At 65.6% G+C, this 56,120-nt stretch carries 51 protein-coding genes (1 of these 51 cut by a window edge); 12 read left to right on the forward strand and 39 right to left on the reverse strand.

Annotated elements, in window-relative coordinates; genetic code table 11:
- On the forward strand, positions 1-46 hold the 3' end of the coding sequence (ilvD, locus tag ACFOHJ_RS12235; RefSeq protein ID WP_378220778.1) for a dihydroxy-acid dehydratase. 1,628 nt of this gene lie to the left of the window's left edge; only the last 46 of its 1,674 coding nucleotides appear in the window; its start codon lies beyond the left edge, outside the window; it ends in the stop codon at positions 44-46.
- A 73-nt stretch (positions 47-119) separates the two neighbouring features.
- Positions 120-320, forward strand: a complete 201-nt coding sequence (locus tag ACFOHJ_RS12240; protein ID WP_378220779.1) for a hypothetical protein — start codon at positions 120-122, stop codon at positions 318-320.
- Positions 321-350: 30 nt separating this feature from the next.
- Here the strand turns inward: ACFOHJ_RS12240 and ACFOHJ_RS12245 are convergent, their stop codons facing one another.
- Positions 351-1,742 (reverse strand): multicopper oxidase family protein, encoded by a 1,392-nt coding sequence (locus ACFOHJ_RS12245; protein ID WP_378220780.1) that lies wholly within the window; start codon positions 1,740-1,742, stop codon positions 351-353.
- A gap of 213 nt (positions 1,743-1,955) precedes the next feature.
- On the opposite strand from ACFOHJ_RS12245, the gene ACFOHJ_RS12250 reads away from it, so the two are divergent.
- Together ACFOHJ_RS12250 and ACFOHJ_RS12255 are read left to right on the forward strand one after the other, a co-directional pair.
- On the forward strand, positions 1,956-3,278 hold the full coding sequence (locus tag ACFOHJ_RS12250) for a D-serine ammonia-lyase (RefSeq protein ID WP_378220781.1): 1,323 nt from the start codon (positions 1,956-1,958) through the stop codon (positions 3,276-3,278).
- 96 nt (positions 3,279-3,374) lie between these two features.
- Positions 3,375-4,298 (forward strand): DMT family transporter, encoded by a 924-nt coding sequence (locus ACFOHJ_RS12255; protein WP_378220782.1) that lies wholly within the window; start codon positions 3,375-3,377, stop codon positions 4,296-4,298.
- Positions 4,299-4,330: 32 nt separating this feature from the next.
- On the opposite strand, the gene ACFOHJ_RS12260 is transcribed toward ACFOHJ_RS12255, so the two are convergent.
- The 5 genes from ACFOHJ_RS12260 to ACFOHJ_RS12280 form a co-directional block, all read right to left on the reverse strand.
- Positions 4,331-5,089, reverse strand: a complete 759-nt coding sequence (locus ACFOHJ_RS12260; protein ID WP_378220783.1) for an amino acid ABC transporter ATP-binding protein — start codon at positions 5,087-5,089, stop codon at positions 4,331-4,333.
- 26 nt (positions 5,090-5,115) lie between these two features.
- Positions 5,116-6,246, reverse strand: a complete 1,131-nt coding sequence (locus tag ACFOHJ_RS12265) for an amino acid ABC transporter permease (RefSeq protein WP_378220784.1) — start codon at positions 6,244-6,246, stop codon at positions 5,116-5,118.
- On the reverse strand, positions 6,243-7,448 hold the full coding sequence (locus ACFOHJ_RS12270; RefSeq protein WP_378220785.1) for an ABC transporter permease subunit: 1,206 nt from the start codon (positions 7,446-7,448) through the stop codon (positions 6,243-6,245). Before ACFOHJ_RS12270 ends, ACFOHJ_RS12265 begins: the two co-directional genes overlap by 4 nt.
- 71 nt (positions 7,449-7,519) lie before the next feature.
- Positions 7,520-8,554 (reverse strand): transporter substrate-binding domain-containing protein, encoded by a 1,035-nt coding sequence (locus ACFOHJ_RS12275; RefSeq protein ID WP_378220786.1) that lies wholly within the window; start codon positions 8,552-8,554, stop codon positions 7,520-7,522.
- A 244-nt stretch (positions 8,555-8,798) separates the two neighbouring features.
- Complete coding sequence (locus ACFOHJ_RS12280) at positions 8,799-9,773, reverse strand: LysR family transcriptional regulator (protein WP_378220787.1); 975 nt, start codon at positions 9,771-9,773, stop codon at positions 8,799-8,801.
- A 136-nt stretch (positions 9,774-9,909) separates the two neighbouring features.
- On the opposite strand from ACFOHJ_RS12280, the gene ACFOHJ_RS12285 reads away from it, so the two are divergent.
- From ACFOHJ_RS12285 to purU, 3 genes are all read left to right on the forward strand, one after another.
- Positions 9,910-11,196, forward strand: a complete 1,287-nt coding sequence (locus ACFOHJ_RS12285) for a serine hydroxymethyltransferase (RefSeq protein WP_378220788.1) — start codon at positions 9,910-9,912, stop codon at positions 11,194-11,196.
- 129 nt (positions 11,197-11,325) lie between these two features.
- Positions 11,326-12,216, forward strand: coding sequence for a bifunctional methylenetetrahydrofolate dehydrogenase/methenyltetrahydrofolate cyclohydrolase FolD (gene folD, locus ACFOHJ_RS12290; protein WP_378220789.1), 891 nt, complete (start codon positions 11,326-11,328; stop codon positions 12,214-12,216).
- Positions 12,217-12,240: 24 nt separating this feature from the next.
- Entirely contained in the window at positions 12,241-13,137 is an 897-nt protein-coding gene (gene purU, locus ACFOHJ_RS12295; protein WP_378220790.1) for a formyltetrahydrofolate deformylase, read from the forward strand.
- A 37-nt stretch (positions 13,138-13,174) separates the two neighbouring features.
- On the opposite strand, the gene ACFOHJ_RS12300 is transcribed toward purU, so the two are convergent.
- Both ACFOHJ_RS12300 and ACFOHJ_RS12305 read right to left on the reverse strand, forming a co-directional pair.
- Positions 13,175-13,438: a hypothetical protein gene (locus ACFOHJ_RS12300; protein WP_378220791.1), complete on the reverse strand. Its 264-nt coding sequence runs from the start codon at positions 13,436-13,438 to the stop codon at positions 13,175-13,177.
- Positions 13,439-13,484: 46 nt separating this feature from the next.
- On the reverse strand, positions 13,485-14,279 hold the full coding sequence (locus tag ACFOHJ_RS12305; RefSeq protein WP_378220792.1) for a DUF899 domain-containing protein: 795 nt from the start codon (positions 14,277-14,279) through the stop codon (positions 13,485-13,487).
- 89 nt (positions 14,280-14,368) lie between these two features.
- On the opposite strand from ACFOHJ_RS12305, the gene ACFOHJ_RS12310 reads away from it, so the two are divergent.
- Together ACFOHJ_RS12310 and ACFOHJ_RS12315 are read left to right on the forward strand one after the other, a co-directional pair.
- Positions 14,369-15,589, forward strand: coding sequence for a helix-turn-helix domain-containing protein (locus ACFOHJ_RS12310; RefSeq protein WP_378220793.1), 1,221 nt, complete (start codon positions 14,369-14,371; stop codon positions 15,587-15,589).
- A 32-nt stretch (positions 15,590-15,621) separates the two neighbouring features.
- Positions 15,622-16,251 carry a Vgb family protein gene (locus ACFOHJ_RS12315; RefSeq protein WP_378220794.1) on the forward strand — a complete coding sequence of 210 codons (630 nt, stop codon included), beginning with the start codon at positions 15,622-15,624 and terminating at the stop codon, positions 16,249-16,251.
- A gap of 26 nt (positions 16,252-16,277) precedes the next feature.
- Here ACFOHJ_RS12315 and allE read toward each other — a convergent pair whose 3' ends face one another.
- The 9 genes from allE to ACFOHJ_RS12360 all read right to left on the reverse strand — a co-directional run bounded on the left by allE (position 16,278) and on the right by ACFOHJ_RS12360 (position 26,847).
- The gene (gene allE, locus ACFOHJ_RS12320) at positions 16,278-17,021 is read right to left on the reverse strand and encodes a (S)-ureidoglycine aminohydrolase (RefSeq protein ID WP_378220795.1); all 744 of its coding nucleotides are present in this window, start codon (positions 17,019-17,021) and stop codon (positions 16,278-16,280) included.
- A gap of 40 nt (positions 17,022-17,061) precedes the next feature.
- Positions 17,062-18,849, reverse strand: coding sequence for an ABC transporter ATP-binding protein (locus tag ACFOHJ_RS12325; RefSeq protein ID WP_378220796.1), 1,788 nt, complete (start codon positions 18,847-18,849; stop codon positions 17,062-17,064).
- 9 nt (positions 18,850-18,858) lie between these two features.
- Complete coding sequence (locus tag ACFOHJ_RS12330) at positions 18,859-19,845, reverse strand: quinone oxidoreductase family protein (protein ID WP_378220798.1); 987 nt, start codon at positions 19,843-19,845, stop codon at positions 18,859-18,861.
- A gap of 48 nt (positions 19,846-19,893) precedes the next feature.
- Entirely contained in the window at positions 19,894-20,772 is an 879-nt protein-coding gene (locus ACFOHJ_RS12335; RefSeq protein WP_378220800.1) for an ABC transporter permease, read from the reverse strand.
- A gap of 2 nt (positions 20,773-20,774) precedes the next feature.
- Positions 20,775-21,791, reverse strand: coding sequence for an ABC transporter permease (locus ACFOHJ_RS12340; protein WP_378220802.1), 1,017 nt, complete (start codon positions 21,789-21,791; stop codon positions 20,775-20,777).
- 34 nt (positions 21,792-21,825) lie between these two features.
- Complete coding sequence (locus ACFOHJ_RS12345) at positions 21,826-23,445, reverse strand: ABC transporter substrate-binding protein (protein WP_378220803.1); 1,620 nt, start codon at positions 23,443-23,445, stop codon at positions 21,826-21,828.
- Between the two features lie 64 nt (positions 23,446-23,509).
- Positions 23,510-24,880, reverse strand: coding sequence for an allantoinase AllB (allB, locus tag ACFOHJ_RS12350; protein WP_378220805.1), 1,371 nt, complete (start codon positions 24,878-24,880; stop codon positions 23,510-23,512).
- A gap of 13 nt (positions 24,881-24,893) precedes the next feature.
- The gene (locus ACFOHJ_RS12355; RefSeq protein ID WP_378220807.1) at positions 24,894-26,189 is read right to left on the reverse strand and encodes a Zn-dependent hydrolase; all 1,296 of its coding nucleotides are present in this window, start codon (positions 26,187-26,189) and stop codon (positions 24,894-24,896) included.
- A gap of 4 nt (positions 26,190-26,193) precedes the next feature.
- Positions 26,194-26,847: an aspartate/glutamate racemase family protein gene (locus tag ACFOHJ_RS12360; RefSeq protein WP_378220809.1), complete on the reverse strand. Its 654-nt coding sequence runs from the start codon at positions 26,845-26,847 to the stop codon at positions 26,194-26,196.
- Positions 26,848-27,017: 170 nt separating this feature from the next.
- Between ACFOHJ_RS12360 and ACFOHJ_RS12365 the strand changes: the two genes are divergently transcribed.
- Positions 27,018-27,908, forward strand: a complete 891-nt coding sequence (locus ACFOHJ_RS12365) for a LysR substrate-binding domain-containing protein (RefSeq protein ID WP_378220811.1) — start codon at positions 27,018-27,020, stop codon at positions 27,906-27,908.
- A gap of 73 nt (positions 27,909-27,981) precedes the next feature.
- Here ACFOHJ_RS12365 and ACFOHJ_RS12370 read toward each other — a convergent pair whose 3' ends face one another.
- The 11 genes from ACFOHJ_RS12370 to ACFOHJ_RS12420 all read right to left on the reverse strand — a co-directional run bounded on the left by ACFOHJ_RS12370 (position 27,982) and on the right by ACFOHJ_RS12420 (position 41,904).
- A complete protein-coding gene (locus ACFOHJ_RS12370) occupies positions 27,982-28,242 on the reverse strand; it encodes a DUF2312 domain-containing protein (RefSeq protein WP_378220812.1) in 261 nt (86 codons plus the stop codon).
- Positions 28,243-28,344: 102 nt separating this feature from the next.
- Positions 28,345-31,803: a pyruvate carboxylase gene (gene pyc, locus ACFOHJ_RS12375; RefSeq protein WP_378220814.1), complete on the reverse strand. Its 3,459-nt coding sequence runs from the start codon at positions 31,801-31,803 to the stop codon at positions 28,345-28,347.
- A 225-nt stretch (positions 31,804-32,028) separates the two neighbouring features.
- Positions 32,029-33,147: a branched-chain amino acid ABC transporter substrate-binding protein gene (locus ACFOHJ_RS12380; RefSeq protein ID WP_378220816.1), complete on the reverse strand. Its 1,119-nt coding sequence runs from the start codon at positions 33,145-33,147 to the stop codon at positions 32,029-32,031.
- Positions 33,148-33,282: 135 nt separating this feature from the next.
- A complete protein-coding gene (locus tag ACFOHJ_RS12385; RefSeq protein WP_378220817.1) occupies positions 33,283-33,630 on the reverse strand; it encodes a DUF6867 family protein in 348 nt (115 codons plus the stop codon).
- A gap of 20 nt (positions 33,631-33,650) precedes the next feature.
- Positions 33,651-34,376 (reverse strand): ABC transporter ATP-binding protein, encoded by a 726-nt coding sequence (locus ACFOHJ_RS12390; RefSeq protein WP_378220818.1) that lies wholly within the window; start codon positions 34,374-34,376, stop codon positions 33,651-33,653.
- Positions 34,376-35,857: an ATP-binding cassette domain-containing protein gene (locus ACFOHJ_RS12395; RefSeq protein ID WP_378220820.1), complete on the reverse strand. Its 1,482-nt coding sequence runs from the start codon at positions 35,855-35,857 to the stop codon at positions 34,376-34,378. Before ACFOHJ_RS12395 ends, ACFOHJ_RS12390 begins: the two co-directional genes overlap by 1 nt.
- Entirely contained in the window at positions 35,857-37,455 is a 1,599-nt protein-coding gene (livM, locus tag ACFOHJ_RS12400; RefSeq protein ID WP_378220822.1) for a high-affinity branched-chain amino acid ABC transporter permease LivM, read from the reverse strand. The genes ACFOHJ_RS12395 and livM overlap by 1 nt, the downstream gene beginning before the upstream one ends.
- Positions 37,456-37,459: 4 nt before the next feature.
- Positions 37,460-38,362, reverse strand: a complete 903-nt coding sequence (locus tag ACFOHJ_RS12405; RefSeq protein WP_378220824.1) for a branched-chain amino acid ABC transporter permease — start codon at positions 38,360-38,362, stop codon at positions 37,460-37,462.
- Positions 38,363-38,695: 333 nt separating this feature from the next.
- Positions 38,696-39,697: a 4-hydroxyproline epimerase gene (locus ACFOHJ_RS12410; RefSeq protein WP_378220825.1), complete on the reverse strand. Its 1,002-nt coding sequence runs from the start codon at positions 39,695-39,697 to the stop codon at positions 38,696-38,698.
- Positions 39,698-39,711: 14 nt separating this feature from the next.
- On the reverse strand, positions 39,712-40,956 hold the full coding sequence (locus ACFOHJ_RS12415) for an NAD(P)/FAD-dependent oxidoreductase (RefSeq protein WP_378220827.1): 1,245 nt from the start codon (positions 40,954-40,956) through the stop codon (positions 39,712-39,714).
- Between the two features lie 36 nt (positions 40,957-40,992).
- A complete protein-coding gene (locus ACFOHJ_RS12420) occupies positions 40,993-41,904 on the reverse strand; it encodes a dihydrodipicolinate synthase family protein (RefSeq protein ID WP_378220829.1) in 912 nt (303 codons plus the stop codon).
- Positions 41,905-41,979: 75 nt separating this feature from the next.
- On the opposite strand from ACFOHJ_RS12420, the gene ACFOHJ_RS12425 reads away from it, so the two are divergent.
- Positions 41,980-42,666 carry a GntR family transcriptional regulator gene (locus tag ACFOHJ_RS12425; protein WP_378220831.1) on the forward strand — a complete coding sequence of 229 codons (687 nt, stop codon included), beginning with the start codon at positions 41,980-41,982 and terminating at the stop codon, positions 42,664-42,666.
- 165 nt (positions 42,667-42,831) lie between these two features.
- Here the strand turns inward: ACFOHJ_RS12425 and ACFOHJ_RS12430 are convergent, their stop codons facing one another.
- Entirely contained in the window at positions 42,832-44,325 is a 1,494-nt protein-coding gene (locus tag ACFOHJ_RS12430) for a CoA-acylating methylmalonate-semialdehyde dehydrogenase (RefSeq protein ID WP_378220833.1), read from the reverse strand.
- Between the two features lie 196 nt (positions 44,326-44,521).
- On the opposite strand from ACFOHJ_RS12430, the gene ACFOHJ_RS12435 reads away from it, so the two are divergent.
- On the forward strand, positions 44,522-45,403 hold the full coding sequence (locus ACFOHJ_RS12435; protein WP_378220835.1) for a LysR family transcriptional regulator: 882 nt from the start codon (positions 44,522-44,524) through the stop codon (positions 45,401-45,403).
- 3 nt (positions 45,404-45,406) lie between these two features.
- Here the strand turns inward: ACFOHJ_RS12435 and ACFOHJ_RS12440 are convergent, their stop codons facing one another.
- From ACFOHJ_RS12440 to ACFOHJ_RS12485, 10 genes are all read right to left on the reverse strand, one after another.
- Positions 45,407-46,663, reverse strand: a complete 1,257-nt coding sequence (locus tag ACFOHJ_RS12440) for a D-amino acid dehydrogenase (protein WP_378220837.1) — start codon at positions 46,661-46,663, stop codon at positions 45,407-45,409.
- Positions 46,664-46,904: 241 nt separating this feature from the next.
- On the reverse strand, positions 46,905-47,318 hold the full coding sequence (rnk, locus tag ACFOHJ_RS12445; protein WP_378220839.1) for a nucleoside diphosphate kinase regulator: 414 nt from the start codon (positions 47,316-47,318) through the stop codon (positions 46,905-46,907).
- A 308-nt stretch (positions 47,319-47,626) separates the two neighbouring features.
- A complete protein-coding gene (gene alr, locus ACFOHJ_RS12450) occupies positions 47,627-48,760 on the reverse strand; it encodes an alanine racemase (protein ID WP_378220841.1) in 1,134 nt (377 codons plus the stop codon).
- 182 nt (positions 48,761-48,942) lie between these two features.
- Positions 48,943-49,464, reverse strand: a complete 522-nt coding sequence (locus tag ACFOHJ_RS12455; protein ID WP_378220842.1) for an RNA pyrophosphohydrolase — start codon at positions 49,462-49,464, stop codon at positions 48,943-48,945.
- 3 nt (positions 49,465-49,467) lie between these two features.
- Complete coding sequence (locus ACFOHJ_RS12460; protein WP_378220844.1) at positions 49,468-50,631, reverse strand: divergent polysaccharide deacetylase family protein; 1,164 nt, start codon at positions 50,629-50,631, stop codon at positions 49,468-49,470.
- A 147-nt stretch (positions 50,632-50,778) separates the two neighbouring features.
- A complete protein-coding gene (locus tag ACFOHJ_RS12465) occupies positions 50,779-52,104 on the reverse strand; it encodes a S41 family peptidase (RefSeq protein WP_378220845.1) in 1,326 nt (441 codons plus the stop codon).
- Between the two features lies 1 nt (position 52,105).
- Complete coding sequence (locus ACFOHJ_RS12470; protein WP_378220847.1) at positions 52,106-53,416, reverse strand: murein hydrolase activator EnvC family protein; 1,311 nt, start codon at positions 53,414-53,416, stop codon at positions 52,106-52,108.
- A gap of 111 nt (positions 53,417-53,527) precedes the next feature.
- Positions 53,528-54,010, reverse strand: a complete 483-nt coding sequence (gene rlmH, locus ACFOHJ_RS12475) for a 23S rRNA (pseudouridine(1915)-N(3))-methyltransferase RlmH (protein ID WP_378220849.1) — start codon at positions 54,008-54,010, stop codon at positions 53,528-53,530.
- 22 nt (positions 54,011-54,032) lie between these two features.
- Entirely contained in the window at positions 54,033-54,410 is a 378-nt protein-coding gene (gene rsfS, locus ACFOHJ_RS12480; protein ID WP_378221558.1) for a ribosome silencing factor, read from the reverse strand.
- A 141-nt stretch (positions 54,411-54,551) separates the two neighbouring features.
- Entirely contained in the window at positions 54,552-55,835 is a 1,284-nt protein-coding gene (locus ACFOHJ_RS12485) for an MFS transporter (protein ID WP_378220851.1), read from the reverse strand.
- Positions 55,836-56,120 lie beyond the last annotated feature (285 nt).

Genomic DNA, 56,120 nt, shown 5'->3' on the forward strand with positions numbered 1-56,120 from the left:
TTCCGCGCTCGCCCGCCCTGCCAACGAAGGGGCGATCACCGGGTAGCGTCGGGGGCAGGCATTTCTTCCTTGCCTGCCGCCAATGTTGGTGGTTTGCTTGCCCTGTAAGGAGAAAGGAAATGTGCAGCGCAGATACCATCGTCGCCAAATACGAAGGCTACGAGATCGATCTTCTTTCAAAGAGCCCGCTCCTTGGCAGCCTCGAACTGGCGGGGCAGGATGACGAGATCATCAACCTCAAGATCAGCAAGGGCGACGCCGAACGGCTGGTCAGGGAACTGACCCGCTTCATCGCGGCGGAAGAGGCGGCAGCGGCCTAGACGCCGCCCGCATCAAGTTCCCGGCGGGATTTACACGACGCGCAGATAGCTGGTCATGCCGGTCTTCTGGTGCTCGATGATGTGGCAGTGCAGCAGCCAGTCGCCCGGATTGTCGGCGACAAGCCCCAATTGCACCTTCTCGTCCGGCTGGATGAGGTAGGTGTCGGTGACCAGCGGCGGCACCGGCCCGGCCGAGGATGCGAGCACGGTAAAGCTCATGCCGTGCAGGTGGATCGGGTGCGCGCGCGGCGTCGGGTTTTCCATGTCGATGATATAGCTTTTGCCGAGCTTCAGTTCGGCCAGCGGCGCGGTCGGGTCGGGCGTGTCGCCGGGCCACGGCACCTTGTTGATGGCCCAGAAACTGTAGCCGAGCGAGCCGCAGATACTGTCGGAAGCGACGTTCTCGGCCGTGGCGCTGAGCACCAGCCGGATATGCTTCGCCGAGGTGGGGTCGATCTTTGCGACCGGGTTGGCTTCCAGTGGCGCGAGATCGCCCAGGTCGCGCTTCAGCGAGGTGCCGACCGCCCGCAGCGTCGCCAGCATGGCCGGTTTGGTCCCGCGGATGTCCTCGAGGCCGACGACCGCGCCTTCCTCGTCGGGCATGCGCACCGCCAGGTCGAGCCGCTGGCCCGGTCCCAGTTGCAAGAGGTCTAGCGGGAAGTGCTGCGGCACCGGGTTGCCGTCGATGGCGATGACCGAGGCCTGCCCGCCCTGCATGCGGAAGGAATAGATGCGGGTGACGTCGGTGATCGCCACGCGAAGCCGCACCAGCCCGCCGGCCGGCGCGTCGTATCGCGGCTCGGCCTGCCAGTTGGCGCTGCGCACCGTGCCGTAGGTGCCGCCCCTTGCGGCGTCGCGCGGCCGGAAGGGGGCGATGAACTGGCCGTCGCCGCCGAGGCGCCAGTCGCGAAGATTGAGCACGACTTCCGCGTCGAACACGGGATCGCCCGGATTCTCCACGACGATGACGCCGGTCAGCCCATGCCCCATCTGCTCCAGCGTGTTGCAGTGCGGGTGGTACCAGAAGGTGCCGGCATCCGGCGGCGTGAACGCATAGTCGAAATGGTCGCCGGTGTAGACGTAGTGCTGGACCAAGAAGGGCACGCCGTCCATCCTGTTGGGAACGCGCAGGCCGTGCCAGTGGATGGTGGTCGGCTCGTCGAGTTTGTTGACCAGCCTTGCCGCAAACGGCCTTCCTTTGCTCATGCGCAGCACCGGCGGCATGCCCGCGTCGCCATAGGTGAGCACCTTTTGGGTCGGCGTGGAGCCGGTCAGCAGCGCCGTGGTCTCGGTCGCGGTCAGGATTTGCGGCTCGGGGGCGGCCAGCGCCGCGCCGGCCGCATTGGCCAGCCAGCCCAGCCCGAAGCTGCCCGCGGCGGCCGCCGAGGCTTTCAGCACGGTTCTGCGGGTGAGGCCGGTCATAAGATACTCCGGGATCGAGATGCCGCGATCTTAAAGTTGACAACGATACTCATCAATAGCGGGATGGAGCGAGGTCGATTTGCCTCAGTTCTCCGGCTGTGGTGCGCCAATTCATTCATGCAGCTAACGATGCAGGCCAGAACTATTAACTTTTTTGAACGCCACGCTTGGAATAGCTTGCCAGTCTCATAGACCGTCAGCTTGGGAATTGACATGGCGTTTCACCTACCGAACGATCCAGCCAGCGGCGACGTGACGTCCGCGCGACCGACGCTGTGGGTGAACCCGCTCTACCGGAAAGGCGCGATCGACGATCCGTCGCTTCCCATTCGGCCGGAAGATGTCGAGGCCGCTCGGGCGAACTGGCAGCGCCTGGCGCCGCTTCTGGAAACCTGCTTTCCCGAACTCGCCGCGACAGGCGGCGTCATCCGCTCGGACCTGATCGAACTGGGCGACCTGCGGCAGGCCATCGGCTATAGCGACGCCGAGTTCGGCACCCTCTTCGTCAAGGCGGACAGCGCCCTTCCCGTCGCGGGCTCGATCAAGGCGCGGGGCGGCGTCTACGAGGTTTTCGTGTTCGCCGAGCAACTGGCCCGGCGCGAGGGCTTGCTCAAGGACGGGCAGGACATCCGGCAGCTTGCCGGTCCCGAGGCCAAGGCGTTCTTCTCCCGCTACACGATCGCCGTCGGCAGCACCGGCAACCTCGGCCTCAGCGTCGGCATCGCCGCGCGCGCACTCGGGTTCAAGGCCACGGTTCATATGTCGTCGGACGCCAAGGCCTGGAAGGTGGAGCGGCTGCGTAACCTCGGCGTCGAGGTCGTGCGTCACGATGCCGACTACACCTCGGCCGTCGAGAATGCCCGCATCGCCGCCGAAGCCGATCCGACGATCTATTTCGTGGATGACGAGCAGTCGAGGCAGCTTTTCCTCGGCTACAGCGTGGCCGCCATGGAACTGGCAAAACAGCTCGAGGACCGCGGCCTCGTCGTCGACGCCGAGCATCCGCTGTTCCTCTACCTGCCCTGCGGCATCGGCGGGGCGCCGGGCGGCGTGACCTATGGGGCGAAAGCCGTGTTCGGCGACAACGTCCACTGCTTCTTCGTCGAGCCGGTCCAGTCGCCCTGCGCGCTGGTGCAGATGATGAGCGGGTCCAAGGAACTCGTCTCGGTCTACGATGTCGGCCTCACCAACAAGACCGAGGCCGACGGCATGGCGGTGGCGCGCATGTCGGTGCTGGTGGCGACGGTGATGCGCAACATGCTGGCCGGCGTCTTCACGGTCGACGACCCCTCGCTGTTCCGGTGGCTGCTGCTTGCGCACGAAACCCAGGGCATTCGTCTCGAGCCGTCCGCGACCGCCGGCTTCGCCGGACCGGAATTCATCGTGAAGCATCCGCGCGGGCGCGCGTTCTGCGACCGGCAGGGGATCGTGGATCGCCTGCCGCAGGCAACCCATGTCGTCTGGACGACAGGAGGCTCTTTCGTCCCGCAGCAGCAGTTCGAGAATTTCCTGCAGACCGCGGCGGCCAACCGCTAGCGGGGTTTTGCGCGCTGTCAGAAATCTCCGCCGGGGCCTCTATCGCGGGATCGGGGATAGCTGATACGGCGGGCGGAGGACAACGCGCACGCAATCATGGCCATGACCGAAACCATCGCACGAGACGGCAGGGCGAACCTCGTAGGCAGCCTGTGGATGGTCGCGGCCATGGCGATCTTCGCGGGCGAGGATGCGATGGTCAAGGCGGCCTCCGCGCATCTGCCGATCGCCGAAGTGCTGGTGCTGTTCGGCCTCGGCGGAGCCGTGGTCTTCGCCATTGCCGCGACGACGCGGCGCGAGCCGCTGTTTGGCCCCGCCATCCTGTCGCGCGCCATGCGCATCCGCGCCTGTTTCGAGGTGACGGCGCGCCTGTTCTACGTGCTGGCGCTGGCGCTGACGCCGCTGTCGGCGACGACAGTGATCCTGCAGGCTACTCCCATCGTCGTCGTGCTCGGGGCCGCGATGCTCTTTCGTGAGCATGTCGGCTGGCAGCGGTGGCTGGCCATTCTCGTCGGCCTCGCCGGGGTGCTGATCGTGCTGCGGCCGGGAGCGGAAAGCTTTTCCGCGCTGTCGATCCTGGCGCTGATCGGCATGCTGGGTTTCGCCGGGCGCGACCTCGCCAGCCGCGCCGCTCCCCGCTCGGTCACGACCTCGGTCCTCGGCGTCTATGGCTTCGCGGCGATCGTGGTTGCCGGTGTCCTCTATGCCCTCTTGTGGGAACGGCAGGCTTTCATCATTCCCGATGCTGCCGCGATGGCCTTTCTGTCGACGGCCGTCGCCTGCGGTGTCCTGGCCTATGCGGCGCTGATGAAGGCGATGCGCACCGGGGCCGTCTCCGTCGTCACGCCGTTCCGGTACACGCGGCTGCTGTTCGGCATCGCGCTCGGGGTGCTGGTCTTCGGAGAACGACTCGACCTGCCGACGCTCGCCGGCTCGCTCATCATCGTGCTCGCCGGCATCATCATCATGAAACGCCCGTCGCGGCTCAGCCTGTTCCGGGCGAGCCGGAAACCGTCCTGACATCCCTCGCGGATTGCCGGACCAAGCTTCGCTCAGTGCTTGAGCACTCGCGCCAGGAAAGTCCGTGCGCGCTCGTTGGTCGGGTTGTCGAAGAAGGTGTCGGGCTTGCTGATCTCGAGGATCGAGCCCTGGTCGATATAGACGATGCGGTCCGCGACGTCGCGGGCAAAGCCCATCTCGTGCGTGACGATCATCATGGTCATGCCGTCGGCGGCGAGTTCGCGAATGACGTCGAGCACCTCGCCGATCATCTCCGGGTCGAGCGCGGAGGTCGGCTCGTCGAAGAGCATCAGGCCCGGCTCCATGGCGAGCGAGCGGGCGATCGCGACGCGCTGCTGCTGGCCGCCCGAAAGCTGGGCCGGATATTTGTCGGCATGCGCCTTCAGGCCGACGCGGTCGAGAAGCTTCAGCGCCGTCGCTTCGGCCTCTTCCTTCGACTTCTTGCGCACGCGCATCGGCGCGATGGTGATGTTTTCGGTCACCGTCTTGTGCGGGAACAGGTTGAACTGCTGGAAGACCATGCCGACGCCCTTGCGGATCGCCACCAGTTCCTTTTCGCCGCCGAGCAGGCGGTCCTCCTCCACCGGCATCGGGTAGCCGTCGACCACGAGGCTGCCGTTCTGGTACATTTCCAGGCCGTTGACGCAGCGGATCAGTGTCGACTTGCCGGAGCCGCTGGCGCCGAGGACGACGACGACCTCGCCGCGCGAGACCGAGAGATCGATATCCTTCAGGACGTGATGGGAGCCATAGAACTTGTTAAGCCTCTTCATCTCGACGATGGTATCCATGGGGGCGGCTCCTGGGTTGCGGCTGGTCATCGGCTGCCTCGTGCAAGATGGGCTTCGAGCTTGCGGGCAACGAAGGTGATCACGGAGCCGACGAGGAAGTAGGTGACGAAGAGGAACGAATAGACCTCATAGGTCCGGTCGCCGTATTGCGGGTTGGCGAGGATCATCTGGCCCGCGCGCAGGAAGTCGGTGAGACCGATGATGAAGACCAGCGGAGCGTTGTTGAAGATGTCGAGCACGTTGCCGACGAGCGGCGGCACCACGACGCGGATCGCCTGCGGCAGGATGATGGACCGGTTGATGTCGAACTCGCTCATGCCTAGCGAACGGGCCGCCTCGGTCTGGCCGCGCGGCACGGCCTGCAGGCCGCTGCGCACATATTCGGCCACATAGGCGGAATAGAAGATGGTGAAGCCGATCATGCCGCGGACCACGTCCGAGAAATTAAGCTGCGGCGTGAGCACGGGCATCAGGATCCAGATCCAGTAGACCACCATGATCAGGGGCACCGAGCGCATGACCTCGATATAGGCCGTGCAGATCCAGCGTACGCTCGAGAAGCGGCTGCGCCGGCCGAAGGCAAGCAGGATGCCGATGGGCAGCGTCACGATCGAGGTGACGAGGGTGAGCAGGATGCTGAGCAGCAGGCCGCCCCACAGGTTGGCGCCGGGCGGCGCCATGACGGCGAAGATCGCGATCAGGCCGATGAAGCTCGCCGGCACCAGGAATTTTCGCGAGAGCGGCATCCAGGAGGTCAGCATCCAGCCGCCGACGAACAGGACGGCCGAGGCTCCGAGGAACAGCAGGTTCGACAGGTCGTTGGTACCCGTCGCCGCGGCCAGCGCCAGCAGGACGAAGGCCAGGAAGCCGGCATGGCGCGCCCTGAAGGCGAACACGCAGCCCAGCGCCATGCCCAGCAGGGCGGCGATGATGGCGACCGCGATCCACGCCCTCCATGCCTGGTCGGCCGGATAGATGCCGATCATGAGGACGCGCAGGCTTTGCGGGATGATGTCCCATTGCGCCTTGGCAAGCGCCCAGGCGACGGCCTCGTAGACCAGCCACAGGACGGTCGGGATGACGATGAGGGTCAGCAGCGCGTCGAACGGCTTGCCGAACAGGTTGTGCCGCGACCATTTCAGGGATTTGGCGATCATCGCATGGCTCCCTGCCTGGCCATCCGCCGGTCGGCCCAGCCGACGACGGCGCTGATGATCCAACTGAGGATCAGGTAGGAAATCATGACGATGACGATGCCTTCGAGGCTATGGCCCGTCTGGTTGGCGATCGTGCCGTAGACGTTGAAAAGGTCCGGATAGCCGATCGCGATGCCGAGGGCGGTGTTCTTGGTCAGGCTGATATACTGGTTGCCGAAGGAGGGCAGGACCACCCGGAACACCTGCGGCAGGATGATGTCGTTGACGGTGCTGCGCCGGTCGAGCCCGAGCGAGGCCGAGGCCTCCCACTGCCCCTTGGGCAGGGCGTCGATGGAGCCGCGCACGATCTCGGCGATGTAGGACGCGCTGTTGAAGACGATGGCGAGTAGCAGCGCCGCCATTTCGGGGCTTATGCTGGTGCCGCCGCTTGCCTTGAATTTCGACGCGACCGGGAAGTCCAGTTCCATGATCCCGGTAAGCAGCATGATGGCGGGCACGGCGACCAGGGCGACGATGCAGGCCCAGCGGAAGGGGCGGATCTTTTCGACGAACGCTCCGGCCAGAGCGACGAGAAAGACGGCGCCGAGAGCGATGGCATAGGGAGAATCGCCGCCCTGCCAGACGAGTGCGGGCAGATAGAGGCCCTGCTGGCTGATGACGATCCCGTAGAATTTCGCGGCGGTGGCGATCGGCGGGAAGTGCAGGACCACGGCGAAGTACCAGAAGACGAGCTGGATCAGAAGCGGCGTGTTGCGCACGAACTCGACGCACCAGAAACAAAGGTTGCGCACGACCCAGTTGGTCGAAAGCCGGCCGACGCCGAGCAGCGTTCCGAGCACTGTGCTCAGGATGATCGCCAGAACCGCGACCTTGATCGTGTTGACGATGCCGGTGACGAAGGCCTGGGCGATGGAGAGATTGGAGGTGAAGCCGACGAAGGACGGCCAGGAATCCTCGCCGATGGCGAAGGTCCTGCCTTCGCTGATATCGAAACCGGCCGCGTTGCCGAGGAAAGAAAAGCTGAACTTGATGCCGTGCCGCGCCAGGCCGTCCTTGACCGCGACGGCAAACAGCGCGACCAGCAGGATCGCGATGCCGACGATGGCGAATTGCGTGGCGTGATAGCGAATCCGGTTGCGCCGCCGGCGTGCCGCCAGCCGCTTGTCGTCGCCCCTCCACTGGGCCGCTTGATCCGCGTTCATATCATGGCCCCGGTCTTTCTATGGGAAAGCCGAGGCAGGGGGATCCTGCCTCGGCTTTTACGGGTAGGGGATTAGTTCCAGAGCGGCGAATAGACCGCCCCGCCCTGGGTCCACAGGGAGTTCGGGGTGCCCTTGCGGTCGAGGAACATCTTGGTGTCGGGTCCCAGATTCCGGTTGTAGATCTCGCCGTAGTTGCCGACGGCCTTGATCGCCTGTGCGACGAAGTCATCGGAAAGCCCGAAGTCCTTGCCGTAGCCACCGCCGACGCCGAGGAACTTCTGGACGAACGGGTCCTCGCTCTTCAGCTTCTCATCGAGGTTGCCCTGCGTGATCTCGGACTCCTCGGCCTGGAACAGGCCGAAGCTGATCCAGCGCAGCGCGTTGCGCCACCTGGAATCATTGGCCGCGACAAACCCGGCGAAGGGCGACTTGTCAAGCGTGTCGGGCAGGATCACGTAGTCGGCGGGCTTCGGCGAGTTGCCGGCCCAGGCGGCGAGCGCGGACTTGTCGGTGCTCATCGCGTTGCAGCGGCCCGAATTGAGGGCCGCGAAAAGCTTCTCGAGGTTCTCATAGGTGAGGACCTTGGAATCCTTCCAGCCGCGCGCCTTGAAGGCGGCGGTGAGGACCGTCTCGGTCGCCGAACCCTGCGTGGTGCAGATGGTCGCGCCGTCGAGTTCGTCGAACTTCGTCACGCCGGCGTCGGCTTTCACCATGATGCCCGTGCCGTCGTAGAAATTGATCGGCAGGAAATCGATCGCGATCGCGGACTCGCGGGCCGGCTTCATGGTCGTGTGCGCGAAGACCACGTCGACCTGGTTGGTCAGGACCGCGTCGAAGCGGCTTTTGTCGGTAACGGTGACGAACTTGACCTTCGATGCATCGCCCAGCACGGCGGCGGCAACGGCCTTGCAGAAGTCGACGTCGAGCCCTTCGAGCTGGCCCGTCGTGGTGTTGAGATAGCCGAAGCCCGGCGCCGTGTTGTCGGTGCCGCAGTTCAGCGTGCCGCGTTCCTTCACCTTGTCGAGCACGGAAGCGGCCGAAGCCTGGGTTGCGGCAAGTGCAAAGCCTGCAAACACGCCCGCCAGCAGTAGTTTCGAGAGTTTCATCGCATTCCCCTATCGCGAGTGACCTGCAAGGATGTGCAGGATGGCCAAGCTTGCCGAATTTGAATGGGCGATAGGCAACAGCGGCTTTTGCCGTTCTGAAGCTGGTGTTCCCGCCGTTGGCCTAAGGTTGGGACGTCCGGTCCGCAAACCCATACTAATCGACGCGCGGACGATAGGTAGGGCCTTCATTCAGGTCTACTTAATTCTGCTTTATGTACCGCTTAGAAAAATTGATGATTTGACATCATGGCGACTTGACGGCGTCGTCAGGCGCCGACTCGGCCTGCGTTTCGTTGCGCCTTCCGAGACCGGACGAAAACCGGCGGCGCGCGCCCGCGCGCTCGTTGACCTGGGCGATGAAAGCCTGCACGGCGGGGCTCTTTTTTTCGCCCTTGCGGAAGGCGAGCGAAATCTTGCGGCGGATTTCCGGCACGATCTTGCAGACCCATACGTCCTCGAGATCGTAGCTTGCCCTGAGGCCCGGCAGGATCGAAACCCCGTAGCCTGCGCGGATAAGGGCGATGGTCACTTCGAAGCCCTTGCACCGCGCCACGATATTCGGCGTGAAGCCCGCTTCCTGGCATGCGTCGGTGATCATGCGGTTATAGGTCGACGAGGCCGTGTCCAGCGCCCAGCGCTCGTCCCTCAATTCGCTCATCGTGACGGTGGCGCGGTTGGCGAGGGGATGCGTCTGCGACACCATGGCGTTGAACACGTCCTCGATCAGCGGGACCGTTTCTATGTTGGGGTCCAGCGCGCCGGGCGGCACGTTGAGGTCGTCGATCACCGCGAGGTCGGTCTGCCAGCTTCGGAGCGCGGCGAGGCTCTCGGCAGGCTCCATCTCGTCGAACTGGACGTTCAGGCGCGGGTGGAGCCGGTGGAGGTCGTGAATGGCGCCGGCCACCAGCGCTGCCGCGACAGAAGGAAAGGCGGCGACGCGCAGTTCGCCGGCAATCACCTTCTTCAGTTCCGCGATGTCGGCGCGGGCCGATTCCAGCTCGACCAGGATGCGCTCGGCGCGCTCGACCAGTTGCCGCCCCGCGACCGTCAATTCGACGCCGCGGCCGCGCCGCTCGATCAGGTCGATCCCGACTTCCTGCTCCAGCAGGGCGATCTGCTGCGAGACGGCCGACGGCGAGACGTAAAGCGCCTCGGCCACCGCCGCCATCGTTTTGCGGATCGACAATTCCCGTAACGCCCTCAACCGCGCAATGTCCATCGCTCACCTCCTGGCCGGAAGCCAATGATTAGCAAATCAGAACGCATGTGCAAATATTATTAACTTTTTCTGGAGTGAGCAGCCGACTAGCTTCCCGGCACGAGCCAACAACAGCGGTTATTCCGGGAGACAGGCCATGACCCAGCAAAACGAGCAAACGAAAGCGTATTTCAACGCGTCGGTTCACGAACGCGATCCCCTGGTGGCGGAGGCGCTCGACAATGAACGCAAGCGCCAGCAGGACCAGATCGAGCTTATCGCTTCCGAGAACATCGTCAGCCGCGCGGTGCTCGACGCGCTGGGCCACGAGATGACCAACAAGACGCTGGAAGGCTACCCCGGCAACCGCTTCCATGGCGGCGGCCAGTTCGTCGACGTGGTCGAGCAGGCCGCCATCGACCGCGCGAAGGAGTTGTTCGGCTGCGGCTACGCCAATGTGCAGCCGCATTCCGGCACCCAGGCCAACCTGGCGGTCTTCTTCCTGTTGCTCAAGCCCGGCGAAAAGGTCCTGTCGCTCGACCTCGCCGCCGGCGGCCACCTGTCGCACGGCATGAAGAGCAACCTTTCCGGCCGCTGGTTCGAATCGCACAGCTACAATGTGGACCCCGACACCGAGGTCATCGACTACGACAACCTCGAGCGCATTGCCGAGGAAGTACGTCCGAAGCTCCTGATCACGGGCGGCTCGGCCTATCCGCGCCAGCTCGATTTCGAGCGCATGGGCAAGATCGCCAAGAAGGTCGGCGCCTGGTTCCTCGTCGACATGGCCCACATCGCCGGGCTGGTCGCCGGCGGCGCGCATCCTTCGCCGTTCCCGCATGCCGACATCGTGACCTGCACGACCACCAAGACCCTGCGCGGCCCGCGCGGCGGCCTGATCCTCACCAACAACGAGGAGTGGTTCAAGAAACTCCAGGCGGCGGTGTTCCCCGGCGTCCAGGGCTCGCTCCACAGCAACGTGCTGGCGGCGAAGGCCATCTGCCTCGGCGAAGCGCTGCGGCCCGATTTCAAGGTCTATGCCCAGCAGGTCACGGCCAACGCCCGCGTTCTCGCGCAGACCCTGATCGAGCGCGGAATCCGCATCGTTTCCGGCGGCACCGACACGCATATCGTGCTGGTCGACCTGTCGAGCAAGGGCCTGATCGGCAAGCAGGCCGAGACGCTGCTGGAGCGGGCCAACATCACGGCCAACAAGAACGCGATCCCCAACGACAGCCCGCGTCCGCCGGAATGGGTAGGCATGCGCCTCGGCGTTTCCGCAGCCACGACGCGCGGCATGAAGGAAGAGGAACTGCGTACCCTTGGCAACATCATCGCCGACCTCATCGAGGCCGAGGCCGCCGGCAAGGCCGACGATGCCGTGCCGGGCGCCAAGGCGAAAGTGGCCGAACTGACCAAGGCCTTCCCCGTCTACGCCTCCTGAGCCCGCAGGCGCTCCACGCGAGCCTTCAGGTGCCGCACCGTGTTCGTGGTGCGGTACCCTTTTCGAAAAACATGCCCCGCAAAGCCGCGTCGCTCGCGCTGTGCGGGAAGCGAAAGGAATTCCCAGGGAATGGACAGGATCGCCAGGAGCGCCGCCATCATCGACGGCAAGCAGTTCGCCGCCGACCTTCTCGGCGATATCAGGCTCAAGGTCGCAACCCTGAAGGAGAACACCGGCAAGGTACCGGGCCTTGCCGTCGTCCTGGTCGGGTCCGATCCCGCAAGCACGGTCTATGTCGGCTCGAAGCATCGCCAGACGACCGCGGCCGGCATGAACTCCTTCAAATATGAGCTTCCCGCGGAAACGACGCAGCAGGAACTGATGGCGCTGATCGACAGGCTGAACGTCGACCCGCAGGTCCACGGCATCCTCGTCCAGCTTCCGCTTCCCGCCCATCTCGACGCCGGGGCCGTCATCCAGGAAATCAACCCGGACAAGGATGTCGACGGCTTCCATGTCTCCAACGCCGGGCGGCTGGCGACAGGCTCTCCCGCGCTCGTTCCCTGCACGCCGCTCGGCTGCATGATGCTCTTGAAGGACCGGCTCGGCCCGGATCTCGCGGGGCTGCATGCGGTGGTGGTGGGCAAGTCGAACATCGTCGGCAAGCCGATGGCGCAGCTTCTGCTGGCCGAGAACTGCACCGTGACCGTCGTGCACTCGCGCACCAGGAACACCGCCGAGCTTTGCCGGGCAGCCGACATCCTCGTCGTCGCGGCCGGACGGCCGGGACTGGTGCGCGGCGACTGGATCAAGCCGGGCGCCGCCGTCATCGACGTGGGGATCAATCGCGTCGAGCAGGACGGCAAGTCGCGCATCGTCGGCGACGTCGCGTTCGACGAGGCGGGGCATGCGGGCGCCATAACGCCGGTTCCCGGCGGCGTCGGGCCGATGACCATCGCCTGCCTGCTTTCCAACACGGTGACGGCGTTCTGCCGCCTCAACAACACCAGTGCCGCTTGAGCGGTGAGCCTGGAGGAGTCCTCAATGTCCCCGAAAGACAATCGCTTTGCCTTGCGCGTCGCCTGCCCATCCATCCGGGGCGTTACCGCGGCGATCGCCAGCTATCTCTCCAGCAACGGCTGCAACATCTCCGACAGCGCCCAGTTCGATAACGCAGAAACCGGCCGCTATTTCATGCGGGTCAGCTTCCAGTCGGAAGAGGGCCGTTCCCTGGAGGAACTGCGCGAGGGGTTCGCGGAGATCGCGAAGAAGTACGAGGCCGAGGCCGAGTTCTTCAACGAAACGACCAAGCGCAAGGTCATCCTGATGGTGTCGCGCTTCGGCCACTGCCTGAACGACCTGCTCTATCGCTGGCGCATCGGCGCCCTGCCGATCGACATCGTGGGCGTCATCTCCAACCACATGGATTACCAGAAGCTTGTGGTCAACCACGACATTCCGTTCCACTGCATCAAGGTAACGAGGGAAAACAAGCGCGAAGCCGAAGCTCAGCAGATGCAGATCGTCCGCGATACCGGGGCCGAACTGATCGTGCTGGCGCGCTACATGCAGATCCTGTCCGACGAGATGTGCAAGACCATGTCGGGCCGCATCATCAACATCCACCATTCCTTCCTGCCGTCCTTCAAGGGCGCGAACCCCTACAAGCAGGCTTTCGAGCGCGGCGTGAAGCTGATCGGGGCGACCTCGCACTACGTTACCGCCGACCTCGACGAGGGCCCGATCATCGAGCAGGACATCGTTCGCGTCACTCATGCCCAGAGCGCCGACGACTATGTAAGCCTCGGCCGCGACGTGGAGAGCCAGGTGCTTGCCCGGGCGATCCATGCCCATATCCATGGCCGCGTGTTTCTCGATGGAACCCGGACCGTCGTCTTTCCGGCATCGCCCGGCTCCTACGTGTCCGAACGCATGGGTTGATGCGGCTGCCCGGCGCAGCAGGCAGCCGCATGCAGCATCATGGGCGCGAGGCCAGCCTCAGCCACGGGGTGGCGTGAAAGCCGCTCATCAGCAGGTACATGAGGCTCATGCCGCCGAGCGGCGAGGGGCCTGCCATGCCCATGCAGGTCGTGGCGTCCGCGCTGCCGATCGTCGTCAGCAACGCCATCATGGCGAAGGTCGGCGCGGCGGCGAGATGGAGCCAGTCGGCCATGCCGGGCAGCCATCGGCTTTTCGGACGGCTGGCGTCGCCGGCGGGGCCTTTCCGATGCAGTTCGGTCATCGGGCTTCTCCTCAATTGGTCGTTGGCCGCGGCACCCGTCCTGCGGTCAGGCGGTTTGCGCCGCCTTGGCCCGGGCGTCGTCGTATTCGTCGTGGCGGCGCCACCAGTAGTCCGTCTCGTTGCGCCCCTTCGGCGCTCGCTCGAGCCATGGGTAGACGCTCCAGATCGGATCGACGCCCCGCGAGTAGGCGGAATAGGTGTGATAGACGACGCCGTCCTCCAGCGCGAACGCGCTCATTCCCTCCCGCTCGCGAAAATAGGTGGCCAGGTCGGTCCCGACCGTCGCCGCGATGTCCAGGAATACCGGAGGCAGGGCTTCCGCGGTCGCCAGCTTCATCAGCGGGTCGTCGCGGCGGAAATTGTAGTCGGGCCCGTCCTGCAACTGCTCCCTCGTGAACGATGCGCTGAAGTCGTAGTTGAAATCGCCGGGATGGGAGGAATGCCAGGGGAACGTCCACCCCATGCGCTGCTTGTACGCCTGGAGCTTGGCGAGCGGCGCCCGCGACACCGCGCAAAGCGAGACGTCGTGGTTTTCCAGATGGGTGACGATGCCGTTGAAGCCGTCGGCGATCGCCGAGCAGGACGCGCAGCCGGCCGTGTAGTCCGGGCCGAACATGAAGTGGTAGACGAGAAGCTGGGAGCGGCCGCGAAACAGGTCCTCGAGGGACGCGGGGCCTTCGTCGGTGTCGAACCGGTACGCTTTGTCAATTCGCACCCAGGGCAGGGCCTGCCGCTGGTGCGCCAGTTCATCGCCCTTGCGCGAATAGGCCTTTTCGGCCTCAAGTAAGCGGATGCGTGCCGCGATCCATTCCTCGCGGGTTCCTGTCGTATGCAGTGTCATGGGTTTCTCCTTCGGGTCGGTCTTGAGTTCGGTAAAAGCCTAGGCCCGCCCGCCGATCCGGTGGGAGTTACAAGTTTGACGGGATTTTCATGGACTCTCTGATCACCGCCGCGGCACAGGCCCTCGCAGCCGGCGACCTGCTCGGCGCGCTCAAGCGGGTCGCCTTGCGCGACGATCCGCCGGCGCTGGCGCTGCGTGGCATCGTCATGGCGCAACTCGGCGACTTCGACCGCGCCAAGGCGCTGCTCAAGAGCGCGGCGCGCGCCTTCGGCCCGAGGGAGGCGGTCGCCAGCGCGCGCTGCATTGTCGCCGAGGCCGAGATCGCCCTTGTCTCGCGCGACCTCGGCTGGCCGCAGAAGGAACTCGACAGGGCATGGGCGACGCTGGAGGCGCATGGCGATGCGGTGAATGCCGCCCATGCGCGCAACCTTGCGGCGCGCCGCCTGCTGCTGGTCGGCCGTCCGGACGCGGCCGAACGCCTGCTGTCGGGGCTCGACCCGTCCCTGCTTCCGCCGCCGTCGCGCGCCGCCTACGAACTGACCGTCGCCGGCGCCGCCCTTCGCCGCCTGAAGACCGGCGAGGCCGGGGCCGCCTTTGGCCGGGCTGCCGAAGCCGCTCGCCGGGCCGGCATCCCTGCGCTGATGGCGGAAGTCGAGAACGCGGCCGAGGTCCTCGGCATGCCCGCCGGCCGGATCATCGCGGACGGCGAGGAACGCCTCGTCATCCTTGAAGAGGTGGAGAGGCTGTTCGGCTCCCAGGTCCTTGTCGTCGATGCCTGCCGCAACGTGGTGCGCGATGGACGCGAGACGGTTTCGCTTGCCTCGCGGCCGGTCCTGTTTGCGCTGGCCCGCGCGCTCGCCGAGGCGTGGCCCGTCGATGTTTCGCGCGACGTCCTGCTCACGCGCACCTTCCGTGCACGGCATGCCGACGAGACGCACCGCGCCCGGCTGCGGGTCGAGATTGCGCGCCTGCGCACGCAACTGCGCAAGGTGGCCAGGATCACGGCGACGAAGCGCGGCTTCGGGTTGGCGCCGCGCCATGCGGGGAAGGTGGCGGTGCTGGCGCCGCTCGCTGACGAGGCGCATGCGGCGATTCTCGCTTTTCTCGCCGATGGCGAGGCATGGTCGAGTTCGGCGCTGGCGATAGCACTGGGCACCAGCCCGCGCACGGTGCAGCGGGCGCTCGAGCAACTCGCGGCTGGCGGCAAGGTGCGATCCTTCGGCGGCGGCCGGGCGCGGCGCTGGACGGTTCCGTCCGTGCCGGGCTTCCCGACAACATTGTTACTCCCTGGCCCCCTGCCGAGCGGCTAGACTTCAGGCAAAGACAAACGGAGATCCTGACCATGAAGAACTCCCAGGCAGAAATCATCCGCGAATACGGCCCCTTCCCGGGCGCGAGCGCGATCCATGGCCTTACCTTCGACGGGCGGCACGTCTGGTTCGCCACCGGCGACAAGCTCAACGCCCTCGATCCGGAAACCGGCGAGGTGGTGCGTGCGTTCGACGTCGCCGCGCATGCGGGCACGGCCTTCGACGGCACGCATCTTTTCCAGATCGCCGAGGATCGCATCCAGAAGATCGACCTGAAGAGCGGCCAGGTGCTGGCCACCATACCGGCACCGGGCCATGGGGGCGATTCCGGATTGGCCTGGGCCGAGGGTTCGCTGTGGGTCGGGCAGGACCGCGGCCGGAAGATCCACCAGATCGATCCGGAAACAGGCGAGATCCTGCGCACGATCGAGTCCAAGCGTATCGTCACCGGTGTCACCTGGGTCGACGGCCAGCTCTGGCACGGCACATGGGAAGGCAGCGAGAGCGACGTGCGGCGGGTCGACCCCGAAACCGGCGAGGTTTTGGAGCAGATCGACATGCCCGTGGGAACGGGCGTCTCCGGCCTGGAAGCCGGCGGCGATCGGTTTTTCTGCGGCGGCGGAAGCAGCGGCAGGATACGCGCGATCCGCCGGCCGAAATGAGATGCGCCGGGCGCGCCCGGCCGGCCTCAGCCGCAGTGCGGATCGCGGTTCCAGTTCTTGTAGATCAGGTAGCGGGCATTGGTCTTGCCGATGGCACCGAACCATTGCGGTTCGAACGGGCCCATCCATATCACGTCGCCCTGTTCCACCGGGTACCATGACGCGCCCAGCCGGTAGATGCCGCCGCCGTTCAGGAACAGCAGTCCGTGTTCCATGAAGTGGGTCTCGACATAAGGCAGCGAGCCGCCGGGAACGAAGTCCATGAGGTTGACTTCGCAGTCGAACGCCGCGTCTTCGGGGATGAGCTTCTGCAACACCAGCGCGCCGTCCTCGATGGGCGATCCGGGAATATTCGCCGCGCGCGCGATCACGGCCTGTGGGGGCTCCGTCCCGGCCAGGCCCGCATAGCGCTTCTCCAGCACGACGAGCCGGGAAGCCTTTACGGCCCTGATCTCATGCCAGGAGTCGGCAGGCAGCAGGGCATAGGCTTCCTCGCCGAGCGTATGGGGGGCGCCGTCGATCGCCAGTTCGATCTCGCCCGCCAGCACGAACAGGAATCTCTGGATGCCCGGCAGGGCCGGGCCGACGGCAGCGCCCTGCGGCAGGTCGGCGAAGAATTCGCTGAACCGGGCGCCCATCTGCGGCGTGATGACGAAGGTGACCTCGCAGCCCGGCCAGCCGGGAAGCGTCGTGCGCTCATGGCTGTCGCTGCTGATGAGCGCGTGGTTGCGGTGGATGGAAGATCGCGTTTCGCCGAAATGGCCCCTCATCGGAAATTCCTGCCTTTCAGTTTCGGCAACCGCCTGCCGGTCATTCCCATTCCTGCACCAGATGGTCCGGCCCGACGCTTCTGTAGGCCGGGGCGCGGTGCTGATAGTCCACCGGGCGTAGCGGGCTCTTCAGTTCCCTGTTGTCGAGTTTGGGCCGGATGTTGCGCCGCTCCGGATCGGGCACGGGCACCGCCGCGAGCAGCCGCTTCGTGTAGGGATGCTGCGGCCGGCCGAAGACGCTGGCGCGGTCGCCGATCTCCACGATCTCACCCAGATACATGACGGCGACGCGGTGGCTGATGCGCTCGACGACCGCCATGTCGTGGGAAATGAACAGGAAGGCGAGCTGCATCTTCCTCTGCAAATCGAGCATGAGGTCGATGATCTGGGCCTTGATCGACACGTCGAGGGCGGAAACCGCCTCGTCGGCGATGAGCAGGTCCGGCCGCATCGACAAGGCGCGGGCGATGCAGATCCGCTGCCGCTGGCCGCCTGAGAATTCGTGCGGAAAGCGGTCGCGCATGGCGCTCGACAGGCCGACGCTTTCCAGGAGTTCGTCGACCCGCGCGTCGATTTCTCGTTGCCCCATCTTGCCCTGCACTACCAGCGGTTCGGCGATGCTGTCGCTGACGCGCATGCGCGGGTTCAGGCTCGCATAGGGGTCCTGGAACACCATCTGCATGCGGTCATGGAATTTGCCGGCCGTCGCTTTGCCTTCCGTTCCCGATGGGCCCTGGCCGTGCATCGCGACGGTTCCGGAAGATGGCCGGGTCAGGCCGATCAGGCAGCGCCCGGTCGTGGACTTGCCGGAACCGGATTCCCCCACCAGCGACAAGGTCTCGCCGGCGCGGATGTCGAAGGAGATGTCCTCGACCGCGTGGACGCGCCCCGTCACCTTGCCCCACATGCCCTTGCGGACATCGAAGCGCTTCGTCAGGTTCCGTACCTCGAGGATCGGCTTGCCGGCGGCGGCCGGCCCCCTGGTGGTCGCGCTCTCCGGTACTGGCCCCAGGCCTTCCGGCGAGCTCTTGCCCGCCATCGAGCCGATCCTCGGCGCGGCGGCGAGCAAGGCCCGCGTATAGGAATGGCTGGACTGGGTGAAGATCGCCTGCGCCGTGCCGCGATCCACCGCTTCGCCGTGCTGCATGACGATGATCTCGTCGGCGATCTCGGCCACCACGCCCAAATCGTGCGTGATGAACAGGATGCTCAGCCCGTCTTCCTGCTGCAGCGTGCGCAACAGGTCGAGAATCTGCGCCTGCACCGTCACGTCCAGCGCCGTGGTCGGCTCGTCGGCGATCAGCATTTTCGGCCGGCAGGCGAGCGCCATCGCGATCATGACGCGCTGGCGCATGCCGCCCGACATGAGATGCGGGAAGTCGTGGAAGCGGGCTTTCGCGGCGGGAATCTGCACGCGCTCCAGCAGCCGAATGCTTTCGGCCTGCGCCTGCGCGGCGGACATCCGCCGGTGGCGCCTCAGCACCTCGCTTATCTGGAAGCCTATGCGCAGCGTCGGGTTGAGGCTGGTCATCGGCTCCTGGAAGATCATGCCGATCTCGTTGCCGCGTATGGCGCACATGGCGCTCTCCGGCAGGTCGAGCAGCGAGCGGCCGCTCAGCCTGACCTCTCCCGTGATGCGGCTTCGCGCCGGCGGCAGCAGCCGCATCGCAGCCAGTGCCGTGACGCTCTTGCCGGAGCCGGAGCCGCCCACCATCGCCAGCGTGCTGCCGGCAGCGACATCGAAGGACAGGCCATGGACGATCGGTGTCCACCCGTCCGCGGTGCGGAACGAAACGCGCAGGTCTGAAACGGAGAGAACGGGCTGCATCGCGATCGGCTAACGCTCCCCTGCGACACGAAGCAGGAGCTTTCCCGATACCTGCCTGGATTCGAGGCGCCGGTGCATGTCCGCCGCGCGCTCGAGCGGGAAAACCTCTTCGATGAAAATCTTCAGCCACCCGTTCTGGATGGCCTCGACGACATCGGCGACGGCCGTCGTCCACGTCGTCGAGTTGGGGTCGACATGGCCGAGATGGAAGCGGCTGAACGAGGCCGACTTGGGAACCATGCGCTCCCAGATATTGGCAAAGGGCTTGCCGCTCGCCTCGCCATAGCTGACGATATGGCCGAATTTCCGGATCGCATCGAAGCTGCGGTCGAGCGTCGCCGCGCCGACGGAATCGTAGACGAAGTCGACGCCGCGGCCGTGCGTCCATTCCAGCGCCGCCTCGGCGAAATCCTCGCGGCTGCGGTCGATGACGCGCTCGGCACCGACATCGAGCGGCCGCTTGTCCTTGCCTGCCGTTCCGACGGTGCCGAGCACCCGGCATCCGGCCTTCGTGGCAAGCTGCGTCAGGCAGAGCCCGACGCCGCCGCCGATGGCGTGGATGAGCACGATCGAGCCCCGGTGTACGCGCCCTATGTCGTGCAGCATCAGGTAGGCCGTCAGCGCCTGCAGCGGAAAGGCGGCGGCGAGGTCGAGCGGCATGTCCGGCGGCAGCGGGATGATGTCCTGGACCGGGACGATGCAGACATCCGCATAGCCGCCGTCCACCGGCAGGCAGGCGGCGACGGGCTGGCCGATTTCGAAGCCGGTGACGTTTTCGCCAAGCGCGCGGATGCGGCCCGATATCTCGCAGCCGAGAACGGCCGGATATTCGGTCGGGTGCGGATAGCTGTTGTTGCGCACCATGACGTCGGCCCAGTTGCAGCCGCAGTAGGCGACATCCACGGCGACCTCGTCGGGGCCGGGGGCAGGCGCGGGGCACTCCTCCACCTGCATGGCCTCCGGGCCTCCCGGCTGGCGGACGACGATCTTGCGCATGTCAGCTTTCCCTCGCCGTTTCGGGCGGCTTTGCGTTAGCGGGCGACATCAGTGCGGCGCCCTCGGCGACAGGGCTTCCTGGATGCCGTCGCCCAAGAGGTTGAAGGCCATCACCGTGGCGAAGATCGCGAGGCCCGGGAACGTGACCATCCACCAGTTATCGAGGAAATAGTCGCGCCCGACGGAAACCATCGAGCCCCATTCGGGCGTTGGCGGCTGGGCGCCGAGCCCGACGAAGGAAAGCCCGGCGAGGGTGAGGATCGCGTAGCCCATGTCGAGGCTGACCTGGACGATCAGCGGCGTCAGGCAGTTGCGCAGGATGTGATGCCAGGCGATGCGCAGGCGCGAGGCCCCCGCGATGACGGCGGCCTCGACATAGGCCTCGTGCTTGAGGTGGAGCGCCTGGCCGCGCACCAGCCGCGCGTACCATGGCCACCAGACGAGCGCGGTGGCCACCACGGCGTTAAACAGGCTGGGGCCCAGCGCCGCGGTCAGCGCCATCGCCAGCACCAGGGCCGGGAAGGCGAGGAACATGTCGGTGATGCGCATCAGGAGTTCGTCGAGCCATCCGCCGATGAGGCCGGCCGCGAGGCCGATGATGGTGCCCGTGAGCGAGGCGAGCGCCAGGATGCCGAACGCCGCCACCAGCGAATAGCGCGTACCGAAGATGACGCGCGAAAGGATGTCGCGGCCGTTGTCGTCGGTGCCGAACCAATGCGCGCTGCTGGGCGGCAGCAGCCGGTTCTGCGGCGCCATGGCGATCGGGTCGAGCGGGGCGATCTGCGGCGCGAACAGCGCGACCAGGATCGCGAGGACCACCAGCAAGAGGCCGATGGCGCTGAGCGGGTTGGCGAGGATGCGGTGGACCAGGCTTCGCCCGTGCGAGCGGCGCCTGGCCTGCGGCTGAGCCGTGGCGTCGTCAGCCATGTCTAGGCCACTCCGTCGAAGCTGATGCGGGGGTCGAGCATGACATAGGCGATGTCGACCAGGAGGTTGACGAACACGTAGATGACCGAGATGGCGAGCGTCACGCCCATGATGGCGGGATAGTCGAGGTTCTTGATGGCGTTGACGGCATAGAGACCGATCCCCGGCCAGTTGAAGACGACTTCGGCGAGCACGTTGCCGGCAAGCAGCGCGCCCACCTGCAGGCCGAGTATGGTGGTCGTCGGGATGAGCGCGTTGCGGAAGACATGGAAGCGCAGCACGGCGCCGGCCGGCAGGCCCTTGGCCTGCGCGGTGCGCACATAGTCGGCGTCGAGCACTTCGATCACCGAGGCGCGCATCATGCGCGAGATCACCGCGATGCTGCCCGCCGCGAGCGTGGTGGCCGGCAGGATGAGGTGGATCAGGGCCGACCGGAAGGTCTCGAAATCGCCGTCGAGAAGCGTATCGATGAGATAGAAGCCGGTGACGCCCGGCGGCTCGATGTCGAGCACACCCAGCCTGCCGCCGAGCGGCAAGATCTTGAGGTGCTGGTAGAACAGGATCTGCATGAGGATGCCGAGCCAGAAGATCGGCATCGACACGCCGCTGACGGTGACGAAGCGCATCACATGGTCGAGCGCCTTGCCATGCCTGGCGCCCGTCAGCAGGCCGATCGGCAAGCCGACCAGAACGACCAGCAACACGGCCGCGGCGGTAAGCTCGACGCTGGCCGGCAGGAACTGCCGCAGGTCGTCGAGCACCGGACGGCGGTTGGTCAGCGACATGCCGAGGTCGCCGGTCATCAGCCCCTTCATGTAGATCCAGAACTGGGTGGTGACCGGCTTGTCCAGCCCGTAGCGCTGCGCCAGTTCCTTGACCTGCTCGCCGGTGGCGTGCTGGCCCGCCATCAGCCGCGCCGGATCACCCGGCACGAGATGGGTGAGCGCGAAGGTGATGACGCTGATGCCGAGCAGCACGAAGCACAGGAACAGCAGCCGCCTGCCGATAAACCGGATCATTCGGACCTATCCTTGCAGGGGGCTGCCGCCATCGTCAGGAACTGCTCAGGTTATAGAAGTCGAGGGTCGCCGTCCGCATGCCGTTGAAGACGAAGCCCTTCAGCTTGTCGCTGGCGGGCATGCGATAGTTCTTCTCGTAGACGAACAGCGCCGGCGAATCCTCGACGATCAGCTGTTGGGCGCGGGCGTAAAGCTCGAGCCGCTTCGCCTCGTCCGGTTCCACCATGCCGGCGTCCAAGAGCTTGTCGACCTCCGGGTTGGAGTAATAGCCCCAGTTGTATCCGGCGCTGCCTTGCGCGGCGCTGTGGAACAGCGACCACAGATAATCGTAGGGCGTCGCCAGCGTCGGCCACCACACCACGCCGAAGCAGTGGTCGGCGGTCTCCGGATTGGACAGCAGGCCCGCCCAGGCTGCCGGCGACAGTTCCTGTACCTCGACCTCGATGCCGAGGTCCTTCATGTTCGACTGGAACAGTTCGCCCAGCGGCCGCTTCCAGAAATACCCCGATTCATAGGTGTATTTGAGCTTGAAGCCGCCGTTCGGCATACCGGCTTCGGCAAGAAGCTGCCTGGCCTTCTCCGGGTCGAAATCAATGACCGGCGTGTCGGCATGGCCGACGAAGGTGCTGGGGATCGGTCCGCGCGCCCGCTTGGCCTTGCCGCGCAGGGTGCCGTCGATGAAGGCGTCGTAGTTGAAGCCATGGGCAATGGCGCGCCGCACTTTCGGATCGGCGGTCGGGCCATGCTTGCAGTTCATCATCAGGTAGTAGAGGTCGAAGGAGGGCACGTTCGTAACCGTCACTCCGGGCTTGCCGTCGAGCGATTCCACCACGTCGTCGGGCATGAACAGGGCCACGTCCGTCTCGCCCTGCTCGATGAACAGGCGGGCGCTGCTGGCCTCATGCACATATTTGACGATGATGCGCTCGAAATGGTCGCCTTCCCAGCCGCGCCAGTAGTCCGGATTGCGCACCATCACCGCCTGCTGGGACTGGGTGTAGGAACGCATCATGTAGGGGCCGGTGCCGACCATGTTGCTGCGCAGCCAGCCCTGCGCGCCGTCGTCGTCCTTTTCGTTGTCGCGGATGGCCTTGGGCGAGATCATGCCGATCGTGACCAGCGCCGCGAAGGCCGACAGGAAGCCGTCCGACGGCTCGCTGAGCTTGAGAACCACGGTATCGTTGTCCGGGGTCTCGATCGAGGTCACGGCGCCGAGCGCGAAGGCGATGCCGAGCTTGATCTTGATCTGCCGCTCGATGTTGAACTTGACGGCGGCCGCGTCGAGGATCTCGCCATCGGTGAACTTCACGTTCTTGCGGATCTTGAAGGTATAGATCTTCTTGTCGTCGGAGACTTCGTAGCTTTCGGCCAGCGAGGGCGCGAACTCCAGCGTGTCGCCCTTGTAGTCCAGCAGCGATTCATAGACGCCGCGCCACAGCAGCGGCGACTGGCCGTCGAAGGATGCACCCGGATCGAGCGTCACCGCGTCGGCGCCGGAGGTGACGACGAGCGTGTCCTTGCCGGCTGCCACGGCGCGCCCGCCCATGAAGGACAGCGCGATGCCTGCGGCGCCTGCCGCCAGCACGGAACGCCTGGAGATACAGAAGGGATGCTGCGCAGTCTCGTTGGAGTTACCTGTGGTCTCAAGTGCCATGACTTCCTCCCGTAGGATCGTTGTCTCTCAGGCCCGCAACATCGCCGGGCCTGTCCCTGTCAGGTCATGCAGAGGCAGTGCCAGTCCTGCCTGGTATGAAGCGGCCGAAGCCGGGCTTCACCGTGATGGCGCCCATCGGCGCGCCGTCCTCGTAGACGGTGGTTCCGCGCACCCAGGTGCGCTTCACGCGCCCGCTGACCTTCATGCCCGCGAAGGGGGTCCATTTCTGCTTGTAGAAGGTGTGCTCGGGAACGACGGTCCATTCCTCCTCGGGATCGAACAGGAACATGTCGGCGTCGCCGCCGATGGTGATGGCGCCCTTCTTCGGATAGATGTTGAACAGCCGAGCCGGCATGGTGGCGAACAGCTGCGCCAGCCGGGTCAGCGGCACGTTGCGCTTGATGCCTTCGCCGATCAGCAACTGGTTCGCGGTCTGGATGTGGTTGAGGCCGGCGGGCGTGGTCCACACCGAATCCTGGCCGCGCAGCTTTTCCTCGATCGTGTAGGGGGCGTGGTCGGTCGCCACGCAGTCGATCTCGCCGCTTTGCAGCGCAGCCCACAGCCGGTCGGCATTTCCCGGTTCGCGCAGCGGCGGGTTGCAGAGGGCAAAGGCCCCGATCCGCTGGAAGTCCTCGGCATCGAGGAACAGGAAGTGCTGGGCGGTCTCGACGCTGATCGGATGGCCGGCGGCACGCGCCCTGGCGACGATCTCAGCCCCTTCCGGCGTGCTCGAGTGAACGACGTGCAACTGGACGCCGGTGATGGTGGCAAGGGTCACCGCCCGCTGCACGGCCTCCCATTCGGCGTAGGGGGGACGGCTTTCGGTATAGGCGCGCGGGTCGCGGCGCCCGGCGGCCTCGAGTTCCTTGGTGAGGTAGGCGATGATCTCGTTGTTCTCGCAATGCACCGCGATGCGCGAGTTGGCGGCCTTGATCGCGCGCATGCCGGCGAGCAGTTCCCCGTCCCTGACCATCGGGATTTCGGGCGAATAGGACATGAAGGCCTTGAAGCCGATCGGCTCCAGTTCCATCAGCTTGCCGACCTTGGACGAATTGTCCGGCGTCAGCGCGAGATAGAGGCCGAAATCGGCGACCGACTTCTTCGACGCCTCGGACTTCTTCAACAGGAAGGAAGGCTCGTCCTGGGTCAGCGGGTCGGTGAGCGGCATCTCGAAGACGCTGGTGATGCCGCCGGCGACGGCGGAGGCCGAGCCGGTGTAGAAATCTTCGCCCTCGGTCATGCCCGGATCGTTGAAGTGGACATGCGGATCGACGGCACCCGGGAACACCAGCCGGCCGGCCGCGTCGACCGTTTCGCGCGCCGGCATCTCTTCCGTGCTGATGGCGGCGAAGCGGCCGTCCTTCACGTAGAGATTGGCCTCGACGACGTTGCTCTCGCCAACGATTTGTCCGTTTTTGACAATCAGATCGAACATTGATGCATCCGGTTCAGTCGGTGTTGGTAACCAGCCGCGTCAGGAAACGCGACAATGCGTGCGCCGCGGTGGCGCAGTCGTTCAGGGACGAGAATTCGCGCGGGTTATGGCTGATGCCGTCCTTGCTGCGAACGAAGAACATCGCCATCGGCACATGCTCGCCCATGACCATCGCGTCGTGCCCGGCCCCGCTCGGCAGTTCGAAGGCGGCGAGGTTGACGGCGCGCATCGCTTCCGCCTGCTGCGCCTTCAGCTTTTCATCGACGGCGATCGGCGGCTGCGAAAAAGTCCGGGTCCAGGAAAGCGTCACGCCGGCCGTCGAGGCGAGACGGGTGGCGGTCTCGACGATGCGCGCCACCAGCCGTTCCAGCGGCTCGGCGGCGACATCGCGGATATCGACGCTGAAGCGCACCCTGCCGGGCACGACGTTGCTGCCGTTCGGCGACACGTTGAGCTGGCCGACGGTGGCGACGGCGGTGTCGCTGACCTGGCCGGGAAGTTCGCTAACGGCGGCGACGATGCGGCTGGCCGCGACCAGCGCGTCGCGCCGGTAGGCCATCGGCGTCGTTCCAGCGTGGCCGGCCTGCCCGGTCACGGTCATTTCCAGCGAAACCAGCCCGCAGATGCCGCTGACGATGCCGACTGGCAGGCCATGCCCCTCGAGGACGAGCCCCTGCTCGATATGGACCTCCACGAAGGCGGCGATCTGCGACAGGTCGCGCCGGGCCGCCGGAAAGTCGGCGAGCGAAAGCCCGACCTGTTCCACGGCGGAGGAAAAGCTGCGCCCGTTATGGTCGCTGACGCCGCCGAGTTGTTCGATAAGCGGCGCGCCTACGATGGCGCTGCTGCCGACGCAGCCGACATTGAAGCTGCTTCCTTCCTCTTCCGAGAAGATGACGATCTCGTAGGGGCGTTCCGGCTCGAAACCCGTAGCCTTCCACATTTCTGCGGTTTCCAGCGCCAGCAGCACGCCGAGCACGCCGTCGAAATGGCCGCCGTTGGGCACGGTGTCGATATGCGATCCGCACAGCACCACCGGCAGGTGGTCGCTCCTGCCGGCGCGGCGGCCGAAGCAGTTGCCGGCGGCGTCGCGTCGCACGGCAAGACCGGCATCGCGCATCCAGTCGCAGACGAGGTCCTTCGCCTTCTTCTCGGCCGGTGAATAGCCCGGACGGCCGGAGCCGTCCTCGGCCGTCAAGCCGATTTCGGCGATCGCGGAAAGCCGCGAAGCCAGGCGGCGGCCCGAAAAGCCGTCGAGGTCGAGGGCTTCGTCATAGTCGGGCAATAATCTTTCGATCAGCGAGGGCACGGAATCATCCTTGGGCCAGTGCGACGATGCCGATGGCCATCGCCACCGCGCTGATGCAGGGGTCGACTGCGGGCAGGCCAAGCGTTTCGCGCAGCATCGCGCGGTAGGGCGTCATGCCCGCGCAGCCGAAGACGATGGCCTCGGCCCCTTTTTCCTTGAGCCGGCGGCCCGCCGAAACCATGCGCTCGCGCGCCGTATCCGAGGTTGCGATCTCCGCCACCGGCATGTTGATCGGCTCGAAGCCGACGCAGCGCTCGAGCAGGCCATAGCCGCGCGCGAGGCGCAGATCGGCGTTCAGCGTCGCCGCATCCGTCGAAACCACGCCGAAGCGCTCGCCGAGATTGAGGGCGGTCGCCAGCCCGGCCTCGCAGATGCCGAGCACGGGCTTGGTGGTGACCTCGCGTGCGGAATAGAGCCCGGTATCGGCGAAGCAGCCGATCACGAAGGCGTCCGTCCGGTCCGATTCCTGCTCGACCAGCCGGCATAGCGGGTCGATCACGCTGTCGATGTCGCGCTGGGTCTCGATGCCGAGCGGCGTTCCCTCCAGCGAGACGCAGTCGATCCGGCAGGCGCCGGGCGCCCGAAGGGGCGAAACGCTGCGGTCCATGGCCGCGGTAAAATCGCGATTGCTGTTTGGATTGATCAGCAAAATGCGCAATTCCGGCGGTTCCTCTCCTGTTCGGCGCGGCGTGTTTGGGTGTGCCAGCCTTCAAAAAAGTATCGAAGGCTTGCATATGCTGCGAATTGCGGATTTCGTCCGGGCATATGACCTCGACAAAAGCGGTGGCACAAGCGAGAATTTCACAAGCACAAGCCTGAGAAAAATTCATGCAGATACCGTATCGCCGGCTGCCTTCGCTGAATTCGCTGCGGGCCTTCGAGGCGACCGCCCGGCAGGGTTCGATCACCCGCGCCGCGGAAGAGCTCGGCGTCACCCAGAGCGCGGTAAGCCATCAGATCAAGACGCTGGAAACCTTTACCGGGACGCCCCTTTTAACCCGGCGCGGCAATCGTTTCGCGCTGACGCCGGCGGGGCTGCGGACCATGGGCCTGCTGGGCGAGGGGTTCGATCTACTGGCCGATGCCGTCGCCGACCTGCAGTCGCCCGAAATCCGGGGCGAGGTGGTGATAAGCTGCCCGCCGGCGATGACGACGCTGTGGTTGATCAAGGCCATAACGCCCCTCCTGTCGAGCCACCCCGAATTGCGGATCGGCCTGCGCTCCTCCGTGGAATGGAAAGCCGTGATCGGCTCGGATGTCGACCTGTGCATCCGCTACGGCAACGGCGTGTGGAAGAACCACCGCACGATCCTGCTGCGCGAGGTCGAGCTTTTCCCGGTGTGCAGCCCGGCGGTGGCGGCGGGGTTGCAGTCGCCCCATGACCTGCATGGCGTGCCGCTGCTCTACGCCAACGACGACAACGACTGGGAGACCTGGTTTTCCTGCGTCAAGATGAGCACCATGCCGCAGATCAGACACTATATGGGCAACGATTTCCTGGCCATCGAGACGGCCGCGAACGGCTTCGGCGTGGCCATCGGCGACGATGTCACCTGCCGGTACTATCTGGACAGGGGCGTGCTGGTGCGGCCGTTCGCCGAGCGGAAAAAGTCCAACCGCTCCTTCTATCTCATCGAGCGCAACCGCCCGAACCAGAACATCGCGATCAGGACCGTGAAGGAATGGATCCTGAACAATTTCAGCAAGGACTGGGATTAGACGGCAGCCATCCGCAACCGTGGGCCACCCTGTTCGGGGCGGCCCACAAAGATCGTGCCGGCGAAGCCTGCGGCTACACCATGCCGAGGGCGGCCTTGTAGAGGTCGAGGATCGATTCCGCCTCCTCCCGCTCGGCCTGGTCCTGCTTGCGCAACCGCACGAGCGTGCGGATCGCCTTGGTATCGAAGCCGGTGCCCTTCGCCTCGGCATAGACTTCCTTGATGTCGTCGGCGATCGTCTTCTTCTCTTCCTCGAGACGCTCGATGCGCTCGATGAAGGCGCGCAACTGGCCGGCGGCGACCGTCTGCGAGGAATCCGTTACTTCGTCGGCCATGTCATTCTCCAAACTGTCTACGCGCCGCGACTCGGCAGGAAGCGGCGATGATTTCGCGCCGGTTCGATGCCCGACCGGCCCCGGCCGGTCAAGCCGTTATTGTCAGCCAAAGACGACCAGGAGATCCTTGGCGTCGATCTGGTCGCCGGCCTTGACCAGCACCTCTTCCACCGTGCCGTCGCGTTCGGCGTGCAGCGCGGTTTCCATCTTCATCGCCTCGATCGACAGCAGCACGTCGCCGGCCTTGACCGCCTGTCCGGCCGCCACCGAAACGCCCGAGACCACGCCCGGCATCGGCGCGCCGACATGGCTGTCGTTGCCGGGCTCGGCCTTGCGCCGCACCTTGGCCGCCGACGCGCCATGCGCGCGATCCGGCACCTTGATCCGGCGCGGCTGGCCGTTCAGTTCGAAGAACACCGTCGCCATGCCCTTTTCGTCGACCTCGGCGGTGCCCAGGCAGCGGATGATCAGCGTCTTGCCCTTCTCGATCTCGACGAAAATCTCGTCCTCGGGGCGCATGCCGTAGAAATAGGTGGGCGTCGGCAGCACGCTGACCGGCCCGTAAATCTCCTGCGCGGCGGCGAAATCCGAGAACACCTTCGGATACATCAGCCAGGAGGCGAATTCCTGCTCTGACAGTTTGCGGCCGATCTTCTCCTCGATTTCCTCCCGGTCGCCTTCGAGGTCGGCGGGGGCGAGCAGGGAGCCCGGCCGCACCGTGTAGGGCTTGTCGCCCTTCAACGCCTTCTTCTGCAAGGCCTTCGGCCATCCGCCCGGCGACTGGCCAAGGTCGCCGCGCAGCATCGAAACCACCGATTCCGGGAAGGCGATGTCGCGGTCGGGGTTCTCCACGTCGGCGACGGTGAGTTCCTGGCTCACCATCATCAGCGCCATGTCGCCGACCACCTTGGAGGAGGGCGTGACCTTGACGATGTCGCCGAACATCAGGTTGACGTCGTGATAGGTCTGCGCCACCGCGTGCCAGCGGGTTTCCAGCCCGAGCGAGCGCGCCTGCTCCTTGAGGTTGGTGAACTGCCCCCCCGGCATTTCGTGCAGGTAGACCTCGGAAGCCGGGCCCTTAAGGTTGTTCTCGAAGGCGGCGTACTGGTTGCGCACCGATTCCCAGTAGAAGGAAATCTTGCGGATCCACTGCTGGTCGAGTTCGGGGTCGCGCTCGCTCCCCTTGAGCGCCTCGACGATGGAGCCGAGGCAGGGCTGCGAGGTGTTGCCGGAGAAGGAATCCATCGCCGCATCGACGGCATCGACGCCGGCGTCCACCGCCGCCAGCACGGTCGCGGCCGACAGGCCGGAGGTGTCGTGGGTGTGGAAATGGATCGGCAGGTCGGTCGCTTCGCGCAGCGCCTTGAACAGTACGCGCGCGGCCGCCGGCTTGAGCAACCCGGCCATGTCCTTGACCGCGATGATATGCGCGCCGGCCGCCTCCAGTTCGCCGGCCAGGCCGACATAGTAGTTGAGGTCGTATTTGGCCCGCGCGGGGTCGAGGATGTCGCCGGTATAGCACATCGCCGCTTCGCACAGCTTGCCCTCGGCGATCACCGCGTCCATGGCGACGCGCATGTTCTCGACCCAGTTCAGGCAGTCGAAGACGCGGAACAGGTCGATGCCGCCGCTCGCCGCCTGCCTGACGAAGTGCTGTACGACGTTGTCGGGATAGTTGGTGTAGCCGACGCCGTTGGCGCCGCGCAGCAGCATCTGCAACAGGATGTTGGGCGCCCGTTCGCGGATCAGCGCCAGCCGTTCCCACGGGTCCTCGGTCAGGAAGCGCATGGCGACGTCGAAGGTCGCGCCGCCCCAGCATTCGAGCGACAGAAGCTGCGGCAGGGCGCGTGCATAGGTGCCGGCAATGGCGGCGATGTCATGCGTGCGAACACGGGTGGCGACGAGCGACTGGTGGCCGTCGCGCATCGTGGTGTCGGTGACCAGCACCTTTTTCTGCTCGCGCATCCACTGGCCGAATTTCTGCGGCCCCAGCGCATCGAGCTTGTCGCGGGTGCCTTCGGGGATGGCGCTGGTCAGCCAGGGAATGGCGGGGGCCGCGGCACTCGCGCTCGGCCGCGCCCGGCCCCGTGTCTCGGGGTGGCCGTTCACCGTGACGTCGGCGAGATAGTTCAGGAGCTTGGTGGCGCGGTCCTGGCGCTTCACATGCGCGAACAGTTCCGGCGTGTTGTCGATGAACTTGGTTGTGTAGGAATTGTCGACGAAGTTCGGATGGGTGATGATCGCTTCGAGGAAGGTGAGGTTGGTGGCGACGCCGCGGATGCGGAACTCGCGCAGGGCGCGGTGCATGCGGCTGATCGCTTCGTCCGGCGTGCGGCCCGAGGCCGTCACCTTGACCAGCAGCGGGTCGTAGTAGCGGGTGATGATCGCGCCCGTATAGGCGGTGCCGCCGTCAAGCCGGATGCCGAAGCCCGCCGCCGAGCGATAGCCGGTGATGCGGCCGTAGTCGGGGATGAAATTCTGCTCCGGATCCTCGGTGGTGATGCGGCACTGCAAGGCGTGGCCATGTAGCCGGATATCCGCCTGCGCCGGCACGCCGGATTCGCGCGTGCCGATGGCGGCGCCGTCGAGGATGTGGATCTGCGCCTTGACGATGTCGATGCCGGTCACCTGCTCGGTGACGGTATGCTCGACCTGGATGCGCGGATTGACCTCGATGAAGTAGAATTTTCCGCTGTCGGCATCCTGCAGGAACTCGACCGTGCCCGCGCCGACATAGTCGGTCGCCTTGGCGATCTCCAGCGCATAGGAGCACAGCTCCTCCCGCAGTTCCTGCGACAGGTAGGGGGCAGGCGCGCGCTCGACGACCTTCTGGTTGCGGCGCTGGATCGAGCAATCGCGCTCGAACAGGTGGACCGCATTGCCGTGGGTGTCGCCCAGCACCTGCACCTCGACATGGCGGGCGCGCTCGACCAGCTTTTCGAGGTAGACCTCGTCCTTGCCGAAGGCGGCCATCGCCTCGCGCTTGCCTTCCATCACCTCGCGGGCGAGGTCGGCCTCGGCGCGGATGACGCGCATGCCGCGGCCGCCGCCGCCCCATGAGGCCTTGAGCATCAGCGGGTAGCCGATCTCGGCGGCAAGCTTCTTGACCACCGCCATGTCGTCCGGCAGCGGCTCCGTCGCCGGCACGACCGGGACCCCGACTTCGATGGCGAGGTTGCGCGCCGCTACCTTGTTGCCGAGCCGGCGCATCGTCTCCGGCGTCGGCCCGATGAAGACGATGCCGGCCTGGGCGCAGGCCTCGGCGAATTCCGGGCTTTCCGACAACAGGCCGTAGCCCGGATGGATGGCGTCCGCCCCGGAAAGCCTGGCGACGCGCAGGACTTCCTCGATCGACAGGTAGCTCTCGATCGGCCCCATGTCGCGCGCCAGCCACGGGCCGCGCCCGACCTGGTAGCTTTCGTCGGCCTTGAAACGGTGCAGCGAGTATTTGTCTTCCTCGGCCCAGATCGCCACGGTTTTTATGCCGAGCTCGTTGGCCGCGCGGAACACGCGGATCGCGATTTCGGACCGGTTGGCGACAAGGATTTTGGTGATGGCCAAGAGGGTGCTCCGTAATAGGCGATGGGCGGGGGAATGCATAGCGCGAAAATGCTGCAGTGCAAACAAAATTGCCCGCGCAAGCCGCGCCGGCTTATTTTCCTGCGTGGAGGGCACCGTTCATGCAGACGTGGCCTTCAGGGTGATGGAACTGCTTGGGTGCGGGCTGCCGCCCAAACAAAAATGCCCGGCGCAAGCGCCGGGCATTTCCTTGAAGCCTGAAGGCTCTTAGTCGATCTGGACGTAGTTGTACTTGCCGTCGTCGCCCTTCTTCCACTCGTAGACGACATAGTCGGCGTCGGTACGGTCACCCTTTTCGTTGAACGAGATTTCACCGATAACCGTCTTGAACGGGCCCTTCTCCTTGATCGCCTTGGCGACTTCCTGCGGATCGTTGGTGCCGGCAGCCGTGGCAGCCTCGGCGATGATCTGCGTGGCAGCGTAGGAGTATAGCGTGTAGGCTTCCGGTTCGAAGCCGGCGGCACGGAACTTCTCCACCACTTCCTTGGCGGCCGGGTTCAGGCGGGGGTCCGGAGCGAAGGTGTTGAGGGTTCCGGCAACCGCGTCGCCGGCGATCGAGGCGAGCTCGTTCGAGACGATGCCGTCACCCGAGAACAGCGGCGCCTTCAGGCCCTGGTCCGCCGACTGGCGGATGATCAGGCCGGCTTCCGGATGCAGGCCGCCCCAGTAGATCAGGGTCACGCCGGCCTGCTTCATCTTGGCGATGAGGGCCGAGTAGTCCTTGTCGCCGACGTTGACGCCTTCATACATGACTTCCTGGATGCCGAGCTTGTTCAGCGACGCCTTGGTGGCGTCGGCGAGGCCCTGGCCATAAGGCGTCTTGTCATGGATGACGGCGATCTTGGCGTCCTTGAAGTGCTCGGCGATGTAGGCGCCGGCAACGTCGCCCTGCTGGTCGTCACGGCCGCAGACGCGGATGGTGTTCCACAGGCCGGCATCGGTGAACTTCGGGTTGGTGGCGGCCGGCGTCACTTCCAGGATGCCGTTTTCGGCATAGACCTCGGAAGCCGGGATCGACACGCCCGAGTTGAAGTGGCCGACGACGAACTTGACGCCGTCAGCGACGAACTTGTTGGCAACCGAGATACCCTGCTTGGGGTCCGACACGTCGTCGCCGACGGTCAGCTTGATCTGCTCGCCGTTCATGCCGCCGGCCGCGTTGATGTCGGCGACCGCCATTTCGGCGCCCTTCTGAAGCTGCGCGCCGAAGGCCGCGTTCGGACCCGTGATCGGGGCGCCGACGCCTATCAGGACGTCCGCCCACGCACTGCCGCTGAACGCCAGCATGGCCGTCAGCGCAACGGCGGACAAGAGTGACTTTTTCATATAACGCTCCCATTTACGGGGTGGACCAGGATGATGCCTTCATGCGATGCCCACCCAATATCGCAGAAAGTGCAGTTTGCCGATTTTCCGGGCGTTGTCACCTTAATCATGCCCGGAACCGTGCAATCGTGAACCTCAACTCTTGGACTTCCAACTAAGGACCGAAGCCCTTTCGTAAAGCCAGTGGTATTGAGAGACCATCTGGTTCGTTCGTGTGTACCGGAACCCGACGAAACCCACGATCATCAGGACAATGGTGTCGACGAGATAGTATTGCGGCGAAAACATCGTGCCGTTGAACAGCGCGTGATGGATGAAGCGCACCGCGATGCCGAGGCCGAGCAAGTAGAGGAACAGGCTGACCAGCGGCCGCCAGGTCTGCGCGCAGGCCTTGCCCGTCATCCACGCGGCCCACCCGCCGAGCAGGCAGGTGACGAAGAAGAATTGCCAGATGGAGGGTTCTTCATGGAGAATGCCCTGCATGTCGATCACTCCCAACGTTGCTAGCGGCCGCCTTCGAGATAGGCGGCACGCACTTCCGGATTGGCCAGAAGCTCCTGCCCGGTTCCGCTCATCGTCACATTGCCGTTGACCATGACATAGCCGCGCGTGGCGAGCTTGAGCGCGCCGAAGGCGTTCTGCTCGACCAGGAACACGGTCAGCCCCTGGGTCCGGTTCAGTTCGCGGATGGCGTCGAAGATCTGCTTGACGATCAGCGGCGCCAGGCCAAGCGACGGCTCGTCCAGCAAAAGCAGCTTGGGACGTGCCATCAACGCGCGGCCGATCGACAACATCTGCTGCTCGCCGCCCGAAAGCGTGCCGCCGCGCTGGGCGATGCGCTCCTTCAGCCGCGGGAACAGCGTGAACACCTTCTCGACGTCCTCATCGAAATATTTGAGGTTGTCGAGGCTCGCCCCCATCTGCAGGTTTTCCATCACCGTCATGCGCGGGAAGATGCGGCGGCCTTCCGGCGACTGGGCGATGCGCAGGCGCGCGATCTTGTGCGTCGGCATGCCGGTGATGTCGGTTCCGGCAAACACGATGCTGCCGGAGCGCGCGCGCGGCGCGCCGAAGATGGTCATCATCAGCGTCGACTTGCCGGCACCGTTGGCGCCGATCAGCGCCACGATCTCGCCTTCGTGGACATCGACATTGACGCCGCTCAGCGCCCGGATGTTGCCGTAGTAGGTGTGAACGCCCTTGATATCGAGCAGCGTCTTGCCGGCCATTATTTACGCCCTCCGCGCTTGCCTGCGGCCGGTGCCGCCTTGCCCTTCGCCGCCGCCTTTCCGGCGGCCTTGTCCAGGGCCTTCGCCTGGCCGATCCAGTCCTCGCGGGCAATGCGTCCGTCGAAGGCGAGATAGGCTTCCGCCGCCTCGATATCGGCCTTCTTCCATGCCGCGATCTGGTCGAAATGGAAGATGCCGTGCTCGTTGAGCTTCTTCTGGTTGACCGGCCCGATGCCCTTGATGGCCAGCAGGTCGTCAGGCTTGCCGCCGCGCGGCGCAGCCAGCCGGTTGGAAATGCCCTTCGCGGGCGCTGCCGGCTTGGCGGCGGGTTTCGCGGCCGGGGCCGGGCTCTTCGCCGGCTTGGCTCCGGCGGTTGCGGCCGGCTTCGCCGCAGTCTTTGCGGGGGGTGATTTCGGCGCCGTCTTCCTCGCCGGCCTGGCCGATGCCTTGGCGGCGGCATCCGCCTGTTCGGCTTTCGACGCGCCCTTCGAGACGGTCACCCGCTCGTCGTCCCGATGGCCGACGGTCTCGCTCACCGGGCCGGCCAGCATGGAGGCGGAAGCTTCCGGTCCCTGCTCTGGATCGGGGCCGGCGTCCAGCTGCTCGAGCACTTCGTCGTCGCCGACCTCGGTCAGCACGGTCTCGACCTCCTCGTCGTCGACACCGAGATAGGCGGCGATGACGCGGGGGTCGGTCTTGACCGATTCCGGGTTTCCGTCGGCGATCTTGCGTCCGTATTCCAGCACCACCACGTGGTCGGAAATCTGCATGACCACCGACATGTCGTGCTCGATCAGGAGGATCGAGGTGCCGGTATTGCTCTTGATGTCCATCAGCAGCGTGTTGAGCGCCAGCGATTCCCTGGGGTTGAGGCCGGCGGCCGGCTCGTCCAGGCAAAGAAGCTCCGGCTCGGTGCACATGGCGCGCGCGATTTCCAGCCGGCGCTGCGCGCCGTAGGGCAGGTCGCCGGCGGGGTCGTCGGCGCGGTCGGTAAGGTCGGCCTTCTCCAGCCACATCTTGGCGAACTCGATCGATTCGGCCGACGCATGGCGGTAGCCGCCGATGCCGAGCAGGCCCATTATCGTATAGCCGGAAGCCTTCATCAGCTTGTTGTGCTGCGCTACCAGCAGGTTTTCCAGCACGGTCATGCCGGAGAACAGGCGGATGTTCTGGAAGGTGCGGGCGACCTTGGCCTTGGCCGTGATCTGGAAGTCGGGCATGCGCTCCAGCAGGAACTCGTTGCCCTGCCGGCCGGTGAAGCGGATCATGCCCTCGGTCGGCTTGTAGAAGCCGGTGATGCAGTTGAACACCGTCGTCTTGCCGGCGCCGTTGGGGCCGATCAGCGCGGTGATCTCACCGCGCCTGGCCGCGAACGACAGGTCGCCGATGGCGATCAGGCCGCCGAACTTCATCGACAGGTGTTCGAGTTGGAGAATGTTTTCAGTCATGGCGCTCGTCGTCACCGCTGGATTGCTTGTCATCAGCCGTGCCCTTCCTTGGTGAAGGACGCAGATACGGCCTTGCGCTCCTTGAGGAACGCGGTCGGCTCACGGCTGCCGACGAAACCGCGCGGCTTCCACACCATGACGATGACCATGGCCAGGCCAAACAGCAGCATGCGGTAAAGCTCCGGCGTGAAGTCCGGCCCGAACACGACCTTGAGGAAGTCCAGTTCGCGCAGGATTTCGGTGCCGCCGATCATGACCACGGCGGCGATCGCGATGCCGACCAGCGACCCCATGCCACCGAGCACGACGATGGCGAGGATGATCGCCGATTCCAGGAAGATGAAGGACTCGGGGCTGACGAAGCCTTGGCGCGCCGCGAAGAAGGCGCCGGCGAAGCCGCCGAACATGGCGCCGGTGGCGAAGGCGGTCAGCTTCGTCGTGGTGGTGTTGATGCCGAGCGAGCGGCAGGCGATCTCGTCCTCGCGCAGCGCCTCCCAGGCGCGGCCGACGGGCATCGCCCGCAGCCGGATGGTGACGAAGGCCGTCAGCAGGCACAAAAGCAGGATCAGGTAGTAGAGGAAGATCTTGTAGTAGGCGCCCGACTGGGCGATGCCCAGCACCTTGGAGATGTAGTTCGGGTCGGAGACGTTGAACGACATCAGCCCGAAGAACGACACTTTCGGAATGCCCGAGATGCCGGCCGAGCCGTTGGTGACCTCGCGCCAGTTGATCAGCACCATGCGGATGATCTCACCGAAGGCGAGCGTCACGATGGCGAGATAGTCGCCGCGCAACCTCAACACCGGGAAGCCGAGGATCACGCCCCAGAAGGCGGCCATGATGCCCGCCGCCGGCAGCAGGATCCAGAAGGATAGCCCGTATTGCGACCCGAGCAGCGCATAGGCGTAGGCGCCCACCGCGTAGAAGGCGACGTAGCCGAGGTCGAGCAGGCCGGCGAGGCCGACGACGATGTTCAGCCCCCAGGCCAGCATCACGTAGATGAGGATCTGGATGCCGAAATTGTCGACCCATTTCAGCGAGCCTTGGAAACCGGCCGCCATCGATCCCGACAGGATCGCCAGCGCCAGCACGATCACCACCGGATAGAGCGCCAGCACGCTGATGCCGAGCGCCGAGAAATGGGCGTGGATGAAGGTGCGGAAGTAATAGAGCACCGAGGCCAGCGCGTAGATGATGGCCAGTGCCCGCAGGAACCGCACATAGCCCGCCACATGGGCGCCGAGCATGCCGTCCAGCGACCCGGAAGCCGCGAACAGCACGCCGGCGATAACCAGCGAGGCGATGAAATAGGGCAGTTGGAAGAAATGCGAGGCCGCGCTCGTGGGCAGCAGCCCCGTCGCGGCGTCGACCGTCTTCTGGCGCGCCATGAAGGGCAGCAGGTAGGCGACGAAGCAGAAACGCCCCACCATGGTGATGGCGATGACGATGGCGAGCAGGCCCCAGCGCTGCACCAGCACCAGTTCGTTGCGGATGTTCTGGTCGGTCTTCAGGCCGATCAGGAGGGCGAAGCAGGCGAAGGCCATGAGGCCGGCGACCAGCGCCTCGCGGAAGGCGCGGGCATAGGGCGCGGCGGTGGCGGACTGCTGCGTGGGAAGCGTCGTGGTGGTCATGGACTCAGACCTTTTCGACTTCTGGCCGGCCCAGTATGCCGGAAGGAAGGAAGATCAGCACGATGGCCAGGATGGAAAACGCCGCCACGTCCTTGTAGTCGATCGAGAAATAGGCCGACCACATGCTCTCGATGAAGCCGATCATCAGCCCGCCGATGACGGCGCCCGGGATGGAGCCGATGCCGCCGAGAACCGCGGCCGTGAATGCCTTCACGCCGGGCACGAAGCCGTCCGAGAACACGACGACGCCGTAATACATGAGGAACAGCGTGCCGGCGACGCCGGCCAGTGCCGCGCCGATGATGAAGGTGATCGAGATCGTCTTGTCGACGTCGATGCCGAGCAGGGCGGCCATCTTCTGGTCCTGCTCGCAGGCGCGCTGGGCGCGGCCGAGCGAGGTGTGGTTGACGAGATAGGAGAACACGATGAGCAGCACGGCGGTGACCAGCACGATCACGATCTGCTTCAGCGACACGCTGACGCCGTAGATGTTGTAGACCTCGCTGATCAGCGGCGGGATCGGCTTGTTGCGCGGGCCCTGCGTGACCTGCACGAAGTTGGACAGGGCGATCGACATGCCGATGGCGGTGATCAGCGGCGCCAGCCGGAAGGAACCGCGCAGCGGCCGGTAGGCCACCTTCTCGATCACCCAGTTGTAGATGCCAACTAGGATCATCGACACGATCATCATGATCAGCAGGGCGATCACCACGGGAACCGAGTAGAAGAGGGCGCCGAGGATCAGGAACACGATCAAGGCGACGAAGGCCCCGACCATGAAGATGTCGCCATGGGCGAAGTTGATCATCCCGACGATGCCGTAGACCATGGTGTAGCCGATCGCGATCAGCCCATAGATGGATCCCAGCGTCAGCCCGTTGATAAGCTGCTGGACGAAGTACTGCATGTTTAAGCGGCTCCCCTGGAATGTCGCCCCTTATGGACGCATTCCTTTTCGTATTTCCCCTAGTCGTAAAGTTTCGAAACCGGATTGCAACGTGATTTTTCGATCACGAAACGCGTTTGTGCAGCAATCAGCCCCAGAACGCTTCCTCGCATCCGACCCGTGGACTACGGCGGACCATAGCCTTGGCATACCCCAATGTCTTTGCTGATTCGACTCCCGTTTGCATCTTTTTTCGAAGGAACCGCGATCAAAATCGATTGATTAGGAGAATTGTTGCAAGACTCGATCTGAATGGTCTTGCGCCTGCGTTGCCTGCTGAGGGGCTGATTTCCCTTATTTCACCACGAAGCCGTGGGCGAACGGATCGCGGTCGTCGATGAAGATCGTGTTGAGGCCGGTCATGCGCGCCCAGCCGCCGATGGAGGGGATGATGGCCTTCTTCCCGGCCAGCGTGACTTCCTTTTCCACCCGGCCCTTGAACAGCGAGCCGATGATGGATTCATGCACGAAATCGTCGCCCGCCTTCAGCCTACCCTTGGCGTGAAGCTGCGCCATGCGCGCCGACGTGCCGGTGCCGCAGGGGCTGCGGTCGATGGCCTTGTCGCCGTAGAAGACGGCGTTGCGGGCATGGGCGCCTTCCACGGTCGGGGCGCCGGTCCACAGCATGTGCGACAACCGGTTGATGTCCGGGTTCTCGGGATGGACGAAGCTGTATTTCTCGTTCAGCCGCTGGCGCACCACCGGGCTCCAGGCGATCAGGTCGCCGGCCGAATAGTCGGCCATGTCGCGATAATTGTCCTGCGGCTCGACGATGGCGTAGAAGTTGCCGCCATAGGCGACGTCGACCCGGATCTCGCCGAGCTGCGGACACTCCACCGTCAAGCCCTCGGCATAGAGGAAGGACGGCACGTTGGTGATGCGCACTTCCTCGACATGCTCGCCGACCTGGCGGTATTCGGCCGTCACCAGCCCCGCCGGCGTGTCGAGCCGCAACTGGCCCGGCACCTTCGGCGTGATCAGGCCCTGCTCGATGCCCATCGTCACGGTGCCGATGGTGCCGTGGCCGCACATGGGCAGGCAGCCGGAGGTTTCGATGAACAGGATGGCGACGTCGCAATCCTCGCGCGTCGGCGGATAGAGGATCGAGCCGGACATCATGTCGTGGCCGCGCGGTTCGAACATCAGTCCGGTGCGGATCCAGTCGTACTCGGCCAGGAAGTGCGCACGCCGCTCCATCATTGTCGAGCCTTCCAGCCTCGGGCCGCCGCCCGCCACCAGCCGCACCGGATTGCCGCAGGTATGGCCGTCTACGCAGAAGAAGGAGTGTCTGGCCATGGTCGGGGATGCCTCTAGAAGCGTTGTGGGCTGAAGGGTGAGAGATCGAGCGCCGGATTTTGCTCCAGAACCAGATCGCGGATCAAGCGCGCGGTCGCGGCGGCCTGGGTAAGGCCGAGATGGCCGTGGCCGAAGGCGTAGATGACCGGGCGATGGCGGGGGGCACGGCCGATGACCGGGCGCGAGTCGGGCAGTGAGGGGCGATAGCCCATCCATTCGCGGCCGCCGCCCGGGTCGAGCCCCGGCAGGAATTTTTGCGCCTTGGCGAGCAGCGCCTTCGAGCGCGCGTAGTTCGGCGGCCGCTCGATACCGCCCAGTTCGACCGCGCCGCCGACGCGCAGGCCGGTCGACAGCGGCGTGATGACGAAGCCGTGGCCGCCGAAGATGAGCTGCCTTTTCACGTCGAAGGCTGTTGGCGGCAGCGTCGTGTTATAGCCACGCTCGGTTTCGAGCGGGATCGCGTCGCCGAGGTTCCTCGCCAGGAGATGCGACCATGCACCGGCCGCCAGCACCAGCGTCCTTGCCTGCCGCCGCGCCCCGCCGGCCAGCGTCAGCGTCGCGCCGTCGCCTTCGGGGTCGATGCGTTCGATGCGGGCCTTTTCGAAGCGCGCGCCCTTTTTCTCCGCGTAGGCCCACACCGCCTTGCCCAGCAGCTTCGGGTCGGCGACGGTCTTCCAGCCGGGAACGAAGGTGCCCTTGACAAAGCGCGGCGACAGGCCAGGCTGGAGGGTGGCGAGTTCCTCGCCCTCGACATGGCGGTAGACGATGCCGAAGCGGTCGCGCGCCGCCCAGCCGGGAAGCGAGGCGCGAAACTCGGCGTCGCTCTCATAGAGCTCGAGCGACCCGTCCTCGCGCAGCATGGAGCGGGTGCCGGAACGCTCCATCAGGCTCGCCCATTCGGCTTCGGCCAGCCTCATCAGGCCGGCCTGCGCCGCGAGCGCCGTCTCATATTGGCCGGCCGCGCCCGCGCGCCAGAAACGGTACAGCCACGGCAGCAGCTTCGGCAGGTAGGCCGGCGGGATGGAAAGCGGCCCGAGCGGATCGGCGAGCCATTTCGGCAGGTTGCGGATCATGCCCTTCTGGGCAAGCGGCAGCACGTCCGAAAAGGCGAAGGCGGCGGCGTTGCCGGAACTCGTCTCCTCGCACAGGCCGGTGCGGTCGAAGACTGTCACGGATTTCCCCGCCTCCGCCAGATAGGCCGCCGCGCAGATGCCGATGATGCCGCCGCCGATGATGGCGATGTCGTGATCGGCATTCATTCGCATTCACCCTGGCCTGACTGCCGCGACTTCAGATTACGCCGCCTTGGCCAAACCCAGCTTCGGCAGTTCGGGGCGTTTTGCCAGCGCGTCCTTGATGATCTTTTCGACGGCCTTGCGGCGCTCGCCGAACAGCGGTTGGCGCGGCATGCGCACGCGGTCGTTGGTGCCGATGGCATGGACCTCGGCCAGCTTGATGTTCTGGACCAGATAGGTCGAGACATCGAGGTCGAGCAGCGGGCGGAACCAGCGGTAGATGGCAAGAGCTTCCTCGCGGCGGCCTTCCTTCATCAACTGGTAGATCGCCACCGTCTCCTTCGGGAAGGCGACGACCAGCCCGGCGACCCAGCCGACGCAGCCGACCGACAGCGCCTCGAAGGCGAGGTTGTCGACGCCGGTCAGCACGTTGTAGCGGTCGCCGAAATGGGTGAGGATCTCGGTCGCGCGGCGGATGTCGTCCGACGATTCCTTGATCGCCACGAAGTGCTTGTCCTTGGCCAGTTCCTCCATGTCGGCCACGGTGACGTCGACGCGGTAGGCCACGCGGTTGGAGTAGATCATCACCGGCAGGTCGCCGGCGGCGGCGACCGCCTTCAGCGCGTCCACCGTTTCCTTCGGGTTGGTGTGATAGATCGGCGAGGGCACGATCATCAGCCCGTCGGCGCCTTCCCTGGCCGCGCGCCTGGCGATGCTGGCGGCCTCGCGCGTTGCCGCCTCGTTGACGGTCAGCAGCACCGGCTTCTTGCCGGCCACCCTGCGGGCCGTCCTCAGCACCTCGATCTTCTCGTCATGCGACAGCATCGGGCCTTCGCCGAGCGAGCCGGCGACGATCAGGCCGTCGCAGCCGGCGTCCATCTGCAGGCCGAGGCAACGCTCCATCTCGGCATGGTCAAGGCCATCGTCCTCGGTGAACTTGGTCGTAACGGCAGGGATAACTCCGGTCCACATGATGCGCTCTCCATCTGATATATCTATCATATATCAAACTCCGGCCAGGGCTGTCAATGAGAATCCGTTTATGATATGCGGGAAATATATCAGGAGCGAAATGTGACAGTTACCGAGCAGAATTCACCTTTTGAGCCAGCGGCGGCAAGGGCCTATCACGGGCTCGAACGGATGATCGTCATGCTGGAACTGGCGCCCGGAAGCTTCGTTACGGAGGGCGCGCTGATCGAGAGACTGGGGCTTGGCCGCACGCCGGTGCGCGAGGCGATCCAGCGGCTGGCGTGGGAGGGGCTACTCGACATCAGGCCACGCGCCGGCATCGCGATCGCGCCGCTGCACGCCGGCGACTGGGTAAGGGTGCTCGATGCCCGGCGGGGCGTCGAAATCCTCCTGGCGCGCTCGGCTGCCCGCTATGTCACGCGCGCCGCCGCCGACCGTTTCCACGATGCGGCCCTTGCCATGCAGAACGCCGCCCTGTCGGGCAGCGTGCAGGCCTTCCTCGAAGCCGACAAGGCGTTCGACGAGGCGCTGGCCTTCGCGGCCGACAATGTCTTCGCGGCCCGTCTCGCCGCGCCGCTGCAGACCCACAGCCGCCGCTTCTGGTTCCGCTACAAGGCCGAAACCGGGCTCGCCGAGGCGGCCGAGCACCATGTCGGCCTGATCCGCTCCATCCTCGGCGGAGACGAGAACCTGGCGGCGCAGGACGCCGAGCGGCTGATGACGCTGCTTATCGCCCACGCCGAGGCCGCTGCCCGCCGCTGAGAACCAAACGCCAACGAAAAAGGGCGCGGCAATCGCCGCGCCCTTTCACTTTGACTTGGTCCCGGTTCAGGCGCTCGGGAAAGCGAACTCCGCGCCTTCCTTCACGCCCAGCCCGCGCGCCCGCAGCCGAAGGCGAGGACGCGCAAACAGGAAACGCCCTCCGGTTCAGGCGCTCGGGAAAGCGAACTCGGCGCCTTCCTTCACGCCCGACGGCCAGCGCTGGGTGACCGTCTTGGTCTTGGTGTAGAAGCGCACCGAATCCGGGCCGTACTGGTTGAGGTCGCCGAAGCCGGAACGCTTCCAGCCGCCGAAGGTGTAGTAGGAGACCGGCACCGGGATCGGCACGTTGACGCCGACCATGCCGACCTGCACGCGGGAAGCGAATTCGCGCGCCGCGTCGCCGTCGCGGGTGAAGATGGCGACGCCGTTGCCGTATTCATGCTCGGACGGCAGGCGCACTGCTTCGTCGAAATCGTGCGCGCGCACCACCGACAGCACCGGCCCGAAGATCTCTTCCTTATAGATGCGCATGTCCGGCGTGACGTCGTCGAACAGGCAGCCGCCCATGTAGAAGCCGTTCTCGTAGCCCTGCATCTTGAAGCCGCGGCCGTCGACGACCAGCTTGGCGCCTTCCTTGATGCCGAGGTCGACATAGCCCTTGACGCGCTCCTGCGCTTCCTTGGTCACCAGCGGGCCGAAGTCGGCGCTCGGATCGGTCGAGGGACCGATCTTCAGGCTTTCGACGCGCGGAATGAGTTTTTCGACCAGCTTGTCGGCCGTGGCCTTGCCGACCGGCACGGCGACCGAAACCGCCATGCAGCGCTCGCCGGCCGCACCGTAGCCGGCGCCGATCAGTGCATCGACCGCCTGGTCCATGTCGGCGTCGGGCATGATGATCATGTGGTTCTTGGCGCCGCCGAAGCACTGCACGCGCTTGCCGTTGGCGCAGCCGCGGGCATAGATGTATTCGGCGATCGAGGACGAGCCGACGAAGCCGACCGCCGAGATGTCGCGATGGTCGAGGATGGCGTCGACGACCTCCTTGCCGCCGTTGACGACGTTGAGGATACCGTCCGGCAGGCCGGCCTCGGTCATCAGTTCGGCGAGCTTCATCGGCACGCCCGGATCACGCTCCGACGGCTTCAGGATGAAGGCGTTGCCGCAGGCGATGGCCGGCGCGAACTTCCACATCGGGATCATGGCCGGGAAGTTGAACGGGGTGATGCCGGCGACGACGCCGAGCGGCTGGCGCACCGAGTAGAGGTCGATGCCGGGGCCGGCGCCTTCGGTGTACTCGCCCTTCATCAGGTGCGGGATGCCGAGCGCGAATTCGACCACTTCGACGCCGCGCTGGATGTCACCCTTGGCATCGGGGAGGGTCTTGCCATGCTCGCGGGCGAGCAGTTCGGCCAGCGCGTCGTTGTCGCGCGCCACCAGTTCCAGGAACTTCATGAACACGCGCGCGCGGCGTTGCGGGTTGGTCGCCGCCCAGGCCGGCTGCGCCGCCTTGGCGTTGGCGACGGCGGCATCGAGCTCCGCCTTCGAGGCAAGCGCCACCTTGGCACGCACCGTGCCGTCCATCGGCTGGAACACGTCCTGCTCGTGGCCGGAATTGCCCTTGACGTTCTTGCCGCCGATATAATGCCCGTACTGGATCATGTTCGCGCTCCCTGATGATCTGAATGGATGGGCCATTGTCCGTCTTTACCGGATCGATGGCAACGCCAGCCGAAACGCAACCGTTGTGCAAAATTTGATATACGGCCGGATCACGAATATGATTTGGCGCAAATTTCGAGATACCGGGTTTCGCTGAAATGACCGAGCTCTACGTGGCTCCCATCCGGCCGGTTCCATGAACTGGGATGACGTACGCATCTTCCTGGCGGTGGCCCGCGCCGGGCAGTTCCTCGGCGCGGCCAAGCGGCTGGAACTGAACCACGCCACCGTTTCGCGCCGCATCGCGGCGCTGGAAGAGGCGCTGCGGGCAAAGCTTTTTCGCCGGCTTACCACCGGCAGCGAACTGACGCCGGCCGGCGAGCGCTTCCTCGAGATCGCCGAGCGCATGGAAGCCGACATGATCGCGGCGCGCTCGACGCTGGCCGGCGAGGGCGACGACATTTCCGGCACCGTGCGCATCGGCGCGCCGGACGGTTTCGGCGTCGCCTTCCTGGCGAGGCATCTCGGCGAGCTGACCGCCACCTACCGCGAACTCACCATCCAGCTCGTCCCGGTGCCGCGTTCCTTTTCGCTGTCGCGCCGCGAGGCCGACATCGTCATTACCGTCGAGCGGCCGTCGGAGGGGCGTCTGGTGGCCGGAAAGCTGGTCGACTACACGCTCGGCCTGTTCGCCTCGCGCGCCTATGCGCAGGCGCACGGCCTGCCGAGGACTGTTGCGGACCTCTCAAACCACACGCTGATCGGCTATGTGCCCGACCTCATCGTCAGCCCGTCGCTGGACTACGACGCCGAGTTCAGCCCGGACTGGCGAAGCACCTTCGCCATTTCCTCGGCGCTTGGCCAGGCCGAGGCCGTGCGCGCCGGCGCCGGCATCGGCATCCTGCACACCTTCATCGCGCGCACGATGCCGGAACTGCTGCCCGTGGATATCGTCAGGCCGATCCGGCGCGCCTACTGGCTGGTCTACCACGAGACGGTGCGGCCGCTGCGCCGCGTCCAACTCGTCGCCGGCTACATCACCCGGGCGGTCGAACGCGAGCGCGCGCTTTTCCTGTAAGGGTCAGGAGGCGTAGCGGCTTGGCCCGAGCTTGCTGGCGTCGATCTCCGGCTTGCGGCCAGAGACGATGTCGGAAAGCACCCGTGCCGAGCCGCAGGCCATGGTCCAGCCCAGCGTGCCGTGGCCGGTGTTGAGGAAAAGGTTCGGGTATTTCGACGCGCCGATGATCGGCGGGCCGTCCGGCGTCATCGGGCGCAGGCCGGTCCAGAACGTCGCTGCTGAGAGGTCGCCGCCGCCGGGGAACAGGTCGCCGACCGAATGTTCCAGCGTCTTGCGCCGGCCTTCGTGCAGCGACAGGTCGTAGCCGGCTATTTCCGCCGTGCCGCCGACGCGGATGCGGTCGCCGAGGCGGGTGATGGCGATCTTGTAGGTCTCGTCCATCACGGTCGATTCCGGCGCCCGCCTGGCATCGGTGATCGGCACGGTGATCGAGTAGCCCTTGATCGGGTAGACCGGGATCGGCTGCCCCAGCTTGCGCATCCAGACCGGGGAATAGCTGCCCATCGCCATCACATAGGCGTCCGCCGTCTTTTCCCCCGCGCTGGTGGAAACGCCGCTGATGCGGCCCTTGTCGGTGCGGATGCCGTTAATCGTCACCCCGAACTCGAACCTGACGCCGGCCGCCGTGGCGATCTCGCTCAGCCGCGTGGTGAACATCTGGCAGTCGCCGGTCTCGTCGCCGGGCAGTTGCAGGCCGCCGATGAACTTTTCGCGGACGTTCGCCAGCGCCGGCTCGGCGGCTATGCAGCCGTTCTGGTCGAGGATGTTGAACGGCACGCCGTATTGCTTGAGCACCTCGATGTCGCCGGCGATGCCGTCGAGCTGGTACTGCTTGCGGAACAGTTGCAGCGTGCCCTTGGCGCGGTCGTCATAGGCGATGTTGGTGGAAGCGCGCAGCGCCTTCAGCACGTCGCGGCTGTATTCGGCGATCGGCACCATGCGCGCCTTGTTCACCGCATAGCGCTCGGCCGTGCAGTTGCGCAGCATCTTGGTGAGCCAGCTCCACATATGCGGGTCGAGACCCGGGCGGATCACCAGCGGCCCGTATTTCATCAGCAGCCACTTGACCGCCTTCACCGGCACGCCGGGTCCCGCCCAGGGCGAGGAGTAGCCCGGCGAGACCTCGCCGGCATTGGCGAAACTCGTTTCCAGCGCCGGGCCCTGTTGCCGGTCGATCACGGTCACTTCATGACCGGCTTCGGTCAGATAATAAGCCGTGGTGACCCCAACTACGCCGCCGCCCAGCACCAGTATCTTCATTCTTTTTGCTCTCTCCTTGACGAGCCCGGTCAAGCTGCCGATGGGCCGGGATCGTCGTCATCGTTGCGTGAGTGTCGTATGTTCACCCCTTGCCCCTGCGGCGCGGGATCTGAGGTCACGCTATGGACGAGCCGAAGGGCGGGCTTGCCCGCGCCGGCTCCAGTCCGAGCGGATCGTTCGGTGGCCGCCTCCGCGCCCTTTCCGGGTGCGGGACGCGCAACGTCCTTGTCCTTGTCGTCCATCATGACGACAGCCCGTCGGCGGGAGGCTCGACCGAGGCGATCTCCAGCACCCGTTCCTTGCCGTCGCGCGCGCTCCACACCACCTTCTGGCCCGAGGAGAGGCCGATCAGCGCCGTGCCGAGCGGGGTCAGGATGGAAATCTTGTTCAGCGCGATATCGGCTTCGCCCGGATAGACCAGCGTGATGCGCTTGGCTCCCTCGCTGCCGCTGCGAAACGTCACCGTCGAGCCCATGCGCACCACGTCCTGCGGCAGCGGGTCGGTGATGGTGGCGCGGTCCATTTCCGCCAGCAGATCCTCCGCCATGTCCGGAATCCGGTCGAGCGCCGACTGCGCAAGACCGGTCAGCCGGCCATGGTCGACGGCGGCCACATGGATCGCGAGCTGGTCGCGAGGCTTGGTTGCTTCCTGCATTGTTACAATCCTCTTCGAGACCGGCGAAACGCGATGTACGCGACATACCGGCGCCCGGGTTCGAGGACCCGGGACTTATATTGGGAACAAACGAACGCACCACCGGCGGTGGGGACGTTCGAGCGATTGAAATTTTGTGAAAAGGGGCCCCGCACTGCCCGTCCGCAATGCGCGGTCGAGCCGGGGCTACGCTCCCGCGATCGGGCACACCCGGAAAAATACCTGGCACGGAAGGACGTTGCTCATGCATGGAACGTGGGTGACCAGACGTTGCTTGTCAAGCGGGATGGATTGCAGGGAGCCAGGATTCAACCGCCAATATATTGGCGGTGAAAGCGGTGGCCGAGACTGGTGAGGATCTCATAGCCGATGGTTTCCGTCAGGCCGGCGACCTGGTCGAGCGTCTGCGCCGGGCCGATCATCTGCACGAAATCGCCGACTTTCAGCCGGCCGGCGGGTAGGGCGGAAATGTCGAGAATGATCGAATCCATCGATACACGGCCGATGAAGGGCAGGCTGACGCCCTCGAAATGGGCGGCCGCCATGGCGCGGCGGCGCCAACCGTCGGCATAGCCGAGCGAAATGGTGGCGGTCTCGACCGGCCCCTCGGTGACGACGGTGTGGCCGTAGCCGATGCCGGCGCCGGCGGCGAGCGTACGGGTCTGGATCACCTTGGCTTCCAGTCGCACCACCGGCAGCATCGGGTTTTTCGAGCCCGGGGTCGGATTGATGCCGTAAAGGGCAGCGCCCGGCCGGGCGAGGTCGAAATGATAGGCGGGTCCGAGGAAGATGCCCGAAGAATTGGCCAGCGAGGCGGGGGCTGCCGGAAGCATGGCACGCAGGCGCTCGAATTCGGCCAGCTGGGCACGGTTGGCCGGATGCGCCGGTTCGTCCGCGCAGGCGAGATGGCTCATCACCAGCCGGATATCGAGCCCGTCGAAGGCGTCGGCGCTTGCCGCGACGGCTTCCACCTCGGCGGCCGAAAGGCCCAGCCGCGCCATGCCGCTGTCGACCTGGATGGCCGTCGGCAGCTTGCGGCCCGAGCGCCGGGCGGCCTCGCGCCAGGCGTCGAGCTGTTCGCTGCCGTTGATCACCGCCGAAAGGCCCGCCGCGACCGCCTCTTTCTCCGCGCCGGGCGGCAGGCCGTTCAGGATGTAGATCGCCGGCCGGTTGCCGAGCACGGCGCGCAGGCGCACGCCTTCCTCGACATGGGCGACGAAGAACGTGTCGCATCCTTCCTTGCGCAGGGCCGTCGCGATCTCCGTCGCGCCGAGCCCGTAGCCGTCGGCCTTGACGACGCCGGCGCAGGCGCCGCTGCCGAGCCTTGCCTTGAGCCGCCGGTAATTCTCGCGCACGGCGTCGAGATCGATGGTCAGCACGGCCCCGGCGGCCGCAAGGCTGGTCTGGGTTTCCACAGGAGGTTTCACCAAAATCTGGTTCATGCCCGAACTCGATTTCCTGCCGATTATGGCGGCCAAAACGACACAACCATGTTTCTAACATGAGTGTGACGCATGATCCTTGCTAATGCGGCGGATTGTTCGTGGATTCTTCCGCTTTGCCGTTGCCGGGTGGCGGCAATTGCATGGAAGCACCGTTATCGGGCGTGGCGCCGGGTTTCAGGTCACGGCGCGAGATGCCGGAACATGGCGACTACCTGGTCGTAGACGAGGCGCTTGAACGGCACGATCAAGCCCGGCAATTCCGCCATCGGCCGCCAGTCCCATTGGTCGAACTCGGCATTCTCGCCGGCCGGCGGCGGATTGATACGGATTTCGCTTTCGTCGCCGTGAAAGCGGAAGGCGAACCATTTCTGGGTCTGGCCGCGGTATTTTCCCTTCAGCGCGATGCCGACCAGTTCGCGCGGCAGGTCGTAGTCGATCCAGTGCGGCGCTTCCTCGATCAGCGCCAGGCTTTCCATGCCCGTTTCCTCGAACACCTCGCGCTGCGCCGCCTCGAGCGGCTCCTCCCCCTTGTCGATGCCGCCCTGCGGCATCTGCCAGAGCTTGGCCGTGCCCGAATATTCGCTGTCGGCCTCGGCGATGCGATGGCCGACCCAGACCAGCCCCTCGGCGTTGAGGACCATCACGCCGACGCAGGGGCGATAGGGCAGGCTTTCCGGATCGACCGTCCTGTTCTTGCCCATCGTTCAACCTTTCTCCGGATCGCTGGCCACGGCCGAGATCGGCACGATCTCGATGCCGCGCTTCTTTGCCTCGGCCACCCAGGCGGTGACGGCATCGACGGTGACGTCGAAGGCCGAGCCGACGCCGATGGCAAAACCCTTGGCGCGCGCGGTAGCCTCGAGCTGGTCGAGTTTCTTCAGGATGGCGCCGCGGTCCTGCTCGCCGTCGATCGCGGTATCGGCCACCGCCAGCGGCACCCGGTCCTGCGCGGCGAGTTCGGGCGCGACGCTGCGCGCCGAGGAGCCGTCGTCGAGATAGCCGATGCCGCGCTTGCCGAGTTCGGCCATGAACGGTTCCATCGCCGCCCTGTCGGCGGAAAACCGCGCTCCCATGTAGTTCATGACCGCGGTGTAGTTGGTGGTGCGCGACAGCACCCAGCGCAGGTTCTTCAGGTTCTCCTCAGCGCCGGCCTCCACCGTCAGCGTGCTGCGGCCAGGGTTGACGTTCGGGTAGTCGAACGGCTCCATCGGCACCTGCATGACGATCTCGTGGCCCTTGTTGCGCGCCTGCTGCATCCAGCGGCCGATCGAATTGCCTTGCGAGGCGAATGCCAGCGTGACCTCGGCCGGCAGCCTGGCGATGGCCGCCTGCGTTCCCGTCTGCGATACGGCGAGCCCGCCGATGACGATCGCCACGCGCGCGCCCCGCGCCCCCGACCACGGACGAGCGTAGACGTCGAACGGCCGGCGGCCGTCCGCCGCACGGATCGGCAGCGGCCCGGTGGGGCTGTCCTCGACCAGCGCCCGGTCCGGAAGATGGGCGACCCGCAAATCCTGGCCCAGCGCCGAGGGATCGCGGATGACGATCGCGCCGCCTGTCGAGGGGGCGTCCGCTTCCTTGGGCACCTTGATGATCTTGGCGCCGCCGCTCTGTTCCGTGGGAGCCGGCTCGGCCTTTGGCGTCGCCGCCAGCGGCGTCGCGCCGGCGACGACCTCGGGCGTGGAAACGGCTTCGGCCGCCGGGTTGCGGAACGGCTTTTCCCGCAGCGCGATCGCGGCGGAGACGCCGACCATTGCCAGCACGGCGAGCCCGGCGATGACCTGGCCCTTGCCGATCCGGCCCTTTTCTGCGGCTCGCGGCGCCAGCGCCTGCCCGAGCGGCCGTTCGATCTCCTTGAGTTCAGCCAAGCGGCACCCCTTGGTGCCTACGCGCCCGAGATTTCATGCGCGAACCCAAAAGCCATTCCCCCGAATCAAACTGCCGGAACCTGACGGTCCCGGCAGCATCGCATTGCTTCGGCCATGCGGCCAGACAAGTTTGGTCGCAGAGCGGGCCTACTGGTTGTTCATGACCGCCTTGTCCGGGTTCGGCGGGAAGGACGGATCGGTCTTTTCGCCGCGCAGCAGCTGCTCTGCATAGATCAGCTGCAGGTCGTCCTTCGGATCCGGCGGCACATAGGCGGCCGAGCCCGAGCCCTTGTCGCTCTCGTCGGCGCCCTTGATGTGGCCCTTGAGGTCGGACTCGCCGCGGGTCAGGTCGCGCCCCTGCAGTTCGGGCGGCAGCGGCTGGTCGACGACGATGTCCGGCGTGATGCCCTTGCCCTGGATCGATTTGCCGGACGGCGTGTAGTAGAGCGCCGTCGTGAGCCGCAGCGCCCCGTTCTCGCCGAGCGGGATGATGGTCTGCACCGAGCCCTTGCCGAAGGACTGCGTGCCGACCACGGTCGCCCGCTTCAGGTCCTGCAAGGCGCCGGCGACGATCTCGGAGGCGCTCGCCGAGCCGCCGTTGACCAGCACGACAAGCGGCTTTCCGTCGGTGTCGTCGCCCGGCCGGGCGTCGAAGCGGGTGACGTCCTTCGGATCGCGGCCGCGCGTCGAGACGATCTCGCCACGGTCGAGGAAGGTGTCGGAAACGCTCACCGCCTGGTCGAGCAGGCCGCCCGGATTGAGCCTCAGGTCGAGCACATAGCCCTTCAGCTTGTCCTTCGGCACCTGCTTCTTGATCGAGGTGATGGCGTTCTGCAGGTCGTCATAGGTCTTTTCGGTGAAGGAGGTGATCTTCATGTAGCCGATGTCGTTCTCGACCCGGTACTTGACCGCCTTGACCTTGATGATGTCGCGCACCACCGTGATCTCGATCGGCTTGTCGGCCCCTTCGCGCAGGATGGTGAGCTTGATCGGCGTCGCCACCTTGCCGCGCATCTTGTCGACGGCGTCGTTGAGCGTCATGCCGCGCACTTCCTGGCCGTCGATCTTGGCGATGAAGTCACCGGCCAGAACGCCCGCCTTGGCGGCCGGCGTATCGTCGATCGGCGTGATCACCTTGACCAGGTCGTTCTCCATCGTGACCTCGATGCCGAGGCCGCCGAACTCGCCCTTGGTCTGCACGCGCATGTCCTGGGCGGCTTCCGCGTTCATGTAGGAGGAGTGCGGGTCGAGCGAGGTCAGCATGCCGTTGATGGCGTTCTCGATCAGCGACTTGTCGTCGGGCGGCGTCACATATTGCGCGCGGACCCGCTCGAAGATGTCGCCGAAGATGGCAAGCTGCTTGTAGGTCTCGGAACCGGCTGCGTTGGCCGTCGAGCCGGGCGCGCCGTAGACGAGGCTCATGGCCGATGCGCCCATCAAGGCGCCGGCAAGCAAGAGCGACAGTTTCCGCATATTACGTCCTTCCAGAGAAGCGGTCCGCCCACCACGGGGCCGGATCGACGGGTTTTCCATCCTTGCGAAACTCTACATAGAGTTCCGGCACATTGTTTTCATCGACTGACGCCGAGGCGCTTGCCACCCTGGCCTCTCCCATTGCGCCAATCGGCTCGCCTGCAAGCACGGATTGGCCGGAGGCGACGTTCAGCCCGGTCATTCCCGCCAACACGACATGATAGCCGTCGCCGGCATCCAGGATCAAGAGTTGGCCGTAGGAGCGGAATGGCCCCGCATATAGCACTTTTCCATCCGCCGGCGCCGTTACGATGGAGCCCGATTGTGTCGCAACCATGTCACCCATCAGGGTGGAACCATTGCCGTCGCCGCTGCCGAAGCGCCGCTTGACCTTGCCGATCACCGGCAGCGCGATCTGCCCTTTAAGGGCGGAAAACGGCGTCGCGGCGGCAAGCTGGTTTGCCTCGGGCACCGGCAGCGCGGCCAGTTCGGCCTCGTTCGCCTGCGCCTTGCCGGCCTCGCGCTTTTCATCGGCGTCCTTTTCGAGCGAGGCGATCAGGTCCTTGAGGCTCTTTGCCTTCGCGGCGAGCGCCTGCGCGTTTTCCTTTTCCTGCGTCAGCGCCTGCTCGGTATCGGCCTGCAGTTTCCGCTTGGCCTGGAGCAGCAAGGTCAGGCGCTGCTTTTCCGCCACCTGGTCGGCGACTTTTTCCTTCAGGCGCCCCCGCTCGGCTTCGATCGACGTGGTGATGCGCGACAGTTCCTTCAGGTTGGCGGCCAGGATATCCGTCTCGGCCCGCATTTCGGGAACGACCGCGCCGAGCAGGATGGCGCTGCGCACCGAAGACAGGGCGTCCTCGGGCTTGACCAGGATCGCCGGCGGCGGGTTGAGGCCCATGCGCTGCAATGCGCCCAGGACCTCGGCCAGGACGTCGCGGTGCTTGGCGAGCGAGGCGCGCACCGTCGCCTCCTGTCCCTTCAGGCCTTCCAGCCTGGCGCCGATATCCTCGATGTCCTGGCCAAGCTTCTGCTCGGTCTTGGCCGACTGGATGAGGGCGGCGGTGATGGAGGCGTGGTCCTTCTTGACGGTGGCGATGTCGGCGGCAAGCTTGGCCAGCCGCTCCTGCGACAAGGTGAATTCACGCGTGACGCTTTCGTATTCGGCGCGGCTGCGGTCCGGGTCGGGCGCCGAATCAGGCGCAGTCTGCGCCGCCGCCGCATCCGCCAGCAGCGCCCAGGCCAAAAGCGCGGCCACCGCCGCCGCGACAACGCGGCTGCGCCAGCAGGCAGCGAGGGGTTTCCTGTCTTCGGACATGCGAGCCGGACTGTAGGGGCTGCTTCGTTAACGAACCATCAACCATGTTCGCCATGCGATCTGGCAGATCGTATTTCGCGGCAATGGGGCGAAAATCCGTCCGGCCGCGGATCAGGACCGATGATAGGGGTGCCCGGCCAGGATCGTCGTCACCCGGTAGAGCTGTTCGGCCAGCATCACCCGCACCAGCTGGTGCGGCCAGGTCAGGGCGCCGAAGCTCAGCACCAGTTCGGCCTGGTCGCGAAAGGAGGCGTCATGGCCGTCGGCGCCGCCGATCGCCACGATCGCCGCCTTGCGGCCGCTGTCGCGCAGGAGCCCGATGCGCCCGGCGAGGTCTTCCGAAGACAGGTTCTTGCCACGCTGGTCGAGCAGCACCAGCGCGGTTCCGGGCTGGATCTGCGCCTGCAGGCGCTGGCCTTCCTCGCGCCGTCGCTCGGGCGCGGTCTGGGCCCGGCTTTCGGCGATCTCGGTCACGCCGGAAAATTCTAGCCCGACCGCCGGCCCGCTCTTTTCAAGCCGGTCGAAATAGCGCCCGGCCAACTCTCTCTCGGGGCCGGCCTTCAGCCGTCCCACGGCATGTATGATCAGTTTCATCCGGCCTTGAGGCGCTGCCGAACTAGTGCAGCGTCTCCTCCTCGAGGTCGGGCGTCTGCCACATCTTTTCCAGGTTGTAGAAGTCGCGGACTTCCGGCCTGAAAATATGGACGATGACGTCACCCGAATCGATGAGCACCCAGTCGGCGCTGGCCAGCCCTTCGACGCGCGCGGACCCCAGCCCGGCGTCCTTGAGCGCCTTCAGGAGGTGATCGGCGACGGCAGCGACATGGCGATGCGAGCGGCCCGACGCGATGACCATGTAGTCACCGAGGCTCGATTTTCCCTGAATGTCGATGGAGATGACGTTTTCGGCCTTGGAATCGTCCAGACTGGCAAGGACCGTGTCGATGGCGCGGGAAGCGGCGTGATTTACGCTGATCCCGGCCGGCGAAGGCAGGATATCGGCCTTCTTCCGAAGTGCTGTTCTCAGTGTCTTTCCTTTCGCAGCAAGAACAACCAAATCACCATGAGATGCGGTGACGCTTCTTAGATAGGCAGAGTCGCATTGCAGTTTCAAGACAGACGCTGCCGCCGTTCGTCAGGGCGAAGCGGGCTCTTCCGGCGGAAAGGCGAGGTCCACCGGCAGCGGCGCCTGCGCCGTCATCGGCGAAAACTGTCCGGTTTCGGCCGCCGGCACGGCGTCGACCCGGACCAGCCGGTGCACGACGAACAGGCCATAGAGCGCGGCGATGACGATCAGGACGTAGATGAAGGCCTGCGTGCCGAAAATCATGGTCAGGCCGGTAACGAGCCCGGGCACCACGAAACCGGCGATCGCCCAGGCGAAAAGCAGCGAACTCGACAGCGCCACCATGTCCTCCTTGCCGGCCCTGTCGTTGGCGTGCGCGCTGGCCAGCGAGTAGATCGATTCCGCCGCGCCGTCCCAGACGAGATAGACGACGATGAGCAGCAAAAGCGAGCGGCCGTCGAAACCGATAGCCATCATTCCCGCCACGGCCGCCAGCGCCGCCGCCGCCGCCAGCACGTAGCGGCGGTCGATGCGGTCCGATATCCAGCCGAACGGCAGTTGCAGGATGAGGGTGCCGATGGGCATGGCCGCCAGAAGCATCGCCACCTCGTCCTGGCTGTAGCCCTTGGCGGTGGCGTGGATGGGCGCAAAGCCCGAGATGCACATGGAAAGGCCGCCGACGGCAAGCATACCGGCCACCCCGACCGGCGATATGCGCCAGGCCTGGCGCAGCGCGATGGAGGCGGCAAGCGGCGGCGCCGGTTGCGCCAGCCGCGTCAGCCCGACAGGCAGGATTGACAGGGCGGTGAAGGCGATGCCGATCAGCGGCGCCTGCGCTTCATGGATGTCGACCAGCGCCAGCAGGGAATAACCGACGCCGAGCCCTGCTATGTAGGAAACCGAGAAGGCCGCCATCACCCGCCCGCGCACCGCGTTGGGCGCCACGTCGTTCAGCCAGCTCTGTGCCACGATGAACAGGCCGCAGATCGAAAATCCGTAGAGGGCGCGCGCGGCGATCCACAGCACCGGATAGGTGCCGATGCCGACCGAGGCATTGGACAGGGCGATCAATGCCGACAGCACCATGAAAACGCGGGCATGGCCGACACGGCGCACCAGCGGGCCGGTCAGGATGCAGCCGGCCAGTCCGCCGGCGCTGAGGCCGGTGACGATCAGCCCGGCCCAAACCGGATCGTACCCCTCGACACCCAGCCGGACCGGTATGTAGGCGAACATAAGCCCGTTGCCGACGGCGATCAGGGCCATCGACACGATGATGCTGGCAATGGCGATCGTCAGCCGCCCGCCCGGCGCCGTGGCCACGTCGTTGTCGCTGGATGGTGTCGCCTTCATGGGCGCCAACTTGCCCGTACCGGGTCGCCGGGACCGCCGCAAAAACGACATCGGCCGTCAACGGCTCCGACAGCAGGGCGAGCCGCCGGCGATTTGCCGCGCGGTGGAGGGCAGGCGATGTCCGTCATTGACAAGTAAGCCGCCGTCCTCCACCTCATGGCGGGACGTGCAGCGTCGTGAAAGCCATGTTCACACTCTGCAGACGCGCCCGTGCGACAATCGTAATGCTATCGGCGCCCCTTGCCTCTCGCGGTAACGTGCGCGCCAGCCAACAACAGATGAGGC

The sequence above is a fragment of the Aquamicrobium soli genome, assembly GCF_042646345.1.
Taxonomy (GTDB): domain Bacteria; phylum Pseudomonadota; class Alphaproteobacteria; order Rhizobiales; family Rhizobiaceae; genus Mesorhizobium; species Mesorhizobium soli_A.

Bases quoted from the DNA above. Each gene is read 5' to 3' on its own strand.
- ACFOHJ_RS12240 (WP_378220779.1), top strand. From the start codon at position 120: ATGTGCAGCGCAGATACCATCGTCGCCAAATACGAAGGCTACGAGATC.
- ACFOHJ_RS12245 (WP_378220780.1), bottom strand. From the start codon at position 1,742: ATGACCGGCCTCACCCGCAGAACCGTGCTGAAAGCCTCGGCGGCCGCC.
- ACFOHJ_RS12250 (WP_378220781.1), top strand. From the start codon at position 1,956: ATGGCGTTTCACCTACCGAACGATCCAGCCAGCGGCGACGTGACGTCC.
- ACFOHJ_RS12255 (WP_378220782.1), top strand. From the start codon at position 3,375: ATGGCCATGACCGAAACCATCGCACGAGACGGCAGGGCGAACCTCGTA.
- ACFOHJ_RS12260 (WP_378220783.1), bottom strand. From the start codon at position 5,089: ATGGATACCATCGTCGAGATGAAGAGGCTTAACAAGTTCTATGGCTCC.
- ACFOHJ_RS12265 (WP_378220784.1), bottom strand. From the start codon at position 6,246: ATGATCGCCAAATCCCTGAAATGGTCGCGGCACAACCTGTTCGGCAAG.
- ACFOHJ_RS12270 (WP_378220785.1), bottom strand. From the start codon at position 7,448: ATGAACGCGGATCAAGCGGCCCAGTGGAGGGGCGACGACAAGCGGCTG.
- ACFOHJ_RS12275 (WP_378220786.1), bottom strand. From the start codon at position 8,554: ATGAAACTCTCGAAACTACTGCTGGCGGGCGTGTTTGCAGGCTTTGCA.
- ACFOHJ_RS12280 (WP_378220787.1), bottom strand. From the start codon at position 9,773: ATGGACATTGCGCGGTTGAGGGCGTTACGGGAATTGTCGATCCGCAAA.
- ACFOHJ_RS12285 (WP_378220788.1), top strand. From the start codon at position 9,910: ATGACCCAGCAAAACGAGCAAACGAAAGCGTATTTCAACGCGTCGGTT.
- folD (WP_378220789.1), top strand. From the start codon at position 11,326: ATGGACAGGATCGCCAGGAGCGCCGCCATCATCGACGGCAAGCAGTTC.
- purU (WP_378220790.1), top strand. From the start codon at position 12,241: ATGTCCCCGAAAGACAATCGCTTTGCCTTGCGCGTCGCCTGCCCATCC.
- ACFOHJ_RS12300 (WP_378220791.1), bottom strand. From the start codon at position 13,438: ATGACCGAACTGCATCGGAAAGGCCCCGCCGGCGACGCCAGCCGTCCG.
- ACFOHJ_RS12305 (WP_378220792.1), bottom strand. From the start codon at position 14,279: ATGACACTGCATACGACAGGAACCCGCGAGGAATGGATCGCGGCACGC.
- ACFOHJ_RS12310 (WP_378220793.1), top strand. From the start codon at position 14,369: ATGGACTCTCTGATCACCGCCGCGGCACAGGCCCTCGCAGCCGGCGAC.
- ACFOHJ_RS12315 (WP_378220794.1), top strand. From the start codon at position 15,622: ATGAAGAACTCCCAGGCAGAAATCATCCGCGAATACGGCCCCTTCCCG.
- allE (WP_378220795.1), bottom strand. From the start codon at position 17,021: ATGAGGGGCCATTTCGGCGAAACGCGATCTTCCATCCACCGCAACCAC.
- ACFOHJ_RS12325 (WP_378220796.1), bottom strand. From the start codon at position 18,849: ATGCAGCCCGTTCTCTCCGTTTCAGACCTGCGCGTTTCGTTCCGCACC.
- ACFOHJ_RS12330 (WP_378220798.1), bottom strand. From the start codon at position 19,845: ATGCGCAAGATCGTCGTCCGCCAGCCGGGAGGCCCGGAGGCCATGCAG.
- ACFOHJ_RS12335 (WP_378220800.1), bottom strand. From the start codon at position 20,772: ATGGCTGACGACGCCACGGCTCAGCCGCAGGCCAGGCGCCGCTCGCAC.
- ACFOHJ_RS12340 (WP_378220802.1), bottom strand. From the start codon at position 21,791: ATGATCCGGTTTATCGGCAGGCGGCTGCTGTTCCTGTGCTTCGTGCTG.
- ACFOHJ_RS12345 (WP_378220803.1), bottom strand. From the start codon at position 23,445: ATGGCACTTGAGACCACAGGTAACTCCAACGAGACTGCGCAGCATCCC.
- allB (WP_378220805.1), bottom strand. From the start codon at position 24,880: ATGTTCGATCTGATTGTCAAAAACGGACAAATCGTTGGCGAGAGCAAC.
- ACFOHJ_RS12365 (WP_378220811.1), top strand. From the start codon at position 27,018: ATGCAGATACCGTATCGCCGGCTGCCTTCGCTGAATTCGCTGCGGGCC.
- ACFOHJ_RS12370 (WP_378220812.1), bottom strand. From the start codon at position 28,242: ATGGCCGACGAAGTAACGGATTCCTCGCAGACGGTCGCCGCCGGCCAG.
- ACFOHJ_RS12380 (WP_378220816.1), bottom strand. From the start codon at position 33,147: ATGAAAAAGTCACTCTTGTCCGCCGTTGCGCTGACGGCCATGCTGGCG.
- ACFOHJ_RS12385 (WP_378220817.1), bottom strand. From the start codon at position 33,630: ATGCAGGGCATTCTCCATGAAGAACCCTCCATCTGGCAATTCTTCTTC.
- ACFOHJ_RS12390 (WP_378220818.1), bottom strand. From the start codon at position 34,376: ATGGCCGGCAAGACGCTGCTCGATATCAAGGGCGTTCACACCTACTAC.
- ACFOHJ_RS12395 (WP_378220820.1), bottom strand. From the start codon at position 35,857: ATGACAAGCAATCCAGCGGTGACGACGAGCGCCATGACTGAAAACATT.
- livM (WP_378220822.1), bottom strand. From the start codon at position 37,455: ATGACCACCACGACGCTTCCCACGCAGCAGTCCGCCACCGCCGCGCCC.
- ACFOHJ_RS12405 (WP_378220824.1), bottom strand. From the start codon at position 38,362: ATGCAGTACTTCGTCCAGCAGCTTATCAACGGGCTGACGCTGGGATCC.
- ACFOHJ_RS12410 (WP_378220825.1), bottom strand. From the start codon at position 39,697: ATGGCCAGACACTCCTTCTTCTGCGTAGACGGCCATACCTGCGGCAAT.
- ACFOHJ_RS12415 (WP_378220827.1), bottom strand. From the start codon at position 40,956: ATGAATGCCGATCACGACATCGCCATCATCGGCGGCGGCATCATCGGC.
- ACFOHJ_RS12420 (WP_378220829.1), bottom strand. From the start codon at position 41,904: ATGTGGACCGGAGTTATCCCTGCCGTTACGACCAAGTTCACCGAGGAC.
- ACFOHJ_RS12425 (WP_378220831.1), top strand. From the start codon at position 41,980: ATGCGGGAAATATATCAGGAGCGAAATGTGACAGTTACCGAGCAGAAT.
- ACFOHJ_RS12430 (WP_378220833.1), bottom strand. From the start codon at position 44,325: ATGATCCAGTACGGGCATTATATCGGCGGCAAGAACGTCAAGGGCAAT.
- ACFOHJ_RS12435 (WP_378220835.1), top strand. From the start codon at position 44,522: ATGAACTGGGATGACGTACGCATCTTCCTGGCGGTGGCCCGCGCCGGG.
- ACFOHJ_RS12440 (WP_378220837.1), bottom strand. From the start codon at position 46,663: ATGAAGATACTGGTGCTGGGCGGCGGCGTAGTTGGGGTCACCACGGCT.
- rnk (WP_378220839.1), bottom strand. From the start codon at position 47,318: ATGCAGGAAGCAACCAAGCCTCGCGACCAGCTCGCGATCCATGTGGCC.
- alr (WP_378220841.1), bottom strand. From the start codon at position 48,760: ATGAACCAGATTTTGGTGAAACCTCCTGTGGAAACCCAGACCAGCCTT.
- ACFOHJ_RS12455 (WP_378220842.1), bottom strand. From the start codon at position 49,464: ATGGGCAAGAACAGGACGGTCGATCCGGAAAGCCTGCCCTATCGCCCC.
- ACFOHJ_RS12465 (WP_378220845.1), bottom strand. From the start codon at position 52,104: ATGCGGAAACTGTCGCTCTTGCTTGCCGGCGCCTTGATGGGCGCATCG.
- ACFOHJ_RS12470 (WP_378220847.1), bottom strand. From the start codon at position 53,416: ATGTCCGAAGACAGGAAACCCCTCGCTGCCTGCTGGCGCAGCCGCGTT.
- rlmH (WP_378220849.1), bottom strand. From the start codon at position 54,010: ATGAAACTGATCATACATGCCGTGGGACGGCTGAAGGCCGGCCCCGAG.
- ACFOHJ_RS12485 (WP_378220851.1), bottom strand. From the start codon at position 55,835: ATGAAGGCGACACCATCCAGCGACAACGACGTGGCCACGGCGCCGGGC.